This is a genomic window from Clostridium sp. AM46-21 (assembly GCF_003480025.1).
Lineage (GTDB): Bacteria > Bacillota > Clostridia > Lachnospirales > Lachnospiraceae > Coprococcus > Coprococcus ammoniilyticus.
On the sequence record NZ_QUIB01000007.1, the window covers coordinates 57672 to 115342 of the forward strand.

Here is a 57671-nt window from a genome sequence, read left to right on the forward strand (position 1 = left end):
TATGGATTACAAAACAAAAGGAACCTGCTCTACTAATATTCATTTTGAAGTAGAAGATGGAAAAGTTAAAAATGTTTCTTTCACCGGTGGCTGCAATGGTAACCTGAAAGGTATCAGTGCCTTAGTCGAAGGTATGAAAGTAGAAGATGTCATTGATAAACTGGAAGGAACAACATGCAGCTTTAAGCCAACATCCTGTCCGGATCAGTTAGCAAAGGCGCTTAAGAATTATCTTCAGGGGGCATAAATATATGAAACGAATCATCTTACCGGTGGCGGAACTGCCGGACATGTTACACCAAATATAGCGTTGATACCGGAATTACAGAAGCTTGGATATGATATCCATTATATTGGTTCTTATAACGGAATGGAACGTAAGCTGATCGAGGATCTGAACATTCCTTATCATGGAATCTCCTCCGGTAAGCTCAGACGTTATTTTGACCTTAAGAACTTCACGGATCCATTCCGCGTTATTAAGGGTATGGGCGAAGCCAAGAAGTTAATGAAGGAACTGAAGCCGGATGTCGTGTTCTCAAAGGGTGGCTTTGTAACAGTTCCTGTCGTATTTGCAGCCAAATCCTGCAACATCCCTGTCATCATCCATGAATCTGATATGACACCGGGACTTGCAAATAAGCTGGAGCTTCCAAAGGCATCCCGTGTATGCTGTAACTTTCCGGAGACAAAGGATATGTTCCCGGAGGGCAAGGCAGTTGTGACCGGAACTCCGATCCGTAAAGAGCTTTTCAACGGAAATGCAGTTGATGCGATCAACTTCTGCGGATTTACAGACAACAAGCCTGTCATCCTGATCGTTGGCGGCAGCTCAGGAAGTGCCGTAATCAACAGAGCGATCCGCGAAAATATTGATAAACTGCTGGAGCGTTTCAACGTGATCCATCTCTGCGGTAAGGATAATCTGGATCACAGCTTAGATAACAAGCCGGGCTATGCTCAATATGAATATATAAAGAAGGAACTGAGCAGCATGCTCGCTCTTGCCGATCTCGTGATCTCCCGTGCCGGTGCAAATGCGATCTGTGAATTACTTGCCCTTCGCAAGCCGAATATCCTGATCCCGTTATCCGCTGCTGCAAGCCGTGGCGACCAGATCTTAAATGCGGAATCCTTCAAAAAGAGCGGCTACAGCTATGTGATAAAGGAAGAGGAATTATCCTCCGAAACATTATTCGCTGCGATCGATGATGTATACAACAACAAACAGACTTACATCGAAACAATGAAGAAGAGCAATCTTACAGATTCCACTTCAATTATAGTCGGCATGATTGAGGAGCTGGTAAATAACAAATAAGCACAGCAGCAGTCAAATACAGACTGTTCGCTGCACCAGTTGGCTTGCAGTTACCAAATGCCGGTATAACGCATATAAAAAACAGGCACATATCAAAATGATATATGCCTGTTTTTTATATGGTATGTATTAAATTACTTCGCTGCATTTGCAATCTTTTCATACGCGGCTGTCTTCGCCTGATCTGTAGAAAGAATATCTCCCTTGATCTCCATTACGATATCAACCTGAGAATTATTTCGAACTGTAAATGTTACCTTCATCGGCTGTTCTGTATACATCTGATCCATACCTGCTGTTGTCAGATCCATTGTTGCCTTTGAACCATAGAATGTAACCATCCAGTCACCATTTGCCTCTTCTTCATAGTACCATGCACAGCTCTTACAAAGTCCTTCAAGTCCTGCACCGAATGTCTTCTCAGTTCCCGGAATCTTTGTTTTCTTGATCTTATCAACCTGAGTCTTAGCTGTTTCATTTGTACGGTACTGAATATTTCCCTTTACATACATCTGAGATGTTTCCGGAAGAATACAGTAAATTCCAAAACATAATGCTCCAACAATGATAATTGCTACTAATATCTTCAAAAAAGTTTTCATATTAACACTCCCATTTCCTTTACACTATTAAATCTAAAATAGCTCTTTTTCCAACTGAAAGATAAATTCTTCAAGAAGCTGCATACGCTTATTGTATTCCACTCTTCCTGCATCGGTTTTACAACGTCTGATCTTCGGTTTATTAATCCTGTAAAAGTTTTTAATTCTGTAATATGCTCTCTTATAGCTGGCGTCATCCTCCAGCGCTGTAGCCATTGAATCCCAAAGTACACTGACAGCTCCAACCTCATCCAGAAGATCAGCATCCATAACGATACGGCATTCCAATGACAGGTCTGCATCTGTATCCTTTTCTTCATGGATCATAATGATCTCTCCGATCTTGGCAATCTTCTCCGGATCAACTCCTATGCTGTCAAGATATTCTACTGCAATCTCTGCTCCAACCTCTCCGTGAGGTCTGTTCTCATCCCATCCAATATCATGCAAAAGTGCCGCAAGTACAATAATATCCAAATCACCGCCTAATTTAGACTGTAATTTGATCGCCCATCTGTACACGCGCATTGTATGCTCGAATCTACTTCTAAACTCATAATTTGGCGGTCTGCCATTCTCCGCGGTCTGCGTTTTGACAAACTCAATTACATCAGCGTAGTTCATCTCTGTTCGCCCCTTGATATCTACCTTTTTTGTATCTTTCGTACTGTCAGAATATCTGAAGTCCTACTAAATATCATTTCTCCAGAACTTTCCCATAAAAAAAGAAAGTATCATTATCTATGATAGCATCTTTTATATAGATTTGCTATATTTTTTTGAAAATTTTATAAATATTTTTATCAAAAAAATCCATGCAGTTTTCTCTCGAAATGCCGCCATAAGCGTTACCTTAGCAGTTAGCTCAGCCCAGGCACCCTCGCGGCACACAGGAGATTCTCCTTAGTGCTGCTTCGTCTCCGACCTGACACGGTTCGAAGAGTCCTGTTGCGCAAGACCCAGACATCAACGCCACTTACTAAGGGCAGCCCTACAGTGGACATCCCTCAAGAAAACTATCACCCCTGCTATAGCGGATTGCAGGTTCAGGGCACCGCTACTTCCCCGGTTGCATGGAAACTTTATAACATATTAAATTGTACGCCATATTTTGACGCATACTTGATTATAAATGACGATCGCACATACGTCAACCTGTTTATTTTTTTGAGATAACACCTTTCCGCAGGTCTGCAAAAAAGTTCTTCATCAGGCTGCTGCACTCCTCCTGCCGGATACCATATACGGTTTCTACCTGATGGTTAAACGCAGGCATATCAAACATATTCAGGATTGAACCGGCACAGCCGGCTTTCTTATTCATACAGCCGATCACAACCTTCTGGATCCTTGCCTGTACAATAGCTCCGGCACACATCTGGCACGGTTCTAATGTTACATACATCGTGCAATCCTCTAACCTCCAGTCACCGAGTTTCTTTGATGCCTGCTCGATCGCAAGCAGCTCTGCATGTGCCAGTGTTGTCTTCTTCAGATTTCTCTTGTTATATCCCCGTGCGATCACCTTATCATCCTTTACGATCACACAGCCAATCGGAACATCCCCCTGCACATAGCTTTCTGCGCCAGCTTAATCGCCTTTGCCATATATGCTTCATACATTTTCCTGTCTTCATCGGATATCTCCGGTTCTGTCACCTGCTGATCTGCACATATATCTTTTTCTTCGTCTTCTCTGTTCCGTACATTCTGATCATCATTTATTCTTTGTTCTATTACATTTTCTTCTGTACTCTGTTCCATCTTCTTCTCCACACCGGCATTCTCCGTCATTCAACCAACATTGCTTTTTGCCGCAATCCTTTTTATTTCAGATCTACCACCCAGTAACCAAAACTTCCGGTCTTGATTCTTGTCTCCTTCACCGGTATAAAACGATCAAATCCAAAGATTCCCGCAAGATACTTTTCTTTGGATGAATACTCTCCCGGCACTCCCAATATGTATCCATTCGTATCTTCTTCATCAAACAGCACCCTGCCGAGCATCAGATATTTGTAGCTGTAAAATCCATGTGTCAGAAAGCTGTTCACCCCCAGCCGCCAGTTATCCATGTTCAGCAGTCCGATATCGTTCGGATTGATCTTCACACACTCGATCACTCCATTTTCTCCATCCGGGCAATTCGGCAGAAGCGGAAGTTTTTCCCGATTCGCCATCAGTTCTGCTGCCCTTCCGTCTTCTTTCATTGTTTCTAAAACCTCAGCTGCCGTTACCCGCTTCTCTGTTTCCTCATCGGTCTGGGAAAATGTCTTTTCATCCGGAGACTCCTCCGTTTCCGGCAAAACGGTTTCCGGGTTGTCTGTATCTGTATGTGTCGTTTCTTTCACCTCTGAAGCCATTGTCTCCGCCTCAGATTCGCTGTCCATGTTTTCTGATTCCGCCATCGTCTCGGACACGATTCTTCTCCGATCATACTCCGTTGCTGCAACATCTGCTCTTCTTTCCCGTTCAGCTTCTGCTGCCTCCCGCCGGGCAAATGCCTGACTGTAATCCACGATATTATCCGTCCATGAGGAGCAGAAAATATCACTTTCTTCTTCGCCCATCCGTCTTATGATAATGCCGCTCCATGCTGTGATCGGCCGACCGGTATGATTGACATTATTCCAGTCAAAGGTAAAGCAGTCTTCTCCTCTTCCGGATTTCAGGCTTAATTTTCCAAGATACAACACAACCGGAATCATGCTGTCCGGCACAGCCTCCGGATATTCCTCCGGATCTGCAAGCGTCTCACGATACAGATAAACCGAATACAACCCCTCTTTCTTGACCTGATCCTTAAAATTCACCTGCATCTTGCCCTTCTCATTCTGCTTCTGCACCTTCGCAAATCCCGTGTTCTCGCATTTGTCATATTCGTGATACCTGAAAATATATGATATAAATCTGTTCCAGTAAACCATAGATACCTCCGTCTCTTTTTTCTATCTGACATTTTTGTCCGACAGGAAGTCATGTCTGCGTCCGACATTCTCCCCGAAAGACAAGCCTTACTTGTATCTATGCATTTTTACTGTAACTTATTCCTTTATTCTTCGGAAATAATATCACTTAACTTTGCAAATTCTGCCAGCGTTAAACTTTCTCCCCGAACATTTGCGGCAAGTCCCATTTTTTCCAGAGCTTTCTCCACCTGTGCTTTTGAATATGGAAGCTCCGGGCTGTTTGCGATTCCATTCTGTAACGTCTTTCTTCTCTGGTTAAAGGATGCCCGGATCAGCTTGAACATCAGACTCTCATCCTTTACTGTCACCGGCGGCTCCTCATATCTGGTCAGCCGTATCACCGCAGATCCTACACCCGGTCTTGGGATAAAACAGTTTGGCGGCACATTTGCGGCAATATACGGTTTTGCATAATACTGGACTGCAAGTGACAATGCACCATAATCTTTCGATCCCGGTCCTACCTGCATCCGGTCTGCTACTTCCTTCTGTACCATGACCGTAATTGACTGTAATGGTACATGACTTTCAAATAAGCCCATAATGATCGGAGTTGTAATATAATATGGCAGATTGGCAACGACCTTGATCGGCTTGCCTGCATTTTCTTCCTCCACCAGCCGGTTGATATCTAACTTCAATATATCTTCGTTGATAACGGTTACATTATCATATTCTGCCAATGTTTCTCCAAGGATTGGGATCAGGTTTTTATCAATCTCAACTGCGATCACCTTTCTGGCTGACTCTGCCAGATACTGTGTCATTGTTCCGATTCCCGGTCCGATCTCCAGTACCAGATCGTCCTTCGTAATTTCTGCCGCATTTATAATTTTTGTAATCACATGGTCATCGATCAGGAAATTCTGACCGAATTTCTTCTGAAATGCAAACTCATATTTCTTTATTGTCTGTATCGTAACCTGCGGGTTACTTAATTTCTCCATGTCTTGTCCTCCATCTATGCATTCTTACGCTTTCATCTTATCACGCAGTCATTCTTTCTACGCCTCTGCCTGCATATTTTCTTCCATTCTGTACAACTTCAGACTGTTCTTAAATGTCACGTCATACACTTCTTCTTCCGTAACTCCCTTTAATGCTGCGATCTCTTTTGCCACATAAGGAATATTAAGGGCAGAGTTCCGTTTTCCACGGAATGGTACAGGTGACAGATACGGCGAATCCGTTTCTAATACGATACTGGTAAGCGGAATGGCTTCCACTACTTCTTTCAGCTTACGTCCATTGTTAAATGTCACTACGCCGCCAACGCCGATATAATATCCCATCTTAATATATTCTCTTGCAATCTCTGTACTGTATGAAAAACAGTGAATGACGCCACCGCAAAGTCTTCCCTGCATCTCTTTCATGATATCCATGGTATCCTTTGCCGCATCCCTGCTGTGGATCACAACCGGAAGCTTCAATTCTTCTGCCAGCTCCAACTGCTTTCGGAACCAGTGGATCTGCACCTCTTTGGGAACATCCTCATGGAAATAGTCCAGTCCGATCTCTCCGATCGCCTTTACCTTCTCATCTACTGCCATCTGCCGATACATCTCGATCGCCGCATCTGAAAGCTCCGGTGCATCATCCGGATGCGTTCCGATCGCTGCATAGATAAAATCATATTGATGCGCCAGTTCGACAGATGCCTTTGAAGTCGCAATATTAGCTCCTATATTCATAACATACCGGATATCCTGTCTCTGAAATTCTTCTAATAACTGCTCTCTGTCTGTATCAAACTGCTCATCATCGTAATGTCCATGTGTCTCAAATATCATCTTCATATTCCTCGGTCATTTATTTTCTCAAACTGCTCCAGTCTGTATGCTTCGCTGCATCCCATTCTTCTTTCCGGCTCTCGTACTGCTCATTGAGCCAGTCTACCGCTGCAAGTTTTCCTTCTTCCGAAAACGGAAATTCCTTTGTCAGCTTCTTTTCATCATCCGTATTCTCGTAACTGAACGGTTCCGGCCAGACCGTTGCCATCAGAGTTCCGGCATCCTGTACTTCTTTCGGTTTAAAAAATACATTTTCAAGCGGATTTCTGGCAAGGCGGAACCGCATGCCCTGATAACTTCCCTTAAATGCCTTTCCATACAAATAATAATTAATATGATAAAATGTTGTTTCTTCAATCTTTGGTGTGTCACCCATATCTCTCATCTGCCTTTCATCTGCCGGCACATTTTTCTTCATTCTTTTAAGTATACACTACTAAGATCAGCATATGCAACCAACTGTTGTCATTCTTTACGCCAATCGGCTTCCTTTATGCCGCACAATTCATCTTTTTCTTGCCAGTCAATCCCCATGCAAAAAGACCCTTATCCACATCGGTTCTTGTATATCTGCTTCCGCTTCTGTGAACAAAGGTCTTTTCTATGAAAATCTATATTCTGTTTATGCTTCGTCTTTTACCGTAAAAATAACTCCGGCTACCTTTGGTCCTGCATTCGAAGCAACCGCTGCTCCGATCTGGAAGAAATCGTCCGGCGCATAACCAACCTTTTCTGTCATCTTGGCAGCCAGTTCATCCCTGCATACATCATCGCATCCATATACGATCTGATATGGCGAACCCGGAAGCATCTCTGCTGCTGAGACATCTGCCATTTTTGCCAGTAATTTCTTCTCGCCGCGGCATTTGAATGCTGTAACGATCTCATTTGCCCATATCTTCATGATCGGTTTTACGCCAAGTGCATCACCGACCAGTGCTGCTGCACTTGGAATACGTCCCGATTTTGCTGCATATTTCAATCCATAGATACCGAAGTAGATCCGTCGCTTCGGAAGAATGTCTGACAGATAAGCAGTGATCTCATCCACTGTTTTTCCTTCTTCTGCCATCTTTGCTGCCTGCACAACCGGATATCCATACTGACCGCTATATCCAACACCATCAAAGATCTGAATCGTTCCTTTTCCTGCATACTCCGGATGCTCCTCAAAGAATTCATTCTTTGCCATGACTGCATTATCATGGGTAGCAGAACCCTTTTTATTGATGCTGACAAATATAATATCTGTATATCCTGCATCAAACTGCTCCTTATACAGCTCGTCGAACTGGAATGCTGTGATCTGCGCCGTCTTTGGCAGCTCGTTTGGATTTTCCTCCATTAACTTATAAAAACCGTCATTGTCAAAATCGACTCTGCTCATATAAGATTTGTCACCAATCGTTACCGGAAACGGAAGGATTAATATATTATATTTCTGTTCCTCAGCAGTCGAAATATCACTAGCTGAATCTGTTATGATCCTGATCTTGCTCATAGGTAAAACCTCATCTTTCTATTTGTAAACCGGCACTTCAAAACTCTTATACACTCTACTAATTTCAAGTTTCAAAAATGCCTGTATCCCTTAACTTTTTATAATATAGATGATTCAAACAGCAAATGTCAATCGTAGTTTCTATATAGAAAAGCCATGGTTTTCGGGGCTTTGTAACATGGTTTGAAAGACTAGATATTTTTTTACTTTTTCATACAGAGTTCCCTATCCCGCAATAAATTGTGTTACAATAAAATCCATAAACAAACTTGAAAAGCAGCATTGCATGTGATTCGCACATGCAGGCAGGTTACATAAGGGGATTGCATATGTTAAATTTAAAGGTAAATGATCAGAAACCACCTAAGAATAAACCGACAATCGAAACAGATCTCTCTGAAGCAGCAGAGAAATCTGATCCTCCATATTCACAGGAATATTTTGATCTGATGGATATGATCGACAATACCGATAAACAGATTGATTATTATAAAATGGTATATACCGCCGAGATCGACGGACTTCCTAAGAGGAGGCACAGTCTGAAAACACATTTTATCTATAATGTGATTTTCTTAATTCTTCTGCTTGGATATGATTATTTTCATCTTACAGTCATTGTTATGGGTGGAGGAATGATCCTGCGGACGATCACAGGTTTGATCGCTTTGGGTGTTTTAATTCTTGCTACTATATACATGATCGGTCACACCATTCGTGCCTATATTCTTTACCAGATCAATATGCTTCCCGATTTTATGACAGATTACCTGCAAAAGTATAATATCCATACCATGGTGGAGGAAGAAGCTTATTGCAGAAATGTTCTCCGACAGATGTTAGCATATGAAACAACACTGGCTCATATCAAAAAAGCAGCTCCGAAAACAACAACAGAGATCAACGCTGCTATGAGCGAGATCTCTGCTATGAATTTTGATATTAAAGATTTCCATTATAACGCCGGTCGGACGATAAAATAATATATATTTTCTGATCTGACCATTTCTGCATCAATGTCGGCTGTTTAACAGCTTCTGTTTCAGATCATATAACGGTTTTGACAGATCGACAAATACCTCCTGTGGATTTACCAGTCGTCTGGTCTCATCCCAGAGTGTATTCAGTTCTTTCTGGCAATACTCGCGGATCTCCATCGTGGATGGATTCTGATATACGCACTGTCCCTTCAAGAATACCGGGACAAGCATCTCACGGATCTCATAAGAACCACCCGGAAGTGTCGAACGCTTCCATGTAGCCATCTGGTCAAATATCTCCAGATCCTCCGCTTCATTATATGTCTCATCGGAAAGTGTGATCAGATCCGCCTTGATCTTTCCGGTCTCCTTATTATACAGACGGAATACCGTCTTATTTCCTGGATTTGTGATCTTCGCCGGATTCTCTGATATCTTGATCTTCGCTGTGAATTCTTCATCCTCCGGCTTCTTGATCGCCGCAAGCTTATAAACACCGCCAAAAGATGGATTATCTGCTGATGTGATCAGATTGGTTCCAACGCCCCATGACGTGATCGCTGCACCCTGATTCTTCAAACTGTTGATCAGATATTCGTCCAGATCAGAGGATGCTGCAATGACTGCATCCGGATATCCCGCTGCATCCAACATTTTTCTGGCTTTCTTAGACAGATATGCAAGGTCACCGGAATCCAGACGGATTCCATATCTGGTCGGCATCTTTCCCTCTGCCTTCATCTCATCAAATACCCGGATTGCATTTGGCACACCGGATTTCAATGTGTCATATGTGTCAACCAACAATGTACATGTATCCGGATATAATTCTGCATATCTCTTAAATGCTGTATATTCATCCGGGAAGCTCATGATCCAGCTATGTGCATGTGTCCCAAGTACAGGCACGCCGAACTGCTTACCGCAGATTACATTTGAGGTTCCGACACAGCCACCGATAACTGCCGCCCTCGCACCGAAGGTTCCGGCATCCGGTCCCTGCGCACGGCGAAGTCCGAATTCCATGATACCATCCCCTTTTGCTGCATAGCAGACTCTGGATGCCTTTGTAGCGATCAGACTCTGATGGTTCACGATATTTAATAATGCGGTCTCAACCAACTGCGCTTCCATGATCGGTGCAACCACCTTCACAAGTGGCTCATACGGAAATACTACAGAACCTTCCGGAATCGCATAGATATCACCTGTAAAATGAAATCCTGCAAGGTAATTCAGAAATTCTTCATCAAACATATTCAGACTTCTTAAGTAATCAACGTCTTCATAGGAAAAGGACAGATTCTTGATATAGTCAATCACCTGTTCCAGACCACAGGCGATCGCATAGCCGCTTCCGGATGGATTTTTTCTGTAGAATGCATCAAATACAACGATATCATCTGCTTTCTCACGGAAATATCCCTGCATCATCGTCAATTCATAGAAGTCTGTTAATAAGGTAAAATTTCTCTTTTCTTCCATATCTCTGTCCTCCTGCCTTTCTTTTTTAGCAGTTTATAATCTCTACTATTCTGTCATACATGATCGGCGCATCGTTTTCTCACACATTACTGCCCACATAACATCTCATTTAACTCATGGTACAACCGGGAAAGCGGAAGTCCGACAACATTGTCATAACTGCCCTTGATCCCTTTCACAAACAGGCCACCCTGTGTCTGTATCCCATAGCTTCCTGCTTTGTCAAACGGATCTCCCGTCGCAAGATATCCGACAATCTCCTCATGCGTCATCGGATAAAATGTAACCTCTGTATTCTCGTAAAATGTCTTTGTCCGGCATTTCTCTCCGTCGTAGTACATAATAGAAACACCTGTATATACATTATGTGTCTGTCCTGACAAACTATTCAACGTATTATATGCATCGTCATAATCAACCGGTTTTCCAAGGATCCTGCCATTTAATGCGACGACCGTATCGGAACCGATCACGATAAACGGCTGTGTCTCTGCTTCCGTACCGGCACGATCTGTACATACCTTTTTATATACATTTTCTGCCTTTCTCCCGGCAAGCTCCATTACCATATCCTTTGGAAAACGGATATCGGTAGCTTCATCGCAGTCACTTGGCATAACAGTAAATGTATAACCGGCTCTTTCAAGCAGCTCTTTTCTTCTCGGTGAATTCGATGCAAGTATGATCGGAATCTGTGTAACCATGATGTTCTCCTTTGATTACTCCATCTCTTTTGCAAGCTTCATTGCTTTTTCAAATAACGGAAGTGCGCGTTCTACCATCTCTGTTGTGGTACAGTAAGCAAGTCTCATATGTCCCGGACACATAAAGCTGTCTCCCGGTACCAGGATCAGATCCAGCTTGCTGGCTGTCATACGACAGAATGCATTTGCATCCGCGATCGGAGTCTTTGGAAACATATAGAAGGTTCCGCCCGGTTCTACACACTCATATCCCATATTTGTAAGCTCTTTATATAAAATATTCTTATTCTTCTCATAGATTGACAGGTCAGCTGTCTTATCGATCACTTCTGCCACACCAAGCTGGATCATGGATGGCGGACAGTTATGTCCTGTAAATCTGGAGATCTGACCACACATCAGAACGATCAGCTTCGCATCCTTACATTTCGGATTTACCGCTACATATCCGATACGCTCACCCGGAAGGGAAAGTGACTTACTGAATGAATAACAGCAGATACTGTTGTCATAGAAGGATGAAATAAATGGCGAATCCGTTCCTTCAAATACGATCTCACGATAAGGCTCATCGGAGATAATATAGATATCATGTCCATATTCCTTCTGCTTTTCTTCCAGAATTGCAGCCAGCTTCTTGATCGTCTCTGTTGAATATACGATACCGGACGGGTTATTCGGAGAGTTAATAAGAACTGCCTGTACATTTGGATTTAAAAGCTCCAGAAATGCATCAAAATTGATCTGGAAGGATGTAATATCCGCCGGCACGATCTTAAGCACCGCACCTGTTCCGTCAACATATGGAACATACTCAGGGAAATATGGAGCAAATGTGATCACCTCATCTCCCGGCTTTGTTACACAACGAATTGCATGTGCGATCGCACCTGCTGCACCGGAGGTCATGAAAATATCATCTGCTGTATATTCCATTCCAAATCTTCTATTTAAAGAATCTGCAACCGCTTCTCTGACGGACATAATACCAAGTGTCGGACTGTATCCGTGAAGCGTCAAAGGATTTTCTTCTTTTAACATCCGTTCCAATGTCTCTGTAAACTCCGGACATACCGGAACAGAAGGATTGCCGATCGTAAAGTTATATACATTTTCCTTTCCGATCTCTGCAGCACGTTTTGATGCATACTGCGCAAATTCTCTTATTATAGAACCTTTGGTTGTCATATCTGCATATTTTTCCGAAATCATACCTGTTATCCTCCGTCTGTTGTGAATTTAATAATGGAAGTATACCGCCGAAAAGGCAAAAAACAAGATGGTAATAAATCGGGGAAAAGACTTATTACCACTTGCAAAAAATGAGGGGAGAGAGGATTCAAATAAATGAAAAACTCTTACAATACATAGTATATAAGGGATGTGTGTCTAAATTGTGTTTATTTTCTGATGTGTTTATAAACAGATTCTGCATTCTATTTACAAATTCTTTATTATATTGTCCAGATCGGAACAATGTAATTTTCTGAATCAACAGCTGAAAGTTTCGGACGCATACAGATGATTGCTCCTTTTCCTCTTGGAACTGCTCCTTTATCCAGAATTCTGAATGCCCTGGTCAGTTCACTTCCTGGATTTACTGAGCGTTTTATCTCTAACGGATGCACCATACCATCACTTTCAATCACCATATCAATTTCATTACTGTCTTTATCTCTGTAATACCACATAAGGCATTCATCCGCTTCATTTTGATATGTCTTCCGAATTTCGGAAACAACATAATTTTCCAGTATTGCCCCATTAATCGCCCCGTTTTCAAGTATTTCCGGAGTTGTATATTTTGTGAGATACGAAACCAGGCCTGTATCAAAGAAATATAATTTTGGTGTCTTAACTGTTCTCTTTAACAGATTATTAGAATAAGGACGTAAATAAAAAATAATATCGGACTTCTCAAGCACCTGCAGCCATCGTTTAATTGTCTCATCTGAAACGCCAACATCATTTGCTATATCATGTATATTTAACATTTGTGCACACCTGCATGCTGCAGCTCTTACAAAGTCCATAAATACAAGTTTATCAACATTTGTAATCAACTCTGATACATCTCTGTCAATATATGTTTGAATATAACTGGAATAAAAAACATTTCTGTCTTTGTATCGTCCACTTCTATAACCCGGCATAGATCCCATCCAGATTCTCTCATATAGCTCCGGCAACTCCACCTTTGTTCCATTTTTGCTTCGATGCTTTAATGTTTCCAGATCAACACTAAACTTAATATTCTCGCCTGCTCCATACAACTCATGCTGTGACAAAGATGACATGTGAATAATAGCAGTTCTTCCCGCCAAAGATTCCTGTGCAAGCTCCATCATCCGAAATGCCTGCGATCCGGTCAACCAAAATGATGATGCCGGTGCTCCATTATCTATCGCCATCTTAATATATGGAAATAATTGCGGAGCATATTGTACCTCATCTATTAAAATCGGAAGATCATGCATCTGCAAAAACATAGCAGGATCTGTCTGTGCCAGTTTCCTTTCTTCCAGATCATCCAGGCTCACCACTGTCCTATTCTCATCCATTAATTTTTTAAATAAAGTTGTTTTTCCAACCTGCCTCGGTCCTGTAATTAATATACAGGAATAGTCTTCTGCTAATTCTTTTATCTTTTTTTCTAAATCTCTATGAATATATTCCATATATCTGCACCTCTTTTTTCGGCCAAAATAAGATCAAATCTTATTTTAGCCGAAAAGTAATAATTTATCAAGAATAAAGAGCCGCATACGACTCTTTTGCACCCAAACAATATTATAAAACAAAAAACAAGTGGTAACAAACCGGGGAAAGATTTATTACCACTTGCAAAAAATGAGGGGAGAGAGGATTCAAATAAATGAAAAACTCTTACAATACACAGTATATAAGGGAAGTGTGTCTAAACTGTGTTTATTTTCTGATGTATTTATGAAGATCATAAACAAAACTTTATAAAACTAACACAGCATTACAAAACATATAAACCAACCGCCTGTCCGCCCCTGTCGGTCTCCTTGGCTGGTATGGGTGGCTGGCATGGGCAGTTGGCCTCCCCACTATAAATGGCTTGCTGCGATTTCTGTTCGTTGCACATGCCTGATTCGTAAATACTCCTGTGCTAACTCGCCTTCGGCTCAAACAAGCACCCGTATTTACTGGCAATGTACATCTCACGACGAAATTCTCGCTGATGCCATATTATAGTGGGGAGACCAACTGCCCATACCAGCCAAGGAGACCGACAGAGGCGGGCAGGCGTACTGCGACTTCCCCCAATTTCAGACTTGTAAGAATAATTCGTTTTATGTATAATAAAACGTACGGTGTTTTTTCCACACCGCCTTGATTTTTCAAGGAAAAATGGGGTTTTATGATGTCCGGGCAGACAGATATATCTGACCAGACCAAAAACGTCAATATAATAATAGGAAAAGAGGATAAACATGTTAGAAAACAACCATGAAAAAAAGCCAAAGAAATACGCTGGTATTCTGGCACATCCGACTTCATTTCCAAGTCCTTACGGAATCGGTGATCTCGGCAAAGGTGCATACCGGTTTATAGACTTTCTGGCAAATTCGGGCTTGAATCTGTGGCAGGTACTTCCACTTGGACATACCGGATTTGGTGATTCACCATATCAGCCATTCTCCGCATTTGCCGGTCAGCCGTTAATTATTGACCTTGATGCATTAAAAGAATACAAGCTTCTGTCAGAAGATGATTTTACTGATATGCCGGAATGGGATCCCGTTCACATCGATTACGGAACCTTGATCACATTTAAGACAAAGCTGTTAAAGCTCGCTTACGAACGTTTTACTGATCCTGACTACGAGGACGGATTATCAACAGACGAGGAACAGATGGCAGCATTTGCTTCTTTCAAAAAGGATTCCTCCTGGCTCGCTGACTACTCCCTGTTTATGGCAGGTAAGGATTTCCATGAAGGAATGCCTTGGTATATGTGGGAGGATTCCCTGAAAGCACCTACCAAAAGACAGCGTACCACATGGGAAAAGAAGCTTGCAAATGAGATCGGTTACTATGATTTCATCCAGTTCTTATTCCATACACAGTGGATGGCGATCAAGGAATACGCAAATGAAAAGAACATCAGCATCGTAGGTGATGCTCCGATCTTCCTTGCATGGGACAGTGCCGATGTATGGAGCCATCAGGAGCTTTTCATGCTGGATTCAAAGGGATACCCAACAGAGGTTGCCGGTGTACCACCTGATTATTTCTCAGAGACCGGACAGTTGTGGGGCAACCCACTGTATAACTGGTCAAAGCATACCGCTACCGGTTATGAATGGTGGATTGAGCGAATCAAATACCAGTTCACTCTGACAGATTTCTTAAGGATTGACCATTTCAGAGGATTTGACCGGTACTGGGCTGTACCTTATGGCGAAGAAACCGCCATCAACGGAGAATGGAAGCCCGCTCCCGGTATCAACTTCTTCACACAGTTACAAGCAAATCTTGGCTATGACCTTCCGATCATCGCTGAGGATCTGGGTGAGATTGACGATTCTGTTATCGAATTGCGTGACAAATTCAATCTGCCGGGCATGAAGATCTTACAGTTTGCATTTGAAAATCCGGAAGAAAATGATTTCCTTCCGCATAATTATACAAGAAACTGCGTATGCTACACAGGAACACATGACAACGACACAACACTTGGCTGGTATCAGAAAGCATACGAAGCATCCAAGGACAAGCTTCGCCGCTATTTCAGCACAGATGCCAGTGATATCTGCTGGGTTATGATCCGTGCATGTTTCTCATCTGTCGCAAATATGGCTGTTGTTCCTATGCAGGATGTTCTGAAATTAGATTCATGGGCTCGTCTGAATACTCCGGGTGTAGGGGAAGGCAACTGGGCTTGGCGCTTTGAGGATAAAGACATGGATACTAAATTAGAAGAACGTCTATTTGAGACAGCAAAACTCTACGGCAGATAGAACAGGAGGATATATTTGAGAACCATTATTACTGTACTGTTTGCAGTACTTGGAATCATATTTTGTTTTCCATATCATCTGTATCTGAAGCAGCTTGCAAAAAAGGATCAGGACAAAGCTTACATCAAGGCTCAGAAGCTGGTAAAAGGATTTTTCGGAGCAGTTATGTTCTTAACCGGATGTAAGCGAACAGTTATCGGCAAGGAAAACATTCCTGCCGACCAACCGGTCATGTTCGTTGGTAATCATCGAAGCTATTTTGATATTTTATCCTGTCACAATGCAATCGATATGCCGCTTGGCTTCATGTCCAAGGACAATATCAAGGATATACCTCTGCTTTACAAATACATGGATGATATCGGATGCACCTATCTGGATCGTACCGATCTGAAAAAGGGTCTGGAAACGATTTTGCAGACTGCTGATATCATCAAATCCGGTCACTCCATGATGATCTTCCCGGAGGGAACAAGAAATAAGGGCGACGAACTGCTGCCATTTAAAGACGGTGCATTCAAGATCGCTCAGAAAGCCGGATGTCTGATCATTCCGGTTGCTATCTGCGGAACAGACAAATGTATGGAAGCAAATAAACATAATTTCCTTCACAGCAGCAAAGTTGTGATCGAATTCTTAGAGCCGGTTGATATCCGTGGATTGAAGCCGAAGGAACGTAAAGAGGTTCTGGATGCAATCCCAGGTAAGATTCAGGCAGCCCGGTTAAAAAATCTGCCTATGATTGAAAAATAATATAATTGCAAATTGTATATATATTTGATTACTTTGACTTGCCAATACAGGGACATTTGAGTCCGCCGGTCCTTAGATGGCGCAGAAGCGGCATCTTAGTACCGCTGCAGGACGAAACGAGCGGAAGCGTTCCCTGATTGGTAAGGTCAAAAGTAATCATAATATATACAATTTGCAATCACAGACAAATAATGAAATATAAGGAGGAACTTATTATGCCTTGGTGGGGATGGATGTTAATCGTCATCGCAATATTAGTTGTAATCTTAGTAGTACTTTACATAGTAGGAAACCGCCTGCAGAAGAAGCAGAGCGCACAGAAAGAAGCTATGCTTCAGGCCGCACAGCCTGTCACGATGCTGGTCATCGATAAAAAGATGCTGCCTATGAAAGATGCAAATCTTCCGAAACAGGTATTGGAATCAACTCCAAAGCGTTACCAGAAAGCCAAGCTTCCTATCGTTAAAGCCAAGATTGGCCCACAGATCATCAATCTGATCTGCGACGATGGATCTTTGATGTTATGCCTGTCCGTGGCGAAGTTAAAGCTATGGTCAGCGGTATCTACATCACAAGCGTTAAGAATGTTCGTGGTAAGAAAGCACCGGAGCCTGCAAAGAAATCATTCAGCCAGAAGCTTCGTGCAAAACAGAAGAAATACGAGCAGACTTATGAGCAGGAAACTGCCAGCATGAAACTCAGCAAAGAAGAAAAAGCCGCAAGAAAAGCAAAGGCAAAGGAAGAAAAAGAAAGGGCAAAGAAGATCCAGTATCATGATAAATACTCGTGTCGACCTCAGAAAATTAGTTATTACCTGTCTGGTTCCGGTTACCGCATTACTGATACATAATATTGTCTATCTTGCAGGCACCCGGATCTGTGATCTTACAGGCAGTCAGACTGATTCTGTCGGCAGTATCACATCATGTATTTCATATATTCTTTGTATCTGTATTTTCGGATATTTTTATCTGTCCGATCATTCAAAAACAAAGCACGCAGGAAAGAAAAATCCTTTCCTGCGTGCTTTTGTTATCTTTATTTTACTGCTGATCCTTGGTATCAGTCTTCAGCTCTTAACAACCTGTATTCTTCGTCTGATCGACACTTATAGGCCGGAGCTCCTAACCTCATACCATGAACGGGTACAGCGGTCATTTTCCATCAACAATGGAATCATCCGTATCTGTACAGTCACACTTCTCGCACCGATCGCAGAAGAATTCGCCTTCCGGGGAGTGACACTGAAGCTGTCTGTCTCTGCATTTCACACGAAGCATGCCACCCTCTGTGCGATCCTGTTCACAGCATTCTGTTTCGGCTGTTATCATGGAAATGTCGTTCAGTTCTGCTACAGCGTTCCGGCCGGAATCATTCTGGCTGTCTTGCCGTATGGTCAGGCTCCCTGATCCCAGGCATGATCCTTCATATAATCTTAAACGCTTCTTCCTATGTGATCGGAAGTATAGCGATCTCCCCCTCTATACTGTGGGGAATCATCGGAATCACCTGTATCCTGATTATGATTTGTATGAAATTAATAAGGCGGTCTATCTGACGGACTAGCTTTATATTGACATTAGCGAAGATTCCGTAATGAAATGCACATTGTCAGTAAATACGGGTGCCTGTTTGAGTCCGAAGGACGAGTTGGCACAGGAGTATTTACGAATCAGACATGTGCATTGAATAGGAATCGCAGCAAGTCAATATAAAGCTAGTCCGCCAGATAGACCGCCTTATTTATTCTACGCTACAAAATATCGTGACAAATGATATACCAGAACCTTCTCATCCGGGTCTTCTTCATAACCGGATAATTTGATCATCTTCTTTAAAACGAACAGGTTGCAGTCACGGATTGCTTTCTGATATTCAAATGTCGGATAATAGATCAGAAGTTCAATATCTCTCGGCTGTCTCCGCACCGATGCGATGATATTATCCAGCACCTTTTTGAAGGTCGCGCCGGAAAATGGATTGAAGAAATAGAAATAATTGTCTTCATCTCCGATCTCATATGCCTCCGCTTCCACATTCAGGAACTGCATCCGTTCCTCCTGATCAAGGAATTTGCTCTGATAGCTTGCGGCATTTGTCAGAAGTCTGTCATAGACCCTGGCATTGTTCTCGATTCCAACCGTCCGGCAGTAATGTCTGGAATTACAGTAAAAAAGCACTCTGCCAAGTCCGCAACCAAAATCCACAAGCGTATCTTCCGGCTCCATGCTGATCTCGTCGAACATCGTCACCAGATCATTATAATATGTAACCTCATAATTATTATCTTCTTCGTTCACCGGAAGACATACATCCATATCTCCAAATGCTGTCTCCGCGATCGTTTCAATCCCCAGAAAGCTGTCGAAGGATTTCTCACTACCCATATATATTTATACCCCTTCGTAGTCCGCAGTCACATTCAGACTGCAATCCGTAATATAATCATTGTTAAAGTCAATACAGTAACGAATATCAATCCGGATTCCCTTCTCTGACTGCTCCATATGATATTCCTCCGTACAGATATTCATACAGATCGGTCCAACCGGAGTTGCATAATGCACCGAGCTGTTCTTCTCCCGGTCAAATAACATAACCGTGTTCACGCTGCCACGTTTCGTAAGCTGTAATGCATGCTCATCGAACCGCAGAAGATTCTTCACCGGTTCTTCCACATCTTCAATAAATTCGTCATATTTGATATAGCGGTTTCCGTTTTTCTCAGAGTATGTTCCCCGCGTCTCAAGCTCCAGAACCTCCGGTTCATCATCCGCTCCGGCAACACTCTGCACACCCGTTACTTTTATCTTTATATCTCTCGTCGTCATAAATTATCTTTCAAATGCCATCTCAATTAAGGTATTTACAAGGGTCTTGATATCATATCCCTCTGCATCCCACAGCATCGGATACATACTGATCGATGTAAATCCCGGCAATGTGTTTACTTCATTAAATATTACACGATTGGTGTCTTTCTCAAGGAAGAAATCCACACGGGCAAGTCCAAAGCCGTCAATCGCATTAAAGATACGGATTGCTTCTGCACGGATCTCGTCCTCAGCTTCTTCCGGTATATCTGCCCCGATGATCGTCTTGGAATCTGCATTGTTGTATTTTGCATCAAAATCATAGAAATCTGCATTTGCGGCAGCAAGGATCTCTCCAACACCGGATGCCTTTGTATGATTGCCATATCCAAGTACACCACATTCCAACTCTCTGCCAACGATCGTTTCCTCGACAAGGATCTTGGAATCATGGTTGAGTGCCTCATGCAGACCAGCTTCTAACTCGGCTCTGTCATGTGCCTTTGTAACACCCTTTGATGAACCTGCGGATGATGGTTTTACAAATACCGGATAGTTTAACTCGCTCTCTACCCGATCCATCGCAACATCCAGATCATCAAAATCATCTTCTACTACAGGAACAAATTTTGCCTGTGTTACATTGATATGATCAGCAATGATCTTTGTATGGAATTTGTCCATTGCAGCAGCCGATGCAAATACGCCGCAGCCCACATATGGAATGTCCGCCATCTCAAACAATCCCTGAATCGTACCGTCTTCTCCATATAAACCATGCAAAACAGGGAAAATAACATCTACAGGCTCCGCATAGATTCTGTCGCCATCTTTTATGATAATCTCTTTTGCAGAATCCGGTGAAATCACTGCACGAACCTGACTGTCGTACCAGCTTCCGTCAGCAATACTCTCAATGCTGTCAGCCTTCAGCCATTTGCCATCCTTTGTGATTCCGATCAGTGTCATATCATATTTGTCCGTATCCACCGCTTTGGCAACTGTCTGAACTGAAATGCATGAAACTTCATGTTCCGATGATCTTCCTCCAAAAATAACTACCAGTTTTTTCTTAGTCATATTCCCTTGAGCTCCTTTGAAATATATAATCAAAATATCTCATATCATACCACAACCACCTATATAATTCAAGGATTCCGGGGATTTAGGGGTAGATGGAAAAGTCAGTCATAATCTTTTCAACGTCACACACAAAGTTTCATAATACCCGGCCGGATAAGCAACGCCATTCAAGGTTGCTGCCGGAAGGTTCAGATACTCAAAAGCTGACCATGCAGTAACCGGGATGCCGTATTCTTCTGCGCTTTCCTCTGCACAGGCATCGATATATTCTTTGCTCAGTATCAGATTCTTTCGCACAATGCTTTTCTCCTGATCGTTATAGTCTGCGCCAAGCTTCTCGGCTATACCGTAAAGTACCGCCTGCTCAACATATGAAGTAAATTCATCCAATTGCTTATCCGATAAATTCTCATTTCCCTCATATCTTATTCGAATACGGATAACATCTGATGTCTTATTCTGAGCATTCATCTGACTCTCCGCACTTGCATTTCCTGCTATATCATCATACATTGCTTCCAGTTCCTGTAACTGCTTCTGTGTTTCATACGCATTTAATGTTGTGCCATCCAGAATCCGAAATGCAGTCTGGATATCATTTGACCGTTCTGTATCCTGACCATCCGAGGGCTCAAGACCATTTACCACCTGCTGGCTCGATCCATCATTCTTACCGTCTGCCTGTGAAGTTTTGTCACTGGTTATTCCAGCATAATTTTCCTCTGTACTGTCACAGGCTATATCTTCATTTTCTTCCGCATATTCGATCAGGTTCATCACCTGCTCTACGCTGTTTTTCGCGCTATATAATCTTTTCAGTGCTCCCATTTCCACATATAATGTTCCACAAAATAAACCGATCAGGATTCCGGCAACTGCCGCCCTTACTGCTCTACCCATTTCCATAACCTCCATTTTTCTTTATCTACATTAACGAAATAGTCTATATCTGATATATTTAAATTTCTTTATTATTGAAACAAATTCTGTTTCACACTCTTTATCAATAACTAATACTTTAAACGAATGTCTACTCCCCCAGTGTCGCCAGACACTCTCCTTTGTAATGCGTTGCGATATATTTCCGGATGCTGCCGGACGCTTCACCCTGATAAAGCGAATCGGTGCAGATCACTTCTACATAATTCGTTACAAATTCTTTTATCAGCTCCGGATACATCTGTCGCAGGGTTTCTTCGGAATCCACCACGATATATTCAACATGGCTCAGATCAAGGCTCCGGTCATGCGCCTGATCATATTCAGCCCGTGCCTGCTGCAGGCTCTCCGCAACAACCGGATACTCCCGCTCCTCCGATTCGGCTGCTGACTCCGCTCCCTCCAGACTGTCTGTAACAAATGTGTACTCGTAGCCTCCTTCTGTCTCAGAGATCATAACCACACGGAGATAGTCTACCGCTTCAATGGATCTGTCCATGCATCCGGACAACATACAGGCAATCAGAACTCCACCGATCACTTCTGCAGCCATCTTTGCAAGCTTCCCCGGATTCGTCCGTTTCCGTCCTGCAAATGCCGGTACAAGAACAGACAAAGGAATATCCACAGCAGCAATGTAGATCATGAATGCCCGGCCGGCATCCCGTTCTCCAAGGAACCTGCCCATCCACAAAAACAACAGAAACAAAACAACCACGCAGCCGCTTCTTATCCACAGGCTTCTTTTTTCTTCCATCACTTTTTTATCCATTGCATTATCAGAATCACGTCCATGAAACTCTGTACTCTTATCATTCCCGGCTGCTCTCATCCCGCCGCTCTTTTTCCATACACAGATGATCTTCCAGATCTCATCCACAAACTGACAAATGAATACAATGTGGATAGCCAGAAGCAAGAGTCCGAAGATTATAAGCAGATAACAGGCGAGTAAACCGAGCCTCGCATTTGCACCTCCGGGGAACATCATCGCACCCACAACATTTAGTATTCCCTTTGAAGTCATTGTTTTGCTCTGCAAGCCAAGTAGTGATATCACAAAACAGGAAGCAACAAGGGCTAACACAACCGGAACAGATACCGTCCACACCAGTATCCCTCGTCTTCGTTTCTCTACTCTCAGATAAAGATACATGACAAATTCCAGCATACATAACCCTACCATCATCAGATATCCTTTTATCAAAATCTGACATATCGTGTTACATACAGATGCCTGCATCTGAAATTCTGCATATTCTTTTAGTCGGGAAAAATCAGCATTCCAGAATCCACAAATGACAAACAGCACCAATGCGATCCCGATTCCGATCACACTTGCTTCCGCAAATCCGATATAACCACGCAGTCCCTTTCCTGCCATATAGAAAAGTGTCAGTAATACCGGAACAACCAGAACCATTCCTGCATAATCCGGCAGCATCAGGATCCGGCTCCCCTGTACAAAGAAATAAAGCAAAAAAAGAACCCGATTGCATATCTGATCACATAAATAGATGCAATAGCCACTTTTTTCTTATTATTCCATACTTTTGCACCCGTTATCTCTGCCTTTTCTTTAGCGGGATCTGACAATTTCACTACACCAGAAAGCGCAAGATGTAGTAGCACCACATAAACCAGAGCAAGTATTAGCATCAAAAAAAGTGATAAAACACCGTTGTTTTTGGAAAAATCCGTCATAATCTGTACCATGTTCCAGAAAGTAATCGGGAAAATCAGGCAAGTTCCCGTTATAAAAAGCTGTCGGAACGTCACATTTCTATAATCCATATATTGATTCACACCCATTCATCATTACTTTTTGCGAAGCCTCCTGCGTTCTCTATGGTTCGCCCATGCCGGTCGAAAGATAATTTTTTTGATTGGCTTACGAATGACAAAATCTTCCATTCCATCCTCTGCATAGCCACAGGTTACGACCGGTGCCATGTACGGAACACCAAAGCTGTTCAGACCGGCAAGATGATAGATCAATAAAAGCATCACCAGAAGGAAGCCATACAGTCCAAAAAAAGCAGCCGCCAGTATAGTTAGAAATTTTAAAAGACGGAACACCGACGCAAAAGCTTCATTTGGAATTGCAAAAGAAGCAATCGCTGTCAGCGCAACTACGATCACCACGATGGTACTGACAATCCCTGCTTCCACCGCAGCCTGTCCAACGATCAAACCACCAACAACACCGATCGTATTTCCCAGCTGACTCGGCAGACGGATTCCTGCCTCCCGCAGCAATTCAAACAACAACTCCATGATCAAAACCTCTAACACGATCGGAAAAGACAACTGATTTCTTGCAACTGCGATCGCATAGAGAAGTTTATCCGGTATCACCTCCCGGTGATAACAGGTAACAGCTATATAGAAGCCCGGCAACCCCACCGCGATAAATGCCGCTATATAACGAATGATTCTGGCAAAAGTTGCAACCGGCCAACGGTTATAATAATCATCGGCAGTCTGGAATAATGTATTGATCGTCGCCGGCGCAATCAGAACCTCCGGCGAATTGTCAAATACAATTACAACCCTGCCATCTGCCAGTGCCGCCGCCGCTTTATCCGGTCTGGTGGTTGACTGGAACACCGGAAACGGCCGGTACCATTTCTTCTCCATCAGATGTTCCGCCATGCCACTGTCAAATATGGCATCTATCTCATATTCATTCATCCGTTCTTTCACCTGTTCAACCAGCCTCTTCTCTGCAATATCCTCAATATACATGATTCCATACTCGGTTCTGGAACGAACACCGATCGTATTCTGGATCAATTTTAATCTTGTATCTTTAATCCTCCGCCGAATAAGGGCTGTCGATGTACGGATACTTTCATTAAAACTATCCCGCGGACCACGCATTCCACCCTCGGTAGAGCTTTCTTCCACCCCTCGTACCGGCAGCTTCTTGGAAGACACAACAAACGCCTGATCTGCATCCGATACAAATACCGCTGTGTCTCCTTTTAATATCGAAAACATCACATTTTTGAAGTCATTTTCTGCCTTTATATCCGCCGATTGTGTCTCAAATGAATCCATTGCCTCCCACAGGGAACCGCCATGCTCATGCCGCCACTCCCAGGTCACAGGCTTAATGATCGTATCCTCGATCAGACCATTGTCACATAACCCATCAATGTACACTACATAGATAGCTCCTACCGAAGCGGATGTCTCATCTGCTGATCCGACAGAATCCTCCGCATACACATCCAAACCGGTACGTCTGACTGTAAATCGACGTTCCACGATGTCTCCCCAATCGGCAAACAGCGCCTTTACCCGGCTGATATTTGCATCTATATCTCTGTCAATCCGGCTGTCTGCACTATAAATTCCGCCTTCTGCATCTCTGTCTTTTTCCAAACGTTCCACCTCCCGCCGCTCCTATGTACATTTATATTTTTTATGACTCTGACCGACTTTCCCCAACCTTATTCCTCCATGATCTAACTATTGCTTGTTTTATTTTCTTACTATTTCCAGTATTGCCAGTAACCCTCTGAACTATACATAAAATGTTACATTGAATCATGATATAATGAACGCAAAATTATTTGCTTGCAAGGATGCTGATTTTGCGGAATGCATAGAATGTGCGAAGCACATGATATAATGATGAAAAATCGCTTGCTTGCAAGGGTCGATTTTTCGAATGCATTGAACGAGTACGATATAATGATCATTACGATGGGATGCGCTTGCACAAATCCCCAAAAGCTTCTATAGTAATTACATAAAATCATAGAATTGCTCACATATGATGAACCCGGCAATATTCAAATAGCTTCCGTTTCATCAGCGCCATATAGAATCTTAACCGGAAATATAGAAATACCATGGCTTCACAAACCACCCAGAAAGGAAACAAAAAAATGATAAAATCAGATAATATATCCGACAACAAAAAACATACAACAGATCCAATTTATAAATCAGACAACAGAAATGCTACGGCAACCCCACACGCCAGATTAGAAAACAGGAAACTACGCCTTGCCATCCTCGGTGCAGGCGGTATCGCCCGCAAAATGGCGGAAACCGTCAACCAGATGGAAGATGTGGAACTCTATGCTGTAGCAAGCAGAACGGAAGAAAAAGCCAGACAGTTTGCAGATACTTATCATGCATCCAAATGGTATGGCTCTTATGAAGAAATGGTTGCCGATGACGGGATCGATCTTGTCTACGTTGCAACTCCACACTCCCACCATAAAGAGCATACGATGCTGTGTCTGAATTATAACCGGGCTGTTCTGTGTGAGAAAGCATTTGCCGTAAATACAAAAGAAGCCGAAGATATGATCCGGCTTGCAAAAGAGAAAAATATATTACTGGCGGAAGCGATGTGGGTTCGCTATATGCCAATGTCATTTACTTTAAAAGAAATTATAGATTCCGACGTTATCGGAAAAATAACAGGGCTGACCGCAAATCTTGGTTATTCCCTGATGCAGGTAGAACGTCTGATTCGCCCGGAGCTTGCCGGAGGTGCTCTCTTAGATCTTGCACCATATACCTTAAACTTTGCGACCTGGGTGCTTGGCGACAACGTATCAACAATCCACACAACGATGACTCCACACGAAACAGGCGTAGACAAAACAGAATTTATCAACCTGACATACCCGGACGGTGCGATCGCTGGTCTGTTCACAACTATGGAATCAGCCACCGACCGCCGCGGCGTGATCTACGGAACAAAAGGTTACATCGAGGTTGACAATATCAATAATTACGAGGCATTCCGTATATATGAAAATGACCGCCGACTGGTTCAGACGATCAACTGTCCTGCCCAGATCAGCGGCTACGAATATGAAGTGCTCGCCTGTAAGCGAGCACTTGAAAAAGGTCTGACTGAATGTCCGGAAATGCCACATGAACATACTTTATATATCATGCGGCTATTTGACGAGATACGAAAGAGCTGGTAGCAGCAGATAAAAATCCCACTATAACAGATGATATGCACCTCTTTCACTGATTGTCCAATAAAAAGGGGACATCTATCATCTATCACAGTGGGATCTCTTTAAATATTCATTTATCTAAGCAGCATATTGCCTGATAATAGCTGAACCAACGGATAATACTTTGCTGCAGTAAATCCTGACAGGTACAGCAGCAATGGCAAAAGCGCAACGGCTGCCGCACAGAATATCGCACCATTTGTGCTCCTGATCAGCTTTCCAACTAGAATATAGAGTACAGTCAGTACCAGAATCGTGATCAACCGAATTCCAGATACCAGCAGGAAATATCCGGTAATACTGGTTGATATGCCAACCTGTTCCAGACACGGAAGAGACTGTGCCAGATATTTTCCTCCTGCCAGCCCAATTTCTCTTTTCACCCACATAAGTTCAGGCAGATAAACGATCATGTATACAACAAGAATAATAAGCAGCATCCGAAATGCCTTGATCACATGAAGTTTCCTGTAATTCTCTGTAATATCAATAATGCCATTGATCTTATATCTGTAATCCTCCAGATACAGAAATGCAGTTGTAAGCATCAGTACAACGATTACCTTCGCTGCATTCATCACGTCATCCTTATAGTCTTTGCTTCCGGCAAGGATATTCCAGCCTCTGGCATAGACAAATCCTATCCGTTCCAGTACAGCAGGATCGGCTTCCGAAACCTGTGACGTGATTCCACATTGCTGCTTAATATAATCCACATATTCCAGACAGCGAAAGAAACTCTCCTCATTTGCAAGCTGCTTATTCATCTCATCCCATTTATCATTATACTCTTTTTCAGTTATCTTCCCTGCAGCGTAGTCCCGGTCAACCCGATCTTCTTCTTCGTGAAGTTTTTCGTACCGTTCTTCCTCTGAGGCTATATAATCCAGCTTTCCCTGTGTAACCACACCTTCAATCTGACTGATATAATATTGGTATGCATATTCATTTGCACTCCACCGTACAGATTTGTTTTGATAAATGTACACCTGAAATCCAACCAACAGAAAAATAACAAATATCATCTTATATCCCAACCATAACTTATAGCCTTCCAGTCTCCATACTGAGGAAAATATCCTGTGGGATTTCGTACCTTTTTTTCGTAATCGTATACGACTCTCCCGATAATCACTGCTTCCCTCCAGATAGATTACCGACGATATGATAAGAAATCCTGCCAACAACACTGCACAGATAATACAGTCCAGATAGATTGCAGGCTCTGCATGAGATATCAGATTATAATTCTCATATTGAAAAAATCTGGTTGTATCCAGCATTGAAAAAATAGAGAATCGATATAAAAATGTCAGATTCAGTTTCTCTCCCAATACGGAAAACAGCAATTCTACAAACATGGCAACCGCCGACCATACACACAACATAACTTCATTTGAAGAAACAACTGCAAATGTAAATAATGCTGCAAGGATCACTGCAAAGATCAGAATCTTTACCAAACAGACAAGAACAACAAATGTACTGATCCTGCAGGAAAAGCCATATCCAATATAATCCATCAGGCTCTGTACCGGTGCTGACAGATCTACAGCTCCAAACTTCCATTCGGCAATCAAAATATTACTTAAGAATACTCCCGCCACAAATAATGCCATATAGACAACTGCTGCCGCATACTTAGACAACAATAAACGACTGTCTCCATTCCACGTTGTCTTATACAGATTTGCCAGACCATTCTTCTTATCCCGCAGCACCAGTTCCAGCACCAGAACAACCAGCAGGAAAAATATCAGAACATAACTTCCGGTAAAATTCAATGCCTTACAGATTCCATATCCGCCAACAAAGGATGCTTCTGTTCCCACAAGTCTTTCAAAATCCCTCTTTGTCCGTTCCAGATTACTGATCGAGAACTTTGTCTGAAATATGGAAATCGACTGATTCATCTCTGCATCTTCTATAACCTTCTGCAGATATTCGTCATACGTTGTGCTTGCCATATATTCATCAAACAACTGTTTATATGTCTCTGATTCCGGATCTTCCATATACATATCCATAATGGAATCCGGATCTGTCCGAAGCCTTGCATACTGTGTACTATCCACCTCATCAGTAGCAAAGGCTACGATCAACAGGCCCACATTCATAACTAAAAACAACAAAAAACATAATATTAATTTCCGGTTATATAAAATAGCCCGTATTTCATTTATAAAAAATCGAAAAAATCCGCCTCTTCGTCCGGAATGACTGATGGTAGCAGCTTTTTCCATTTGTTTTGATCTACTCATATCGTCCTCCATTTCCACAGGCAGCCACTTTCTCTATCCGGAAATGACCAACCTGCAAAAAGCTACTCTCCAAATATACTTAAATATACATCTTCCAGATCCGGATTCTCTTTATCCGTGATTCTTCCGGTCAGGATCTCTGGTGCTGCCATCTCGATCAACACACCTTTTTTCAGCAGCATGATCTGACTTGCTATATCCTCAATATCCTGAACAACATGAGTAGCAATCAAAATAATCTTCCCTGCAGAATTATCATGAATCAGATTCCGTACATGGATCCTCTCCTTCGGATCCAGTCCTGCTGTTGGCTCATCAAAAATAATGATCTTTGAATCCCCAAGAAATGCCTGCGCGATCAGCAGTCTCTGCTTCATACCGCCGGAATATGTTCCGACCTTTCGATCCAGTACATCAAGAAGATTTACCTTTGATGCGTATTTCTCGATCTCATCATTCAGTACTTTTTTCTCTACTCCTTTCAACAATCCCATATATGCAAGGAACATCCGTCCGGTATAAAACGGATAGATCGCCTGCTGCTGTGGCATATAACCGATCAGCCGCTGATATTCCCGTTTCAGGGTATGAATATCTGTTCCATCCAGATAAATTTCTCCTGCTGTCGGTTTGATATTTCTTGTAATCAACTTCATCAAGGTACTTTTTCCTGCACCATTGGGCCCCAACAATCCATAAATTTCCTCTGAGAATGTCATGGAAAAATCATCAAGCGCCGTTGTATTCTTATATTCTTTCGAGATATGCTCCAGTTTTAATTCCATATCCTCATCCCCTTTATCACTCTTCCGGCCATTTCACCCAGTCAAATGCTTCCACAGTATTCTGATCTGCATTCTCCAGTTTTGTAAAATATGTATCCCGGAATTCTGTCCATCCTGTCACCGTCTGTTCACTCTGATCCGATGTGATTACATCTCCTGGCTTCATACCAGTATAATCATGTCCATCTATATATATCTTGTCACTTGATTCATCCAAGCCATAAATATCGGATATATAAGTTCCTTCTTCTGTAAAACAGGTATTTGCCAGATAAACAGTTCCTGTATCACATTGATAAAAAAACTTATTGTAATCTGTATTAATTGCATACAAGTATCGATCCATACAATAAATATCTCCATCTACAATCCGAAAAATTTCTTTCTGATTCTGCAAGTCTGCATCACACGAATATATCACAGTCCATTCTACACCATTATCCAATTCCTTCGTTTCTATATAAATGCCACTTGCAGTACTGATTATATTAAAGGATTTCCCATATTCTGTATTTAAATTATCTGCAACAATTTCATCTTTATGGGTTTCTATATTATATGTAAGCAGTATAGTGTGCCTGTTTCTCTGGCTATCTTTATAACCATATGTCAGATAAATTTTTTCTTTGTTTTTATTATTTAATATATGAAGTGTTGAATTGTCATGTTCTGCATCTCCTTCATAACTTAACAATACTCGTAACCGCCTCCATCTCAGATCATATGAATACAACGTGCAATCAAGCTGATATTGATTCAATTTAAATCCATCATGATATTTCCATGTAGTAAAATATAATATTCCATCTATCATTTCCATATCAAAAACAGCGCCTTCATCTGCCGAATACAGAATACTCACTTTGCTTCCATCCTTTTCTACTTCACGAATCTGTACAGCCCCTTTATATACGGCATCATCCTCATCATTAATTGTTACCTCAGAATCAAATTCACTTATATATAGTTTATCTTCATAATAAAGCATACTAGATCCCAGTCCAAATATATAAGCATTACAGTTTTCTGTATTATGCTTGCAATTAGCTTTATTGCAAACCACTACCGATTTTCCCGTCTTTGAATCCAAAAAATAAAGAACATTTCTTTTTATATAATACATACCATCATCCGCAAAAGCTCTTAATGAAGAATATTCCACTTCATCTGGATATTTTTTTATTTTTCGTATGACAACATATCCTAATCCCATAATCAAACCAACGCATAAAATAATACAAATAATGCGCATCGTTTTATTCATCTAATAACCCCGCTTTCATCCTAAACATCATAGGAAAATGCTCTGTTATAGCAAATTTCCTATGATGTCATCATTGTTAAATTATTCAGCAATATAAATTAATACTCTACTCGTCCTTTACCGTATGCTGCTGTATAATTTCTTCCATTCTTACTTACTGAGAATGTATTTCCCTGTACTAAATCATCAATACTATCGTCAACACTTGATGCCGTTGAACTTTCCCTAATCCACAATGTAACTTTGTCACATGGATTTGACGCTGTAAATGTATTTTTTATTGCCGACTTTGTCCTTGTTATACGCATATACCCCAATTCAGCGGAACTTCCCGATTTTCGAATATAATATGTATAAGTTGCACCTCCCCCATAATAATTTGTCTCTACAGCAGCAGCATGCACCGGAACCATTGCCGTTCCAAATACCATTACTGCCACCATAGCTGCAATCATTAATTTATTTTTCATTATCTTTACCATTTTGCTCATTTAAAAATCTCCTTTGTATGTTTTCCTATACCTTCAAACATGCATATTTACATTTCTACTTATGCAATGCTACCCTCCTTTGTTTTGTATTTACATACATATGAAAAAGCGGTATATTTATCTCATGTACTTTTTCATAAGTATATATAGCTGTGAGGCTCTGGTTCTCTTCGCAAAATTGTGCCAGAGTCTCCCTTTTTGTAAAGCACATGAGCTATCGTCAGCCAGTGCCCTTACATCTATATCCATTGACCATCTTTATATAATGATCAAGGTATATCGATTCCATTTTTCTATTTACTTATTGGATTTGTAATCTTTCTTACAGAAAGATTATGTGTACTATTTATTGTCTTAATTGTTGCTTTCACATTACAATACGGATTTGACGGTGGATTACTGCTTGTATACACAAAAGTTCTAGTATTTTTCCCTGTCTTACCGGAATGTGTTGCAGCATTATTATGCCAAGTTGATATTCCTTCTGCCTGCGTACTTAATACACTTGATTTCAATGTCACACTTGATGATATAGACATTACTACCTGATATTGTGGTTGTTTCTTAGAATTTTTGCCTAAATAATAATATGCAAAGCTGCATGTAATCTTATCGTTCGCTATTGATTGAGGCATTATTTTAATTTCTTCTTGGTTATCCGATTCATAAACTACTGTTCCATCATATTTTATATGTACAACTTCCTGTCCTATCAGCTCCATTGTATTTTCTGTTTCTTTTTCCACTACTATAGATTCCGTTGTTTTCGCATGGACGAACATTGGAAGTTCCAATATTAACATACATGCTAATGCCATACTTATTATCTTTCGCACTACTTTCTTCATTTTCTTACATCTCCTTTTTTCTTTTTTGTTTTATAAAATGCCAGATAACATTTCCTATACATACAATAACACACATTGACTCGAATACTATTTTTATTATTGCTGTCTTTATGTTAAGGTCATATTCCGTATATACTAGCATTCCAGGTCCCGGACTAACATATATATAATTGTATCCCCTATACAGTATCCTACATTCCGTAAACAACAGATATCCCACCACGATTCCGATCAATATCCAGATCACAGCAAGCGCCCATTCTTTCGTTCGCTTTCTCATTCCGAGATCTTCATATTCCTGAATAATGTCTGAGGCTTCTCCTAGTTCTGCGATTGCTTCCTCTATGGTTTCTCCTTCTGCCAGTTTATCATCTAATGATCGTCCCAGATCCTTTACCATCTGTATCCGTTCCTTTAATGGTGCATGCAGATGCATGAATATCTTCATAAGATATTTCTTCTTTTTCATTTCTTTTGTTCCCCTTTTTATTTATAGCTCATTATCTTTTTTCTTTGCTTTTCTTCGTCTTTTATAATGATAGATCACATTTCCCATGCAAATACAAAAACCTATGCTTTCCACAATCACTTTGCCCCACGTTCCCCCTGCCTTTGGTCTAAAATCAATCCACTCATATCCTGTCGGTGCTATATACTGATTGATCTCATGATATCCGGTATATAATGTATATCCGTCAATCACCAACAGAACACCAAGACAGATTCCAACCAGGATCCAGAGCATCATCCATACATACTCCTTTGTCTGCTGCCGCATACCGATATCGTTATACTCTTCTGTCAGTGCGGAAGCTTCACCAAGCTCCTCAAACACTTCATCGATCGTCATGCCCGAGTCCAATTTATCATCTATAGATCGTCTTATCTCTTTTACAAACTGCATCCGCTGTCCAAATGGTGCATGCAGTAAAATAAATATTTTAATCAGATATATGTTTTTTCTCAAAGCCTCGTACCATTCCTTCTATCTGCGCCCAGCAACTCCACTGTTCTTCCAATAGAAGCTTCCCTTCTTCTGTAATCTTATAGAATTTCTTTGGTTTTCCATTCTCGGATGCCATCACCCATTCACTAACGATCGCACCATCTTCTTCTAATCTGTGCAGGATCGGATACAGTGTTCCTTCTTTGATATCCATTCCGGCAACACATCGTGCATTAAAACGATTGACAATGTTATAACCATAATCCTTTTCATCTGCTATGATCTGCAGGATAAGCATGGGAAGTATGCCTTTTTTAAACTGATTTATACTTTGATTTACCATAATTTCTCTTCCTATTATTTTATACCTAGTAATACCAAGTATATGGCATACATATGTATTTGTCAATTTATTTTACACGCTTGATGTATTCAGAACACCTCTACTATAACAGATTGTTCCTGAAAAAACTGCAAAATGAACCGAGTGGTCAAAAACAGGGAGTGAACGGTAAATTTCTTACTGTCCACTCCCTGTTTTTGACCACTCAGTCTTATATAGTATCCTGTTTCTGTTTGATATTCTGAATCACGATCTGTTCCTGATCGTAAATATGCTGATGCATAACTGCTTTTGCTTTCTCTACATCTCCATGCAATATCGCCTCCGTGATCTCGTCATGCTCACGAAGCAGCTTGCCATGATATCCGGTATCCCGCACATATTCCACACGGTATCGGTACACCTGCTCTCCGAAGTTCTTGGTAAGACTCACAAGTCTTGGATTGTTGCTTAATTCACAGATTGTCTCATGAAAGGCAACATCTGTATCTACGATATCCGGCACACGACCGGAACGGACTGCCTCACGGAAATTCTCACAGGCTTCTCTTAATCTGAGTCTGCCGTCTTCATCAATCCGCTTGCAGGCAAGTTCGACTGCCAGTTCTTCCAGACTCAGACGGATCTCCAATGCATCCCGGAGATCCTTCTCCGTGATACGGGCAACCTCTGCACCTTTCCTTGGAACCATCACGACTAAGCCCTCTAATTCCAGCATCCGGATTGCTTCACGCACCGGAGTCCGGCTGACACCCAGACGTTTTGCGAGTGCCACTTCTAATAACCGTTCGCCCGGTTCAAATTCTCCATGTACGATGGCATCCCGCAACGCTTCAAATACAACCTCCCGAAGCGAAGATACTCATCCATATTTAACTTCAACTCCATAAGTTACCCCATTTCTCTCTATTTCTTCTGCAGAACAACTCCCTCTGTCCTGCCTGATCTTACACATTATATGGCTGTGTGACAAATACCTGCTTTGCCAGCTTCCGGCTGCGGATCGCATCTGCCGCTTTCTCCGCTTTTTCCTTCTCTGTAAATATACCAAATACAGTCGGACCGCTTCCACTCATAAGTGAATTCATTGCACCACATTCTTTCATGCAAGCTTTGATCTCTGCAATAACCGGATACCGTACCTCAGTTACTGTCTCTAGCACATTCTCCATACGTTCCGTGATGCCCTGTAAACTCTGTTCTTCCAGTGCCATCACCATGCCGTCTATATCCGGATGTTTTTCTAATTCATTTGCATGCAGGTTCTCATATACCATCTTCGTCGATACCGCGATCGGCGGTTTTGCAAGTAGGATATAGCAGTCCGGCATCGGTGCAAGTGCCGTCAGCTTCTCGCCGATTCCTTCTGATAATGCAGTTCCTTTCATGATACAGTATGGAACATCCGCACCAAGCTTCACTCCATATTCCATCAGCTTATGTTTCGGAATCTGAAGATCAAAGATCTTATTCATTCCGATCAGCGCTGCTGCCGCATCAGCACTTCCACCAGCCATTCCGGCTGCAACCGGAAGCTCTTTCTGAAGAAATACTCGGATTCCACGCGTGATCTGATATTCCTGTTTCAACATCCGACATGCTTTATATACCAGATTATCTTCATTTACCGGAAGCTCGTCCGCATTTGTGCTGAGAACGATCACATCCTCATCCACTGTCTCAAATGTCAATGTGTCATGTAACTTTACTGTCTGCATGATCATCTTTACTTCATGATAACCGTCCGGTCTTCTTCTGAGCACGTCCAGCCCCAGATTTACTTTACCATATGCCTGTAATTCTATCTTCATGTTTCTTATTTCTTCCTCACTGAATATCCGAATTTTCCCAGTTTCTTTCCAAGTTTAAAATATTCTCCATGGGAATAAGCCACCAGTCCAAGCTGGTTAAGCTCAAATTTGCCATTTTCATTCATGTATACTTCATCCACCTGTACGCCGGTCACCTCTGCCAGGAACATATGATGACTTCCAAGTGGGATCACTTCTTTTACCTTACATTCGATATTGACCGGGCTCTCCGCGATACCCGGTGTGGCAACTGTAAGTCCCGGACAGGTATGAAGTCCTGTTGCTTTGAATTTGTCTATATCCCGTCCACTCTTTACGCCACAATAATCGGTCGCAAATGTCAGCTTCTCAGTCACCAGATTGATCACAAATTCTCCACTGGCTTTTATAATATCATAAGAATAGCGTTCCGGTCTAACAGATATTGAAACCATCGCCGGAGAACTGCAAATCGTTCCTGCCCATGCGATCGTGATGATATTCGGTTGTCCACCTTCCCGCTTACATGTTACCATAACTGCCGGTACCGGGTACAACATATTTCCCGGCTTCCATAATTGTCTTCCCATCTATAACCTCCTGGTGTTCGACTTTTATTTTCTCAATTCTTATATTTTATACTATTTTCATGGCTTCTGTATACTATCTGATTGAAAATTTCTGATTAATTCTTCTTTCCGGCTCCGGCTCATCTGCTTGATGTGCCACTCTCTGCTCATCGCTTCCTCCGGCGTCTCTGATTCCTCATAATAAACAAGGACAACAGGACGCCGGCTTCTGGTATACTTGGCGCCCCCTCGTCCTTCATTATGTGCTTTCATCCGCTTTTCCAGATTATTCGTCCATCCGGTGTAATACGTTCCGTCCTTACACCGGACTATGTAAGTATAGTTGTGTTTTTCTTCTGTCATACTCATTGTGTTCTTACCCACATGTTTTCTTTTTTATCCAAAGCCGATATCGACTTTCTATGTATCCGGGTATGCCGCCGGAGTTTCTCCGGCAGCTTTCCCCTGAACTCATTTTTGAATCCATTATAATAAAGCAGACAGATCCCTGTACTTCATCAGTAAGTCTCGCATCTTCATGCGCTCTCATATCCGGCTGTGCTTCACATTCCGGCATCTTTCTCTCATTATTCCGTCTGCGCGTTTACTATAATTATACTCATAAACTGTCATTTTGCTACTATAAATATGAAAAACTACTATTATATTCTACATAAAAATAGTCAGCCTGTCCGTACGCAAATGTTTAAGACAAAAATGGAAAATAACATTACTGTTATGTAGCAAGCCTGTTTCAACGCCGGTTCTTAGTGAGTCGCCACAGGCGAGGAGCTTAGCACCGCTGCGTTGAAATAGAGTGCAAACGACTTGCGGAATAATATGTAATGTATTTTCCATTTTGATTCAAAAACTTACCAGCAGGTCGACTATTTACGCACGCTTCTTTGCTGCTTTTTCTTCTGCGAGTACTTTCTGGAATTCCCGCATATCCGTTGCGATCTCTTTGCTTAACAGAAGCAGGCAGATCAGGTTTGGAATAGCCATCAGTGCATTTGCAATATCCGAGAAGTTCCATGCCAGATCCAGCGAAGTCGTCGCACCGATGTATACGACAAGGGAGAATACAATACGATAAATCATGTTGTATTTGTGGGAATGGAACAGGTACTCAAAGGCTTTCTCACCATGATACTCCCAACCAAGGATGGTCGAGAATGCAAATAATGCAATACCGATCGTTACCAGCCATGCGCCAGCTTTACCAAGAACCGTTTCAAATGCTTTGATCGTCAGTGCTGATCCTGTATAGGCTTCTTCATAATAATATGTACCATCTTCATCAAAAATATAAGCATTGCAGCCAGAGGTCCATGCACCTGTGATCACGCCATTCTCATAAACTGCTTCCAGACTATCCGGCTGATGCTGAAGCTTTGCAAATGCTTCACTATCGGAAGCGTCTGCATATGGTGTCAGAACGATGTCCTCTGCTCCCCCGGACAAAGTCAATGTTCCATCTTTATATGTAACAGTATATTCTGTCGTCACCATCTTGCCTTTTTCTTCATGTGTCAGAGCCAGTGTATCTTCGGCTTCAGAGGTGATTGCATATGAGCCTTCTGTCATTGTCGAAGTCTTACCGATCACACCGGAGCTTGCGATTACCAGACCGGTGATCGTACATACAACGATCGTATCCCAGAAGGTTCCCGTCATATTGATATATCCCTGACGAACCGGATTATCTGTTGTAGCTGCTGCTGCGGTGATCGCTGCCGATCCCATACCTGCTTCATTTGAAAAACAGCCACGGGCAACACCGAACCGCATTGCATTTGTCATGGATGCAACTACGGTACCAAGCACACCGCCGGATACGGATTTCATGGAAAATGCCATTGTGAAGATCTCGCGCAGACCTTCCGGCACATTCGATATATTTCCGATAATTACTATAAGTCCTGCAAGTACATAGAAGATTGCCATAAACGGAACAACGATCGCGGAAATCTTTGATATGGATTTGATACCACCGATAATGATCATTAAGGCAAGGATCGTAAGGATCACACCGATGATAATCGGATTGATGTGAAAGGTCTCATTCATGGAGGATGCGATCGAGTTCGCCTGTGTCATATTTCCGATACCAAAGGATGCAACAACCGCAAAGAATGCAAACAGCCAACCGAGCACACTTCCGAATCTTTTGTGTTTCAATGCTTTCTTCATCGTATACATCGGGCCGCCGGAGATCTCTCCTTTGGCATTTACCTCACGGTATTTGATCGCCAGCATACATTCTGAGAATTTCGATGTAATTCCGAACAACGCCGAGATCCACATCCAGACCAGGGCACCCGGACCACCGGATACCATTGCCGTCGCCACACCTACGATATTTCCGGTTCCGATTGTTGCGGCAAGTGCTGTCGTCAGTGCCGAGAATGGGGATACATCACCGGTTCCTCTGTTCTTTGTTCTTGCTTCTTTACTAAGTGTGCTCTTGATCGCATATCCGAGATTCCTCCACGGCAGGAACCGCGTCCGTATCGTCAGAAAGATACCGGTTCCTACGAGAAGCACCAGCATCACCGGTCCCCACACAAACGAATCAACTGCACTTACAATCTGATTGAGTTTTTCCATACCCATCGCCTCCATATTCATTCCTATTTCTTGTTGTGTAATTGGCAACTTCATTAACGAGAAAAAGGTGCAGGGAAGTTGCTATCTCTAGTACTTCCTTGCACCTTTTAATATGTTATCTATAATACAGACGCTTTCCGAAAAAAGCAAGTATAAATTTGCTTTTTTCGGCATCGGTCAACGCCCTGTATTATTTATGCGTTTTTCTTTACACCAAGTGTTACCTTCTCGCCGTTGATGTTCCATTCCTTGGAATAGCCATCTACGCTTCCGGTTACCAGTGCATCTGCCATAACGTCTGACTTGATGCTGTCAGCATTTGCATTCATAAGTCCGGTTGCCTTGTCGCTTCCCTCTGCATAGACTGTAATCTTGTCCATTACTTCGAAGCCGGCTTCCTTTCTCATGGTCTGGATCTTGGATACGATCTCTCTGACAAATCCCTCCTCTAAGAGTTCTTCTGTCAGATTTGTGTCGATAACAACTGTTACCGCACCGTCTGCCTCTGTAACATAGCCTTCGGTCTGTGCGATATCGATCAGCAGATCTTCCTCTGCCAGAGATACCTCTGTGCCGTTTACGTCAAATGTCAGAGCACCCTTTTCCTTCAGCTCTGCCATAGCTGCATTTCCGTCAACAGATGACAGATATGCCTTGATTCCGCCTAACTGCTTGCCGTACTTTGGTCCTACGGTACGAAGCTGTGGCTTGAATGTGTAAGAACTGAAGCTTGCGATATCTTCTGTAAATACTACGTTCTTGATGTTCAGCTCGTCTTTGACGATCGCTGTCTCATCCTCTGTCAGCTCTTTTGCTGCCTTTACATACATGGTTCCGATCGGCTGTCTATTCTTGATATTTGCAGTATTTCTGGCTGCACGTCCAAGAACAACGATCTTTAAGATCTCATCCATAGCTGCCTCAAGGTCTGTGTCGATCATCTTCTCCTCTACCTTCGGGAACTCGCACAGATGAACAGATAATGGAGCATCCTTATCAATGCTTCTTACCAGATTCTGGTAAATATCCTCTGCCATAAACGGAATCAGCGGAGCTGCTGTCATGGAGACCGTAACAAGGGCTGTATACAGTGTCATGTAGGCATTTACCTTATCCTGCTCCATACCCTTTGCCCAGTATCTCTCACGTCCACGACGAACATACCAGTTGGAAAGGTCATCTACAAACTCCTCTAATACTCTGGTTGTCTCAGGGATCTTGTATGCTGCAAGGTTCTCATCAACAGCCTTTACGGTTGAGTTCAGCTTTGATAATAACCATTTATCCATCAGTGACAGCTTCTCGTAATCCAGCTCATGCTCAAGTGGATTGAAGTTGTCGATATTTGCATATAATACATAGAATGCGTAAGTGTTCCATAAGGTTCCGAGGAACTTTCTCTGGCACTCGATAACCGCATCTTCATGGAAACGGTTTGGAAGCCATGGAGCAGAGTTGCTGTAGAAATACCACCGGATCGCGTCTGCACCGTATTTGTTCAGTGCATCCATCGGATCTACTGCATTTCCCTTGGACTTACTCATCTTCTGTCCATCCTTATCCTGTACATGTCCGAGGACAATTACATTCTTGAATGGAGCCTTGTCAAATAACAGAGTAGAGATCGCCATCAGAGAATAGAACCATCCTCTTGTCTGGTCAACTGCCTCGCTGATGAAGTCAGCAGGGAAGTGCTTTTCGAAGATGTCTGCATTCTCGAACGGATAATGCCACTGTGCAAATGGCATAGAACCTGAATCGAACCAGCAGTCGATAACTTCAGATACTCTGTGCATCTGCTTACCACACTCCGGACATTTGATCGTTACAGCGTCGATGAACGGACGGTGCAGCTCGATCTCATCCGGGCAGTTGTCGCTCATGCTCTTTAATTCTTCGATCGAACCGATCGCATGACGGCATCCGCATTCACATTCCCAGATATTTAACGGAGTTCCCCAATAACGGTTACGGGAAAGTCCCCAATCCTGTACATTCTTTAACCAGTCACCGAAACGTCCCTTACCAATGCTCTCAGGGATCCAGTTTACGGTGTCGTTATTCTTAACCAACTTATCTCTGACTGCTGTCATCTTGATAAACCAGGTATCTCTTGCATAGTAGATCAGCGGAGTATCACATCTCCAGCAGTGTGGATATTCATGCTCGAACTTTGGTGCGTCGAACAGAAGTCCTTCTTTGTCAAGGTCAACCAATACCTTTGGATCTGCATCCTTTACGAAGATTCCTGCATAAGGGGTTTCCTCTGTCAGATCACCCTTGCCATCTACGAACTGTACAAATGGAAGATCGTACTTTCTTCCTACATTTGCGTCGTCCTCACCAAATGCAGGTGCGATATGAACGATACCTGTACCATCTGTCATAGTTACATAAGAATCACATGTGATGTAGTGACCCTTCTTATGCTGCTTCTCGCATACAGGCTTTACGCACTCATATAATGGTTCGTACTCTTTGTATTCCAGATCTTTTCCTTTGTATGTCTCCAGAACTTCATATGCAGGTACAGCAGGTGTATCGTCTGTAGCCTCCTTTGCAAGGGAACCGAGTACCTTGTCTGCCAGTGCTTCTGCCAGATAATAAGTATATCCGTCTGCTGCCTTTACTTTGACATAAGTCTCATCCGGATTTACACAGAGGGCTACGTTTGATGGAAGTGTCCAAGGTGTAGTTGTCCATGCAAGGAAATATGCATCTTCGTCGATAACCTTGAATCTTACAACTGCGGAACGTTCCTTTACAGTCTTATAACCCTGTGCTACTTCGTGGCTTGACAGTGGAGTTCCGCAACGCGGACAATATGGCACGATCTTGAAGCCTTTGTATAAAAGTCCCTGATCCCAGATCTTCTTCAGTGCCCACCACTCGGACTCGATGAAATCATTGTGGTATGTTACATATGGATCATCCATATCTGCCCAGAATCCTACCTTGCCGGAGAATTCTTCCCACATACCTTTGTATTTCCATACGGATTCTTTACATTTCTGAATAAATGGCTCCAGACCGTATTCCTCAATCTGCTCTTTGCCATCGATTCCTAAAAGTTTCTCAACTTCCAACTCTACAGGAAGGCCGTGTGTATCCCATCCTGCCTTTCTTACTACGTTATGGCCCTTCATTGTCTGATATCTTGGAATCATATCCTTGATAACTCGTGTAAGCACATGGCCGATATGTGGCTTACCGTTTGCTGTTGGGGGTCCATCATAAAATGTGTAAGTCGGAAGATCCTTTGTTTCTTCCACACTCTTCTCAAATACCTGATTTTCTTTCCAGAAATCCAGAACCTTCTGTTCTCTGTCTACGAAATTCAATTTGGTCGATACTTTTTCGTACATGTTGTTCTTCCTTTCTTTTTATTCAATGTATGCAAAATATTATTAGACAAACTTTTCTATAAAGTAAAAAAAGCCGCCGCCGCAAAAAGGACGAAGGCTTAAAGTTCTCGTTATACCACCTATTACTTGCATACTAACATATGTGCTTCCCGTAACGAGGGAATGACGTCAGAGCCTACTGGCTGTCGTTTTCGGTCTGAAGCTTAAGAGTGATCTTCCATCATCTTCTACTCGCACCGGTCTTGCACCATCTCCGGCTCGCTCTGCCTTTCAAACATGATCTACTGTCTCTGTCATCGCTTTTCTTCTTATTTTTATCAACCTTGAGTATAGCAACCATGAGCATTCTTGTCAAATTATTTTTTACAAAATACCTCTTGACATATTATACTATACGTCATATAGTATAGTGCATAAGGAGGTATACATATGGATATTCAATTAAAACGCGGTATGCTGGATGTCTGTGTACTGGCTGCGATCAAGGATGAAGATTCTTATGGATATCAGATCATCAAGGATATGAAACCCTTTGTAACGATATCGGAATCTACATTGTATCCGATCCTGCGAAGACTGGAAGCCGGCGCATTCCTCACCGTTCGCTCCGTAGAACACAACGGACGGCTTCGGAAATACTATCATATTACCGATGCAGGCAAAGCACGAATCGAGGAATTTAAAGAAGAATGGAAAGAACTTGAATCTATATATCGTTTTATTATCAGAGAGGAGAATGACAATGACTAAACAGGAATATTTGTCAGCGATCCGGGGAAAGATCCGGAAAATGCCGGCAGACGATATTAATAAATTTATGGATTATTATAGTGAAATGATCGATGACCGTATGGAAGATGGCCTGTCGGAGGAAGAAGCGGTTGCCGATATGGATGCCCCGGACGATGTCGTTGATCAGATCCTGGCAGATATGCCACTGACGAAACTTGTGAAAGAAAAAATCAAACCATCCCACCGATTAAAGGCATGGGAGATCATTTTGCTGATTCTTGGTTCTCCTATATGGGCTCCGCTGTTACTGACCGCGATCGTTCTGGTCATTGCCATGGCGGTTGTCATTTTGGCACTTCTCCTGTCCTTCTATGTAATCGTACTCTCGATGGCAGTTGCAGGTATCGCCGGGCTGCTGGGAGTTATTCCATTTTTTGTTACACAGAATGTTCCGGCTGCCCTTTTCATGCTTGGAGCTGCATTTGCCGGAATCGGACTTGCGATCCTGTTCATCGTAGCCGTAAAGCCTGTTACGATCGGCATTTTCAAGCTGTACAAGGCATCCGTCAATGGAATTAAGAGAATGTTTGTAAAGGAGAGATAATTATGAGTAAATCCAAAAAAGCAGTTATTGTTGCTTCTATATTTATAGTGGTCGGCGTCATTATCGCATTCTTAAGTTTTGCAATTAACGGATTCCATTTTCCAAATGGTTCTGTCGACCTGCTCGGTATGAAAGCCTTGCCGGACTATGTGAAGAAAACAGTTCAGATCAAAGATGATTTCAACGCCGTTGACATCGCAGGCGAAGCATCTACCGACGTCATAATCAAAAACTCCGACAACGGAACGAATTACATCGAATATTATGATACAGATGGTCTGACCAACCATGCAGAGGTTGTTGACGGCGTGCTCACCTTCCGCTGCGAAGACAAACGTACCCACCATCCGACAATCTCACTCGGATTTGGTCAGGATACTACTACCGTTGTTTATCTGGCAGATAAAGAATACGAATCTATCCAGGTAACCACAGCAAGTGGAGATATCGACTATCTGTATTCTCACAAGACTGATAGCAAGCCAGTGTTTAACTCTTCATATACCAGTCTTAAGACAAACAGCGGTGACATCCATATCGCAGATATCGAAGCTAATACCCTCACAGTCAAAACTACATCGGGTGATATCTCTATCAGCAATGGTTCATTTACAACTAAGCTAGAGCTTCATGCCTCAAGCGGTGATATCCAGTTGAACCGCATAACAACAGATCAGGCAGAATTCTATACCACAAGCGGCTATGTATCAGCCAGTGACATTACTGCTAATACCAGTCTTTCCAGTAATACGACGAGTGGCGATATTGATATGTCCATCACGGCCGCTGATACGATCAGCATTTCTGCTACGAGCGGCGACATTGATCTGGCTCTTGCTTCTGACCGAAACTACAGTTTCTTAGCAGATACACAAAATGGCGATGTTGATATTCCACATGGCGCAAATTATTCCGAATATGAATGTGGCGTCAGCACAACCAGCGGCGATATTAGCATCAGACAGAAGTAATATTAGTGAATATTATTTTAAAAAAAAGTCTATAAAAACGAAAAAGGGATTGCCCTGTTAAAACAGATCTACCGCTGTCTCTGTAGATGACATTACGAGGATTTCGTTGAGAGATGCACATTGTCAGTAAATACGAGTGCTTGTTTGAGCCGAAGGCGAGTTAGCACCGGAGTATTTACGAATAAGACATGTGCATCGAACAGAAACCGCAGTTAGTCATTTCAGAGACAGCAGTAAATCTGATTAACAGGGCAATCCCTTTTTATTATTTCTCCGCAGTTTTGCTTCCTACAATCCATATGAGGATAAAGAAAAAGATCATGCTTTCGCTCATCAAGCCGTTTGTGAATCCAAGACGGAATGCTGTATCCGGAAGTATTGATTTTATAACATAGAGAATGCAGTAGAATACAAGTACATTTCCTGCTGCCATCCATCTTGGCAATGTGGTTTTGCCACACACGACCACATAAAACCAGTATAAGAATACCGGAAGCATAACGACTTCGCTTACTATGATAACCCATGACAGATGATCGAATAAGGCTTCGCATGCCGGAAGTGCCGCATCGGCATATCCATATCCGGTCATCCATGTATACAGATACAGGATCATAATATAGAACAAGTGCAGACACATCCATGGTGTCAGACCAAATGCATTCAGATAATGATAAATTTTCTCTCCTTTAACGTAAAATGGCATTGGTTAGTGTTCGCTAACCAATGCCATTCTAGCATATTATCTTATCCTCGTCAAAATGCCGTGAACATACTCAACACGGACACCAGACATATGATAATCCCCAGCCATTTGAGAAACAGTTCTGTTTTCCGGTTCACTTTGTTTGATCCCGGATCGTATACCTTGCGCTGCTCTCTGGAATAGTACAACGGATATTCGCTGCCAACCGGATGCTTCTTCCGGCTCAATTCCTGCGCCAATTGATAGTTATGCACACTGCCATCATAAGGATCGGTATACTGGATCGTAAGGATCGCCTTTCCCGGTGTCAGCGTCTTAGCTCCCGGCACTTCTCCGACTACCTTTCCCGGAATCATCATATCCATGTAATCATTTTCTTTTACCTGTTTCTTCTTCATGCCACTTCCTGTAAAAAGGAGAATGATGCCGAATGCAAATGCAACCAGCCGCTGCACAAGCATCCACCCGGTCGTTCCTGTCATATCCGGTATGACATTTCTCTCCATCAGCTCCTGCGCCATGAAAAATGCTCCAAACAAAACAAACCCGGCTCCAAGTCCCATTATGATATAGATATATTTTTCCATCTCATCCATAGCTGACAGCTTCGGATGGTTTTCCTTTAACAACTGATCCACCGTTGATCCCGAAGCAATATTATCCAACAGCCGCTTTAATTCCCTGCGTCGTTTTTTCAACCGGATAAATGTGTATATCCCCATGATCAACATGCCAATTCCCACTAGAATAATGAACATGATTTTTAACATTTGCATCATTTGCAGCTCTCCCCTTGTCGTCCTGTCTGGCAGGATATTTCCTTTATTATAATAAATATGGGCTTTTTTCTCCATTATATCTTCACTATTTTTTACTAATTTTCACTATTTTTCATTATACACTTTCATTAGACGATTCTGTATAATTGTTACCTTGTACCAGCACATATATAAACTTACAAACTGCACATTTTTAATGTTTCAAAAAAATCAAAAAAAGTTTCAACTTAGAGTCTGCTCCATGAATTGACTTTCCTGCGGCAAAACAGTATGCTGATTATAGGAAAATTCGGTTGAATCAGGAGGTGCTGTTCCATGGCAGAAGTCATTGCAAAAGCAACAGATGTAGAGGTAATATACGGTGATAAGCCTGCACTTGATAAGATAAATATGTCCGTGAAAAAGGGCGACATTTATGCTCTGATCGGTAAAAACGGTGCAGGAAAAACGACACTTCTCCGCCTGTTTACCGGACAGAATGCCCCTGATTATGGCAGCATCGAACTTTTTGGAAAGAAAGGTACACATGGGTTAAATGAAGCCCGGAAAAGAACCGGTGCTATCATCGAAACTCCGGCATTTTATCCATTTTTCTCTGCGGAACGCAATCTGGAATATTATCGTATCCAGCGTGGGATCGACGATCCATCCATTGTTGAAACAGTTCTGAAAGAAACGGGACTCTATGAAGCTAAGGATAAGAAATTCAAAAATTTCTCTCTCGGCATGAAGCAGCGTCTGGGAATCGCCCTGTCGCTCATGCACGATCCGGAATTTCTGATCTTAGATGAACCGATCAATGGTCTGGATCCTGCCGGCATCGTCGAGATGCGAAAGCTGATGCTGCGGCTGAACAAAGAGAACGGACTCACAATCATCATTTCCTCCCATATTCTATCCGAGCTTGCAAATATGGCAACCTGCTACGGATTCATCGATCATGGTCAGATCTTACAGGAAATGTCTGCTGAGGAACTAGAAGCAAAAGAAAAAAGCTATGTAAAGGTGCGTACCAGTAATGGTGAAAAAGCTGCTAAATATCTTTCAAAAGAGCTCCAACTCGACGCATCCTACAATGCAGATGAGGATACCATTTATATTTATTTTGAAAATAACGCGGTTTACCTGACTGAGAAGATCAGCCGTTTCTTATTTGAAATGGGATACGATCTGTACTCACTGGAGATTGTGAAAACTACACTGGAAGATTTCTTTATTGAACTGTTAGGAGGGACAACGATTGAATAATTTCCTCAAAAGTGAATGTTACAAAGTAAGCCATCGGGCTTATCCATATACCCTGCTCATTATCGGAGTGGTAATTGCCATTTTGATCAACGTATCTGTCTGGTATGCCATCCATGTCATCCGGATCCCATTTACGATCGAAGGTGCAGATATTATGAACGCCGGTCTGTACATGATGGCAACGATCGTCTGGTACTGCATTATTTTCACCACCGATATCGGTTTCTCCGGTGAATGGAGAAATAATACGATGAAGAATATCGTGTCATTCGGAACCAGCCGAAACACAATTTTTTTTGGCAAATGTATCGTGAATACACTATTGCTGCTTATCGGAATCGTTGTGGTATCTGCAGCCTATCTGCTGACGAATTACATCTGTTTCCGTCATGATGGAAGTCTGACCGCTTCGGCATATCAGAATTATTTTCTGCGTTTTGTGATCATGCTTCCTATGATCATCGCCGGACAGACAATGGCATCCTCCCTGTGCATGTTCTTCTCCACAGACCTTCTGTGGTGCGGTATCTATGCTGTAGTCGTTGCCCTGCTGCCAAATGGCATCATGCTTTTCTATGCTATTTTCCCGGAAGTAGAAGCACTCCGTATCATCTACACCAATCTTCCTACCGTCTGCCTGACCGCTGTTGCATGGCAGACACTAACCACCAGCCTGATTGTTCACGCTATGGAGATCGCCGCTGTACTTCTGATCCTGCCAACTGTTATTTCCCTGTTGGTGTTCCAGAGGAAGGAGATAAAATAAAAACAGACACACACCCTACCCTGCGGATACGACATGCGTCTGTTCTTATACTTTATATGGATTGTTCTGATTATTCCCCTTCGATCAATGATACAGGATCGACAGGTTTGCCATCTTTGGTAATTGCGAAATACAGATTTGTTCCTTCTTTTGAATAATAACGGCTTGGTTCTGCTACAGTGCCAATGGTGCAGCCGGCATCTACCACCTGACCAACAGAAACATTGATATCCTTAAGCTGTCCATACATGACTTCATAGCCATTTCCAAGGGATGCCTTTACCACATTTCCAAATTCCGGTGTGCTTGTGATCTCTGTGATCTTGCATTTGTAAGCGGCTGAAACTTTGTCATTTTCTGCTGCTTCCAATACGATTCCGGCATTGCATTTGTACTGGTTTAATGTCTCGTAGAATACTGTGGTGTCCATGCTGAATGGAATGATCACGTTTCCGTTTAGTGGCCACATAAGAGCTGTACTGCCGTCATAGTTCAGTTCAATCTGTTCTTCCACCTTGGCAGCATTTGCTCCGGTTTCTACTTCTGAACTTTTCTCTGTTGTTGCTTCCGTCTTGTCCTCTGCTTTGGCGGTACCGCCAAGTGTTTCCTTTACTGCTTCTGTTGTTCCGAGATTGCTTCTGTCTGCGGTTTCTTCTACTGCCTCCGAGCTGACAGCATTTTCATCATCTGACTGGGTTTTCACATTATATAGAGCTACAAGTCCTACAAGTGCCACCATTCCGGCGATCAGGGCAATGTAGAAAATATTTCTCTTAATAACATTCAAAAATTTCTTCATGTTTATCACCTCATGGATATTGTTGCCTGAACTTCCGGATTATATACACAGGCAAATATTTTCCACAAGCTTTTTATTTATCTTATGCATTTTGTCGTATCCTGCCACCAGCGAAATGAAATGATCTGCAAAGCAACCACTTTTGCAATTCCCTCTGTATGCTTTCAAATATCCTCAATATATTGGTAATTGTCCTTATATGTTTTCGCAGGTGTTTAATATGCCGCCCCATCTGCGATCGAAGTTTCCGGGTAATAATATGTGATGATCTCACGATATGTACTGCCCTGATCGGCTTTCCATCCGGCTCCGTACATCGACATTCCAAGGGATGAGCCTTTACCGATCGAGATGATCCGATATCCCTCCTCGACCTGATCGATATGAAAATTTGTCGTTCCAAGTGACAGGGTCTGTGCAAATGTCTCTCCCGTCACGACCGTACCGAATACATTTACCTTTCGGACAAATCCTGATTTCGTCGCCTCAAGCACAGTCAGCGCATCCGCATCCACAACCTGTTCCTCACTCTGTGCTGAACCAGTCGTCGCAGATTCGTTTTTTTCAACATCCACGTCGGTCTGCCCCAGATTCTCTGATCCGTCAAACGCTTCTCCCTCTCCATTCATGCCAAATTCTTTCTTTATACGAAGCGCACTGTAGATCTTTGTCGATGAAAAATCCGGCGACTGGATATCCTGACTGCTGTCAACGGATACCAGATATGGAATCGCAGTACCATATAATTCCTCTGCACTAACAGTTACCCCTATGCTGACTGCATGACTGACAGGAATAATAAGTCTGCCATCATAAACGATAACCTGTCCCATTGTATCCTTCACAGCCTGATATACCATTTCCATATTCTGCTTATATTCTTTCCCCCATTTTTGCTTTAATTCATCTTTCTCTATCCGTATCTCTTTCAGATCTCCTTCATTGATGATCTTGCCTCCGCCATTTGCAGTATCCGCCTGGTCATTCATTTCATAATAGATCGCAGTCCGGGTCAGAACTGCCATCGTCTTTGCCATCTCCACATTCCATGACGGATCATACAATCCGGCAAGGACATACAAAATATATTCTTCACAGTCGATCAGCCTGTAATTGCCATTTTGCAGGATACACACATCCCGGCTGCTACTAAGTGCCGCGATCCGGGCATCCGACACATCCCGATAACGCACAAAAAGCCTGGTTCCCACATATGGAATTGCAAATGCTAACAAAACCATGGTGAACCAGGCTAGAATCCTGTTATTTTTCTTCATACCATCACATCCTGTCCTGTCATCATTCCGGAAAAATCCGATTCGCTTCATACGATTTTCCTGTATTATTTATTCTATGATGCACAGGTGCAAAATATGATTGATTCATTATACAAACAGACCATCCGGCTGTTTGCCGATATTACTGTTTATCTCATATACATAATCACTATGCTTTCTTGCCAAGAGCTTTCTTTCTCGCAAGATATTTCTTCTTGATATACTTTCCTGCTGTGGATAAGTCACCTGACTTCCAGCCGGAGGTTTTCTTTGTTGATGGTTTAAGCATAGATGCCGACTCGTTCTTATTACTGAGGCTCCAACAGAAATAACTGATGTTATATTTGTTAAGAAGCTTCATCCATTTGTCTGCGGATGCCTTGTTAATGGCTCCGTCGCCACTGGCCGGTGATAAACCAAACTCAGATACAATGATCGGAAGCTTCTTCTTTCTTGCATAAGCAACCTTTGCCGGAAGATATTCATTGTGCGCCCACTCACTTGCGTAGAAATGCAGGGAGTACATGATATTCTTATATCCCTTGATTGGGCTGTCTGCAACTTCATTTGACGTTCCATCCGTTCCAAGCTGTGACCAGGTTGGTGTTCCCACGATAATAACTGCTTTCTTGTCGTATTTGCGGATCGTTTTGATAATGTCTGTCGCATAGGATTTGATCTCTTTCCAGCTACAGCCATTTGGCTCATTGCAGATCTCATAAATAACATTTTTATTGTTCTTATATTTCTTTGCCATCGTGGTAAAGAATTTCTTCGCCTGTGACTTGTTCTTATTCGGGTTTCCGTCACTTAAGATATGCCAGTCGATGATCGCATACATACCAAGATCAGTCGCATACCCGACACCTTTATCCACCAGTTTCCGAAGCTTTGCCTGACTGCCACCACTGCAATAGCCATTGTATTCTTCGGTATACATTGCCAGTCGGATCGCATTCACGCCCCAGTCATCACGAAGCGTCTTGAATGCTTTCTTATTCACATATGGCGATCCGACATCCCAGTTGATTCCATGTGTGCTGATACCGCGAAGCTGGAATTTATTTCCCTTACTGTCGACCAGGTCTGCTCCCTTTACAGACAGTCTTCCATGCTTTGCAACCGGTGTTGTAGCTGCCGCTTCCGCCGTTCCATTTCCACCAAATACACAGATTGTAAACAGCATAACAACTGCCATGATCCATGCAATCAGACGTTTTCCCTTTCTCATACGCTCTCCTCCTGTTTTTGCATTTTTCCTGTATTTATAGTACCCTACTTTTCCTTTTCTGCCAAGAACCCATGGATCATTTTTTACCGGATTTTATCATTATTTTTACCTTGTTTTTCTTGACAAATAGGTGCGCCCATACTATTATGAGAGCGTATTCAAGATTAACTATGTAATCGCTTTTAAGCGGACGTATGGATTAAGGTTTTAATCGTATTTCTCTCATAAATGATGCACGTTTTCATTGGGTACAAGCAAGAAATATATAAGGAGGTACCCACATGAACAACGGTACAGTAAAATGGTTTAACGCAGAAAAAGGTTATGGATTTATCTCAAACAATGATGGAAGCGGAGATGTATTCGTTCATTTCTCAGCTATCCAGGGTGAAGGATATAAGACACTTGTTGAAGGTCAGCAGGTTACATTCGACACAGAGGAAGATCCTAAGGGTGGTTCAAGAACAAGAGCTACTAACGTTGTAATCGTTAAATAATTTTCTACTTTGAATAAAAAGGCTGAGGCTCTATATCAATTTATTCCGCAGAACACTTTCGTTCGAACAGGTCTGCTTCATAAATTATATAGAGCCTCAGTCTTTTATTAAGTTTTTCTTTTATTATTTCTCTAAGATATCGATATCTAACATTTACAGATCAAGGCTATTTTCATTTTGATATTTTAGGGACATTGTGCCCTTCTTTTTTAACAGAAAACACAGGGATTGCCCCTGTACAGACCATAAGCCCCATTATAATATGACATCAACGAAGGTTCCGTCGTGAAATGCATATTGCCAGTAAATACGAGCGCTTGTCTGAGCCAACGTTTAGTTGGCGAGTTAGCGCAGGAGTATTTACGAATCAGGCATATGCATTGAACAGAAACCGCAGCGAGTCATTTATAATGGGGCTTATGGTCTGTGCAGGGGCAATCCCTGTGTTTTATATTTAAATTAAGCTTTTATTATTTCTCTAAGATATCATAGATCAGATCCATAATCTTGTCGCCTGCTTCTGCGGACATCTTCTGAGCCTCATCATATGAGCTGCCCTTGATTCCATAGTAGAACTTGATCTTTGGCTCTGTACCGGATGGTCTTACTGCAAGCCATGCATCATTCTCTAATTCATAGTAGAGAACATTTGAGTTCGGCATACCGGTCTTAACAGTTTCACCTGTCTCAAGGTTCTTGATCGTCTCCAGACGGTAGTCACGAACAACCTTTGTCTTATATCCGGCGATCTCTGCCGGTGTATTGTCACGAAGTACATTCATGATGTGTCCGATCTTCTTGGAACCTTCTACACCCTTCAGAGTTACAGTCTTGATATCATCTACATAGTAGCCGTATTTCTCATACATATCCATCATAACATCCCATAAAGTCTTACCCTGTCCTTTATAGAATGCAGCAGCTTCGCAAAGTGCCATTGTTGCTACGATGGCATCCTTATCTCTTGCATGTGTTCCGATCAGACAGCCGTAGCTCTCTTCGAAACCAAAGAGGTAAGTTCCCTTTCCTTCCTGCTCGAAACGTAAGATCTCACGTCCGATGTTCTTGAAACCTGTGAAGCACTCGATCAGGTCTGTATCGTAATATTTTGCGATCGCATCAACCATATTTGTTGTAACGATCGTCTTAATGATCGCACCGTCCTCCGGCAGTTTGCCATCGCGTGCTTTCATCTGACTTACTTCATATTCACACAGAAGGCTTCCTGACATGTTACCGGTAAATACCTTATATTCGCCTGTCTTGGAATCTTTTGCATATACACCAAGTCTGTCTGCATCCGGATCAGTTGCAAGAACGAGGTCTGCATCTACTTTCTTTGCAAGATTAAGAGCAAGGGCAAATGCTTCCTTTGCTTCCGGATTTGGGTAATCAACTGTTGGGAAATTACCATCTGGAAGTTCCTGTTCTGGAACAACATATACATTTTCAAATCCAAGATCAGAAAGAATTCTTCTTGCAGGAATATTTCCGGTACCATGAAGTGGGGTATATACGATCTTCAGATCCTTACCATATTTATCAATAGCATCCTGATGAAGAACCAGCTTCTTCAGTTCGCCCATATATGCATCATCAACTTCTGCACCGATCGTTACCAAAAGTCCTGCTTTGATCGCATCGATCATTTCCATTGTCTTGGTATCTGCAAAATCTGTAATGGCCTTAACCTCTGCCATGATTCCTGTATCATGTGGAGGTGTGATCTGCGCACCGTCTTCCCAGTATACTTTATAACCATTATACTCCGGTGGATTGTGGCTGGCTGTTACATTAATACCTGCTACACAGTCCAGATAGCGAACTGCAAATGACAGCTCCGGTGTCGGACGTAAAGACTCGAATCTGTATGCCTTGATTCCATTTGCTGCAAGACATAATGCTGCTTCCATGGAAAACTCCGGTGACATTCTTCTGGAATCATATGCAATAGCAACACCCTTATCCTGTTTGCCCTGCTTGATGATATAATTTGCAAGACCCTGTGTTGCTTTACGGACAACGTACTTGTTCATTCTGTTTGTTCCGGCACCGATAATACCACGAAGTCCGGCAGTACCAAATACCAGATCACAGTAGAATCTTTCTTCTATCTCTTTTGGATCATCCTTGATTGAAAGAAGTTCATCCTTGGTCTCCTGACCAAATAACGGATTGTTGACCCACTGCTCATATACTTCCATATAATTGCGTTCGCTCATTTTAATATTTCCTCCTGTGCGTTCCTTTAAAACATTACACTTAATATATTTCCTAAATCCCAAAGTTAGATTTTCTCACACATGACATTATACATTCAAATTCCTAACTTGTGAACCCATAATGATTGCAAAAATCACTTAAAAATTTCTGCTTTTCTTGTTCATCTGTTATAAGTTTACTGAGTTTTTCAAGATTTGCAGGGGAAATCCAGCATTTTCTGGAGTTCATATAACGATTGCTGACCTTCCAGAACTTCTCCGGATAACTATATAATATGTAGATATATCGATAATCTTCTCCGGTAAGCGGCAGGATACGATCGTATTCTTCTATGATCTTCACCGCCATATTGAAGTTATAATTATTCTTTTCCATGACCTTCCGGATGAACTGATATAAGTCGATCAACTGATATCCGACATGAAACCGGTCGAAATTCACAGTCGCCAGATACCCACCGCAAAATAACACACTATGGTAATTATATGCTCCATGGCAATATCCGATATGCCCGGCAATATTTGTCCGGTCGCAGGCATCCATCATCGCCTGGCAGTCGATTGCCTGTCTGTAAAATGCGTCATACGCTTCTATATATAAGAGCTCAAAATCATTCTTCGTCGGACGCTTTGAGATAAAGCTCCGGATTTTTTTCATTTCCTGCGTTTTTCGTCTGAAGTTGCCCGGCTCACGGTACGCATACGTTCTCCCCTCTTTTGCATACAGCTCACGCCCCCGGATATGAAATATCGCAAGATTTGCAGCCGCCTGATTCAGATCGCAGATACTTCCGGGATTACATTCCCGTCCCTCAAAATATTCCCGCATCACATATGGATTCCCGTAGCGGTCGCAGGTGATCAGCTCTCCTTCCCGGTTCGGCACGCAACGGTCAATATGGTGAAATCCTGTCTCATACAGATTTTCCTTAAATTCCCGTTCCTGCTCCAGCCGCTCCTCGCTGCCGTCAAATGGAGATATCTGCCTGATTCCCTGATCCGTTTTCAGGATCATAGATCCCCGGCCTCTGACGGCACCCAGTATTTCCATGTCATATGCTTCGTAGACTTCACTCATTTTCTCAGACAAAAAATCCCCTCCTTGAATTGTCTTCATACTTTGTATGAATCGGAAATCCCGATAAGTAATTGTATGAGGGAACCTTCAAATTCATTCTTAATTTCTGTCCAGAAAATTTGCGCACTTTCTATAATCCACGTATTATATTCAAATAGTCTTGTCTGCCATCCACTACCGCATATACAATAACCGTTTTCTTCTCTTCATTAATTTTATAAAAAACCAGATCCTTTTTTAGTATAAGGACTTTATATCCTTGTCGTTTAAGAACAAGGTATCTTGGATCTGTTCCAATATATGGATCATTTCCAAGTTCAAGAATTTTTTTCTCTATATAATCAAGTTGTTCCAAAGCTACTTCATTGCCAAAATTCTGAGCTATATATAAAATTATTTTTCTGATCCCTGCATCCGCAGTATCAGTTCGTATTACCTCATATTCCATACTTAGCCCTCCTGAAGCATTCTACGCAAATCATCAAATGTTTCAGTTATCGGTGCAACACGATTATTTTTTATATCATCCTCTGCCTCAGCTAATATTTCAAGTAACTCTATACGAGCTTTCATATTTTTATATTCTTCATATGAGAGGGCTACCGTATCACCTCTGCCATTTACTGTAATAATTACCGCTTCTTTATTTTCCTTACATTGTTTTGAAATATCATTATAATGGTTTCTTAAATCAGCCGATGGTCTGATTGATTCCTTTAATGTTAACATAAAAACCACCTCCGTTTATATTATATGCAAATTATATCATAATATGTCTATTTGTCCAATGCGTTTTACTGCCTGCAGGATTTCTTCGTTTCTTCGTTTTCCGAAATCGAACAAACCCATACGAATATACAGCAATGATAAATCCGTAGATCAATAAGAGCGGAATGCTCAATGATCTCTTTCCATTTATTACTTCAACAACATGGATAACCGGACAGATGATCAGCACTCCCCATAAGACCAGTGATAATGCTTTCGATATCCAGCGAACACCTCCATGCCAGACCGGATCTCCCGGAAATACAACATCGCCTGTAAATTCTGATATGTCCTCCACCAATTCTTCCACAACTGCAAAACGCACGCCTTTTTCTTCTTCCTGATATACATAGTTCAGATAAGCATCCATTTGCGTCTCTGACATATCCAAATTCTCCTCAGCAAAAAGCATCTGGCATAAATGAAGGGAACCATTCAGGTTGTTATCTTGCTTACTATCTTGTTCACTTATCTCTTGACGAAATACGATTTCCAGTATAGTGTTATCAGACAAGCATCCCCTGCTTATCGCAAAGATATTTGTCGGCTACGAGGCAGAACTTTGTGAAATGACAAAAACAGGAATGATGCTTTACTCTACCTCATTCCTGTTCTGTGGATTTAATATATTTGGTTCGGGCTTCTTCACTGGTCTTAACAATGGTGTTATCTCAGCTTGTAACCCTTATTATCACTGTGACCTTCCTGGTAAAAAACAAGAGCAAATACGGATATTAATCCGCTGTCCACTCCTTTAACGCTGCGGACAGTCTGCGGTCAATATCTTTTCTGGTTGCCTCACATTCCTTTGGATAATCTTTTGCAGCCTTAAAGACAAATTTCAATACAAATTTGAGTCCAACCGGAAGAGCGATCCGAAGCAAAGTTTCCGGCAATACAAAGTGAGTACCATGTTCATAAACAAGAGCATCGTATTCACATGTATGTGGATGTTCCTTCAAACGCTGATCCATACGGCGGACATATTTGCCAGCCTCCCAGAAGCTGTCATCATCCGCACCGATCAGGAATAAGCGGCCTTTTATATTCTCAACCTTTACCATTTCTTCCTCTGTATGCGGTCTTGCCTTTTCCGAATCTATAAACAAGCAGGTCGACCGTGTGATATCACCGGAGCCTTTTGTTTCTTCCTCAATCTTCTGCCAATACACCGGATGTTCATAGACAAATGGCATATAAGGCAGCGGCTTTCCCTGCCATGAAAGTGTGGATGCATTCGGTATCGGCCATTCCTTACAGCCATCCTTTTCTCCCTGTTCAAATCCCTGCCATACAAAATCACTGGCAGTAAGCCCAATCGTCATCGTAATATCCGGGAAATAAGATGCTGCAACGATCGCATCCATTCCGGCCGTGCTCATCCCCATAATACCGATTTTCCGGTTTCCATGATCCTGTAACCACTTTATTGCGGTCTGAATTCTTTCCAGCGGATTGTTGACATGACTGTAATTTTTTCTGCCCGGAGATACACACATAACATTTACACCCTGTCTGTGAAGCCATTTTGCTCCACATTTCGCCATATAATCATTCGGATCATCCCCAAATAATCCGATCACGGCACAATCCGCCCCTTTGGGATTTTCGTAATACGTTCCATAAAATCCATCTTTTTCGTTTTCAAAAAATTGTTTTTTCATGTTATTCTCCTGCCTCTAACACAAGTTAGTATGTTCTAACATCCATGGACAGTATACTCTAAATGACTGCCAGATTCCACACTTTCTTACATTTTCTTATCATATTCATCTGCAATACAATATCGG

Annotated in this window: 60 protein-coding genes and 1 other RNA gene (1 of these 61 only partly in view); 14 read left to right on the top strand and 47 right to left on the bottom strand. The window is 42.2% G+C overall.

Annotated features, from left to right (window positions below; translation table 11 throughout):
• Position 1 precedes the first annotated feature (1 nt).
• Together DW959_RS06290 and DW959_RS06295 are read left to right on the top strand one after the other, a co-directional pair.
• Positions 2–247, top strand: coding sequence for a TIGR03905 family TSCPD domain-containing protein (locus DW959_RS06290; RefSeq protein WP_008402427.1), 246 nt, complete (start codon positions 2–4; stop codon positions 245–247).
• Entirely contained in the window at positions 248–1321 is a 1074-nt protein-coding gene (locus DW959_RS06295) for an undecaprenyldiphospho-muramoylpentapeptide beta-N-acetylglucosaminyltransferase (RefSeq protein ID WP_118615701.1), read from the top strand.
• A gap of 134 nt (positions 1322–1455) precedes the next feature.
• Here the strand turns inward: DW959_RS06295 and DW959_RS06300 are convergent, their stop codons facing one another.
• The 10 genes from DW959_RS06300 to DW959_RS06340 all read right to left on the bottom strand — a co-directional run bounded on the left by DW959_RS06300 (position 1456) and on the right by DW959_RS06340 (position 8186).
• A complete protein-coding gene (locus DW959_RS06300; RefSeq protein ID WP_021944639.1) occupies positions 1456–1923 on the bottom strand; it encodes a hypothetical protein in 468 nt (155 codons plus the stop codon).
• A gap of 33 nt (positions 1924–1956) precedes the next feature.
• Positions 1957–2547 (bottom strand): HD domain-containing protein, encoded by a 591-nt coding sequence (locus DW959_RS06305; RefSeq protein ID WP_021944638.1) that lies wholly within the window; start codon positions 2545–2547, stop codon positions 1957–1959.
• Between the two features lie 189 nt (positions 2548–2736).
• An RNA gene (gene ffs / locus DW959_RS06310) (signal recognition particle sRNA large type) lies at positions 2737–3000 on the bottom strand.
• Positions 3001–3082: 82 nt separating this feature from the next.
• The gene (locus DW959_RS06315) at positions 3083–3496 is read right to left on the bottom strand and encodes a nucleoside deaminase (protein ID WP_347475333.1); all 414 of its coding nucleotides are present in this window, start codon (positions 3494–3496) and stop codon (positions 3083–3085) included.
• Positions 3466–3699 (bottom strand): hypothetical protein, encoded by a 234-nt coding sequence (locus DW959_RS15085; protein ID WP_347475334.1) that lies wholly within the window; start codon positions 3697–3699, stop codon positions 3466–3468. Before DW959_RS15085 ends, DW959_RS06315 begins: the two co-directional genes overlap by 31 nt.
• Before the next feature lie 50 nt (positions 3700–3749).
• The gene (locus DW959_RS06320) at positions 3750–4850 is read right to left on the bottom strand and encodes a DUF6128 domain-containing protein (protein ID WP_117822390.1); all 1101 of its coding nucleotides are present in this window, start codon (positions 4848–4850) and stop codon (positions 3750–3752) included.
• 125 nt (positions 4851–4975) lie between these two features.
• A complete protein-coding gene (gene rsmA / locus DW959_RS06325; protein ID WP_021944635.1) occupies positions 4976–5839 on the bottom strand; it encodes a 16S rRNA (adenine(1518)-N(6)/adenine(1519)-N(6))-dimethyltransferase RsmA in 864 nt (287 codons plus the stop codon).
• Between the two features lie 57 nt (positions 5840–5896).
• Positions 5897–6685, bottom strand: coding sequence for a TatD family hydrolase (locus tag DW959_RS06330; RefSeq protein WP_242997307.1), 789 nt, complete (start codon positions 6683–6685; stop codon positions 5897–5899).
• A 19-nt stretch (positions 6686–6704) separates the two neighbouring features.
• Entirely contained in the window at positions 6705–7091 is a 387-nt protein-coding gene (locus DW959_RS06335) for a hypothetical protein (RefSeq protein WP_243023362.1), read from the bottom strand.
• Positions 7092–7307: 216 nt separating this feature from the next.
• The gene (locus DW959_RS06340) at positions 7308–8186 is read right to left on the bottom strand and encodes a DegV family protein (RefSeq protein ID WP_117822392.1); all 879 of its coding nucleotides are present in this window, start codon (positions 8184–8186) and stop codon (positions 7308–7310) included.
• A 329-nt stretch (positions 8187–8515) separates the two neighbouring features.
• Here DW959_RS06340 and DW959_RS06345 point away from each other — a divergent pair, with 329 nt between their 5' ends.
• Positions 8516–9169, top strand: a complete 654-nt coding sequence (locus DW959_RS06345; protein ID WP_117822393.1) for a hypothetical protein — start codon at positions 8516–8518, stop codon at positions 9167–9169.
• Positions 9170–9199: 30 nt separating this feature from the next.
• On the opposite strand, the gene DW959_RS06350 is transcribed toward DW959_RS06345, so the two are convergent.
• From DW959_RS06350 to DW959_RS06365, 4 genes are all read right to left on the bottom strand, one after another.
• Entirely contained in the window at positions 9200–10651 is a 1452-nt protein-coding gene (locus DW959_RS06350) for a nicotinate phosphoribosyltransferase (RefSeq protein WP_117822394.1), read from the bottom strand.
• Positions 10652–10737: 86 nt separating this feature from the next.
• The gene (locus tag DW959_RS06355) at positions 10738–11355 is read right to left on the bottom strand and encodes a Maf family protein (protein ID WP_117822395.1); all 618 of its coding nucleotides are present in this window, start codon (positions 11353–11355) and stop codon (positions 10738–10740) included.
• Between the two features lie 15 nt (positions 11356–11370).
• The gene (locus DW959_RS06360; RefSeq protein WP_008402408.1) at positions 11371–12567 is read right to left on the bottom strand and encodes a pyridoxal phosphate-dependent aminotransferase; all 1197 of its coding nucleotides are present in this window, start codon (positions 12565–12567) and stop codon (positions 11371–11373) included.
• 242 nt (positions 12568–12809) lie between these two features.
• Positions 12810–14033: an ATP-binding protein gene (locus DW959_RS06365; protein WP_117784507.1), complete on the bottom strand. Its 1224-nt coding sequence runs from the start codon at positions 14031–14033 to the stop codon at positions 12810–12812.
• Between the two features lie 783 nt (positions 14034–14816).
• On the opposite strand from DW959_RS06365, the gene malQ reads away from it, so the two are divergent.
• The 4 genes from malQ (at position 14817) to DW959_RS06390 (ending at position 18508) form a co-directional block, all read left to right on the top strand.
• On the top strand, positions 14817–16346 hold the full coding sequence (malQ, locus tag DW959_RS06375) for a 4-alpha-glucanotransferase (RefSeq protein WP_117822397.1): 1530 nt from the start codon (positions 14817–14819) through the stop codon (positions 16344–16346).
• A gap of 15 nt (positions 16347–16361) precedes the next feature.
• Positions 16362–17099 (top strand): lysophospholipid acyltransferase family protein, encoded by a 738-nt coding sequence (locus tag DW959_RS06380; RefSeq protein WP_021944206.1) that lies wholly within the window; start codon positions 16362–16364, stop codon positions 17097–17099.
• A 215-nt stretch (positions 17100–17314) separates the two neighbouring features.
• Positions 17315–17794: a hypothetical protein gene (locus DW959_RS06385; protein ID WP_347475335.1), complete on the top strand. Its 480-nt coding sequence runs from the start codon at positions 17315–17317 to the stop codon at positions 17792–17794.
• 78 nt (positions 17795–17872) lie between these two features.
• The gene (locus DW959_RS06390) at positions 17873–18508 is read left to right on the top strand and encodes a CPBP family intramembrane glutamic endopeptidase (RefSeq protein WP_118615703.1); all 636 of its coding nucleotides are present in this window, start codon (positions 17873–17875) and stop codon (positions 18506–18508) included.
• Between the two features lie 339 nt (positions 18509–18847).
• Here DW959_RS06390 and DW959_RS06395 read toward each other — a convergent pair whose 3' ends face one another.
• From DW959_RS06395 to DW959_RS06425, 7 genes are all read right to left on the bottom strand, one after another.
• A complete protein-coding gene (locus DW959_RS06395; RefSeq protein WP_021944203.1) occupies positions 18848–19486 on the bottom strand; it encodes a hypothetical protein in 639 nt (212 codons plus the stop codon).
• A gap of 6 nt (positions 19487–19492) precedes the next feature.
• Positions 19493–19930, bottom strand: coding sequence for a DUF1934 domain-containing protein (locus DW959_RS06400; protein WP_021944202.1), 438 nt, complete (start codon positions 19928–19930; stop codon positions 19493–19495).
• A gap of 3 nt (positions 19931–19933) precedes the next feature.
• A complete protein-coding gene (locus DW959_RS06405) occupies positions 19934–20992 on the bottom strand; it encodes a D-alanine--D-alanine ligase family protein (protein WP_021944201.1) in 1059 nt (352 codons plus the stop codon).
• Positions 20993–21100: 108 nt separating this feature from the next.
• Positions 21101–21895 carry a hypothetical protein gene (locus DW959_RS06410; RefSeq protein ID WP_117784513.1) on the bottom strand — a complete coding sequence of 265 codons (795 nt, stop codon included), beginning with the start codon at positions 21893–21895 and terminating at the stop codon, positions 21101–21103.
• 130 nt (positions 21896–22025) lie between these two features.
• Positions 22026–23378 (bottom strand): hypothetical protein, encoded by a 1353-nt coding sequence (locus DW959_RS06415; RefSeq protein WP_118615705.1) that lies wholly within the window; start codon positions 23376–23378, stop codon positions 22026–22028.
• Positions 23378–23728 (bottom strand): hypothetical protein, encoded by a 351-nt coding sequence (locus DW959_RS06420; RefSeq protein WP_147353069.1) that lies wholly within the window; start codon positions 23726–23728, stop codon positions 23378–23380. The genes DW959_RS06415 and DW959_RS06420 overlap by 1 nt, the downstream gene beginning before the upstream one ends.
• Before the next feature lie 24 nt (positions 23729–23752).
• Entirely contained in the window at positions 23753–25333 is a 1581-nt protein-coding gene (locus DW959_RS06425; RefSeq protein WP_118615709.1) for a spore germination protein, read from the bottom strand.
• 500 nt (positions 25334–25833) lie between these two features.
• Between DW959_RS06425 and DW959_RS06430 the strand changes: the two genes are divergently transcribed.
• Positions 25834–26895 carry a Gfo/Idh/MocA family oxidoreductase gene (locus DW959_RS06430; RefSeq protein WP_118615711.1) on the top strand — a complete coding sequence of 354 codons (1062 nt, stop codon included), beginning with the start codon at positions 25834–25836 and terminating at the stop codon, positions 26893–26895.
• Positions 26896–27005: 110 nt separating this feature from the next.
• Here DW959_RS06430 and DW959_RS06435 read toward each other — a convergent pair whose 3' ends face one another.
• From DW959_RS06435 to ileS, 14 genes are all read right to left on the bottom strand, one after another.
• Positions 27006–29192 carry a hypothetical protein gene (locus DW959_RS06435; RefSeq protein ID WP_147353070.1) on the bottom strand — a complete coding sequence of 729 codons (2187 nt, stop codon included), beginning with the start codon at positions 29190–29192 and terminating at the stop codon, positions 27006–27008.
• A gap of 62 nt (positions 29193–29254) precedes the next feature.
• Positions 29255–29977: an ATP-binding cassette domain-containing protein gene (locus DW959_RS06440; protein ID WP_021944196.1), complete on the bottom strand. Its 723-nt coding sequence runs from the start codon at positions 29975–29977 to the stop codon at positions 29255–29257.
• A 16-nt stretch (positions 29978–29993) separates the two neighbouring features.
• Positions 29994–31241, bottom strand: a complete 1248-nt coding sequence (locus DW959_RS06445; RefSeq protein ID WP_117784518.1) for a hypothetical protein — start codon at positions 31239–31241, stop codon at positions 29994–29996.
• Between the two features lie 98 nt (positions 31242–31339).
• On the bottom strand, positions 31340–31732 hold the full coding sequence (locus tag DW959_RS06450) for a hypothetical protein (protein ID WP_117822403.1): 393 nt from the start codon (positions 31730–31732) through the stop codon (positions 31340–31342).
• 293 nt (positions 31733–32025) lie between these two features.
• Positions 32026–32580 carry a hypothetical protein gene (locus DW959_RS06455; protein ID WP_117822404.1) on the bottom strand — a complete coding sequence of 185 codons (555 nt, stop codon included), beginning with the start codon at positions 32578–32580 and terminating at the stop codon, positions 32026–32028.
• A 4-nt stretch (positions 32581–32584) separates the two neighbouring features.
• Positions 32585–33049, bottom strand: a complete 465-nt coding sequence (locus DW959_RS06460; protein WP_117822405.1) for a hypothetical protein — start codon at positions 33047–33049, stop codon at positions 32585–32587.
• A 21-nt stretch (positions 33050–33070) separates the two neighbouring features.
• The gene (locus DW959_RS06465) at positions 33071–33547 is read right to left on the bottom strand and encodes a hypothetical protein (protein ID WP_117822406.1); all 477 of its coding nucleotides are present in this window, start codon (positions 33545–33547) and stop codon (positions 33071–33073) included.
• Positions 33522–33869, bottom strand: a complete 348-nt coding sequence (locus tag DW959_RS06470; RefSeq protein WP_118615715.1) for a PadR family transcriptional regulator — start codon at positions 33867–33869, stop codon at positions 33522–33524. Before DW959_RS06470 ends, DW959_RS06465 begins: the two co-directional genes overlap by 26 nt.
• Positions 33870–34080: 211 nt before the next feature.
• The gene (locus DW959_RS06475) at positions 34081–34698 is read right to left on the bottom strand and encodes a GntR family transcriptional regulator (protein WP_347475337.1); all 618 of its coding nucleotides are present in this window, start codon (positions 34696–34698) and stop codon (positions 34081–34083) included.
• A gap of 118 nt (positions 34699–34816) precedes the next feature.
• Positions 34817–35680 carry a 4-(cytidine 5'-diphospho)-2-C-methyl-D-erythritol kinase gene (gene ispE / locus DW959_RS06480; protein ID WP_021944190.1) on the bottom strand — a complete coding sequence of 288 codons (864 nt, stop codon included), beginning with the start codon at positions 35678–35680 and terminating at the stop codon, positions 34817–34819.
• A 5-nt stretch (positions 35681–35685) separates the two neighbouring features.
• Entirely contained in the window at positions 35686–36249 is a 564-nt protein-coding gene (locus DW959_RS06485; protein ID WP_117808016.1) for a flavin reductase family protein, read from the bottom strand.
• Between the two features lie 57 nt (positions 36250–36306).
• Positions 36307–36597, bottom strand: coding sequence for a GIY-YIG nuclease family protein (locus tag DW959_RS06490; RefSeq protein ID WP_118483016.1), 291 nt, complete (start codon positions 36595–36597; stop codon positions 36307–36309).
• A gap of 522 nt (positions 36598–37119) precedes the next feature.
• On the bottom strand, positions 37120–38838 hold the full coding sequence (locus tag DW959_RS06500) for a sodium:alanine symporter family protein (protein WP_118615717.1): 1719 nt from the start codon (positions 38836–38838) through the stop codon (positions 37120–37122).
• A 194-nt stretch (positions 38839–39032) separates the two neighbouring features.
• Positions 39033–42203, bottom strand: coding sequence for an isoleucine--tRNA ligase (gene ileS / locus DW959_RS06505; protein ID WP_118615719.1), 3171 nt, complete (start codon positions 42201–42203; stop codon positions 39033–39035).
• Between the two features lie 429 nt (positions 42204–42632).
• On the opposite strand from ileS, the gene DW959_RS06510 reads away from it, so the two are divergent.
• From DW959_RS06510 to DW959_RS06520, 3 genes are read left to right on the top strand one after another with little or no spacing between them, the layout of a single operon-like run.
• Positions 42633–42953 (top strand): PadR family transcriptional regulator, encoded by a 321-nt coding sequence (locus DW959_RS06510; protein ID WP_008402371.1) that lies wholly within the window; start codon positions 42633–42635, stop codon positions 42951–42953.
• Positions 42946–43539 (top strand): DUF1700 domain-containing protein, encoded by a 594-nt coding sequence (locus DW959_RS06515; protein WP_118483008.1) that lies wholly within the window; start codon positions 42946–42948, stop codon positions 43537–43539. Before DW959_RS06510 ends, DW959_RS06515 begins: the two co-directional genes overlap by 8 nt.
• Before the next feature lie 2 nt (positions 43540–43541).
• Positions 43542–44510, top strand: coding sequence for a DUF4097 domain-containing protein (locus DW959_RS06520; protein WP_117822410.1), 969 nt, complete (start codon positions 43542–43544; stop codon positions 44508–44510).
• 265 nt (positions 44511–44775) lie between these two features.
• Here DW959_RS06520 and DW959_RS06525 read toward each other — a convergent pair whose 3' ends face one another.
• Both DW959_RS06525 and DW959_RS06530 read right to left on the bottom strand, forming a co-directional pair.
• Positions 44776–45216 (bottom strand): DUF6796 family protein, encoded by a 441-nt coding sequence (locus DW959_RS06525; RefSeq protein WP_118615721.1) that lies wholly within the window; start codon positions 45214–45216, stop codon positions 44776–44778.
• 50 nt (positions 45217–45266) lie between these two features.
• Positions 45267–45995, bottom strand: a complete 729-nt coding sequence (locus DW959_RS06530) for a hypothetical protein (RefSeq protein ID WP_021944183.1) — start codon at positions 45993–45995, stop codon at positions 45267–45269.
• A gap of 315 nt (positions 45996–46310) precedes the next feature.
• On the opposite strand from DW959_RS06530, the gene DW959_RS06535 reads away from it, so the two are divergent.
• Positions 46311–47243 carry an ABC transporter ATP-binding protein gene (locus tag DW959_RS06535; RefSeq protein WP_118615723.1) on the top strand — a complete coding sequence of 311 codons (933 nt, stop codon included), beginning with the start codon at positions 46311–46313 and terminating at the stop codon, positions 47241–47243.
• Entirely contained in the window at positions 47236–48009 is a 774-nt protein-coding gene (locus DW959_RS06540; RefSeq protein ID WP_021944181.1) for an ABC transporter permease subunit, read from the top strand. Before DW959_RS06535 ends, DW959_RS06540 begins: the two co-directional genes overlap by 8 nt.
• 70 nt (positions 48010–48079) lie before the next feature.
• Here DW959_RS06540 and DW959_RS06545 read toward each other — a convergent pair whose 3' ends face one another.
• The 3 genes from DW959_RS06545 to DW959_RS06555 all read right to left on the bottom strand — a co-directional run bounded on the left by DW959_RS06545 (position 48080) and on the right by DW959_RS06555 (position 51316).
• The gene (locus tag DW959_RS06545) at positions 48080–48808 is read right to left on the bottom strand and encodes a M23 family metallopeptidase (protein ID WP_117784540.1); all 729 of its coding nucleotides are present in this window, start codon (positions 48806–48808) and stop codon (positions 48080–48082) included.
• A 215-nt stretch (positions 48809–49023) separates the two neighbouring features.
• The gene (locus tag DW959_RS06550; protein ID WP_117784541.1) at positions 49024–50136 is read right to left on the bottom strand and encodes a SpoIID/LytB domain-containing protein; all 1113 of its coding nucleotides are present in this window, start codon (positions 50134–50136) and stop codon (positions 49024–49026) included.
• Between the two features lie 118 nt (positions 50137–50254).
• Positions 50255–51316, bottom strand: coding sequence for a glycoside hydrolase family 5 protein (locus DW959_RS06555; RefSeq protein ID WP_118615725.1), 1062 nt, complete (start codon positions 51314–51316; stop codon positions 50255–50257).
• Between the two features lie 281 nt (positions 51317–51597).
• Here DW959_RS06555 and DW959_RS06560 point away from each other — a divergent pair, with 281 nt between their 5' ends.
• Positions 51598–51813, top strand: a complete 216-nt coding sequence (locus DW959_RS06560; RefSeq protein WP_008402359.1) for a cold-shock protein — start codon at positions 51598–51600, stop codon at positions 51811–51813.
• Positions 51814–52283: 470 nt separating this feature from the next.
• On the opposite strand, the gene DW959_RS06565 is transcribed toward DW959_RS06560, so the two are convergent.
• The 7 genes from DW959_RS06565 to DW959_RS06595 form a co-directional block, all read right to left on the bottom strand.
• A complete protein-coding gene (locus DW959_RS06565) occupies positions 52284–54035 on the bottom strand; it encodes a phospho-sugar mutase (RefSeq protein WP_118615727.1) in 1752 nt (583 codons plus the stop codon).
• A gap of 103 nt (positions 54036–54138) precedes the next feature.
• Positions 54139–55125, bottom strand: coding sequence for a hypothetical protein (locus DW959_RS06570; RefSeq protein ID WP_242997308.1), 987 nt, complete (start codon positions 55123–55125; stop codon positions 54139–54141).
• Between the two features lie 118 nt (positions 55126–55243).
• On the bottom strand, positions 55244–55561 hold the full coding sequence (locus tag DW959_RS06575) for a type II toxin-antitoxin system RelE/ParE family toxin (RefSeq protein WP_021944224.1): 318 nt from the start codon (positions 55559–55561) through the stop codon (positions 55244–55246).
• A gap of 2 nt (positions 55562–55563) precedes the next feature.
• Complete coding sequence (locus DW959_RS06580) at positions 55564–55842, bottom strand: type II toxin-antitoxin system Phd/YefM family antitoxin (protein ID WP_008399788.1); 279 nt, start codon at positions 55840–55842, stop codon at positions 55564–55566.
• Between the two features lie 31 nt (positions 55843–55873).
• The gene (locus DW959_RS06585) at positions 55874–56266 is read right to left on the bottom strand and encodes a hypothetical protein (RefSeq protein ID WP_117822414.1); all 393 of its coding nucleotides are present in this window, start codon (positions 56264–56266) and stop codon (positions 55874–55876) included.
• Positions 56267–56615: 349 nt separating this feature from the next.
• A complete protein-coding gene (locus tag DW959_RS06590; RefSeq protein WP_021944226.1) occupies positions 56616–57545 on the bottom strand; it encodes an acyl-CoA thioester hydrolase/BAAT C-terminal domain-containing protein in 930 nt (309 codons plus the stop codon).
• 86 nt (positions 57546–57631) lie between these two features.
• A protein-coding gene (locus DW959_RS06595) for a TetR/AcrR family transcriptional regulator (RefSeq protein WP_118615729.1) crosses the window boundary here: on the bottom strand, positions 57632–57671 show its 3' end. The gene runs 581 nt beyond the window's last position; the window shows 40 of its 621 coding nt (coding positions 582–621); its start codon lies off the right edge, out of view; it ends in the stop codon at positions 57632–57634.

Coding starts and splice junctions, on each gene's coding strand:
- DW959_RS06290 (WP_008402427.1), top strand. CDS start 2: ATGGATTACAAAACAAAAGGAACCTGCTCTACTAATATTCATTTTGAA.
- DW959_RS06300 (WP_021944639.1), bottom strand. CDS start 1,923: ATGAAAACTTTTTTGAAGATATTAGTAGCAATTATCATTGTTGGAGCA.
- DW959_RS06305 (WP_021944638.1), bottom strand. CDS start 2,547: ATGAACTACGCTGATGTAATTGAGTTTGTCAAAACGCAGACCGCGGAG.
- DW959_RS06320 (WP_117822390.1), bottom strand. CDS start 4,850: ATGGTTTACTGGAACAGATTTATATCATATATTTTCAGGTATCACGAA.
- rsmA (WP_021944635.1), bottom strand. CDS start 5,839: ATGGAGAAATTAAGTAACCCGCAGGTTACGATACAGACAATAAAGAAA.
- DW959_RS06330 (WP_242997307.1), bottom strand. CDS start 6,685: ATGATATTTGAGACACATGGACATTACGATGATGAGCAGTTTGATACA.
- DW959_RS06340 (WP_117822392.1), bottom strand. CDS start 8,186: ATGAGCAAGATCAGGATCATAACAGATTCAGCTAGTGATATTTCGACT.
- DW959_RS06345 (WP_117822393.1), top strand. CDS start 8,516: ATGTTAAATTTAAAGGTAAATGATCAGAAACCACCTAAGAATAAACCG.
- DW959_RS06350 (WP_117822394.1), bottom strand. CDS start 10,651: ATGGAAGAAAAGAGAAATTTTACCTTATTAACAGACTTCTATGAATTG.
- DW959_RS06355 (WP_117822395.1), bottom strand. CDS start 11,355: ATGGTTACACAGATTCCGATCATACTTGCATCGAATTCACCGAGAAGA.
- DW959_RS06360 (WP_008402408.1), bottom strand. CDS start 12,567: ATGATTTCGGAAAAATATGCAGATATGACAACCAAAGGTTCTATAATA.
- DW959_RS06365 (WP_117784507.1), bottom strand. CDS start 14,033: ATGGAATATATTCATAGAGATTTAGAAAAAAAGATAAAAGAATTAGCA.
- malQ (WP_117822397.1), top strand. CDS start 14,817: ATGTTAGAAAACAACCATGAAAAAAAGCCAAAGAAATACGCTGGTATT.
- DW959_RS06385 (WP_347475335.1), top strand. CDS start 17,315: ATGCCTTGGTGGGGATGGATGTTAATCGTCATCGCAATATTAGTTGTA.
- DW959_RS06390 (WP_118615703.1), top strand. CDS start 17,873: ATGATAAATACTCGTGTCGACCTCAGAAAATTAGTTATTACCTGTCTG.
- DW959_RS06395 (WP_021944203.1), bottom strand. CDS start 19,486: ATGGGTAGTGAGAAATCCTTCGACAGCTTTCTGGGGATTGAAACGATC.
- DW959_RS06400 (WP_021944202.1), bottom strand. CDS start 19,930: ATGACGACGAGAGATATAAAGATAAAAGTAACGGGTGTGCAGAGTGTT.
- DW959_RS06405 (WP_021944201.1), bottom strand. CDS start 20,992: ATGACTAAGAAAAAACTGGTAGTTATTTTTGGAGGAAGATCATCGGAA.
- DW959_RS06410 (WP_117784513.1), bottom strand. CDS start 21,895: ATGGGTAGAGCAGTAAGGGCGGCAGTTGCCGGAATCCTGATCGGTTTA.
- DW959_RS06415 (WP_118615705.1), bottom strand. CDS start 23,378: ATGCTGCCGGATTATGCAGGAATGGTTCTGGTTGTTCCGGTATTACTG.
- DW959_RS06420 (WP_147353069.1), bottom strand. CDS start 23,728: ATGGATTATAGAAATGTGACGTTCCGACAGCTTTTTATAACGGGAACT.
- DW959_RS06430 (WP_118615711.1), top strand. CDS start 25,834: ATGATAAAATCAGATAATATATCCGACAACAAAAAACATACAACAGAT.
- DW959_RS06435 (WP_147353070.1), bottom strand. CDS start 29,192: ATGAGTAGATCAAAACAAATGGAAAAAGCTGCTACCATCAGTCATTCC.
- DW959_RS06440 (WP_021944196.1), bottom strand. CDS start 29,977: ATGGAATTAAAACTGGAGCATATCTCGAAAGAATATAAGAATACAACG.
- DW959_RS06445 (WP_117784518.1), bottom strand. CDS start 31,241: ATGAATAAAACGATGCGCATTATTTGTATTATTTTATGCGTTGGTTTG.
- DW959_RS06450 (WP_117822403.1), bottom strand. CDS start 31,732: ATGAGCAAAATGGTAAAGATAATGAAAAATAAATTAATGATTGCAGCT.
- DW959_RS06455 (WP_117822404.1), bottom strand. CDS start 32,580: ATGAAGAAAGTAGTGCGAAAGATAATAAGTATGGCATTAGCATGTATG.
- DW959_RS06460 (WP_117822405.1), bottom strand. CDS start 33,049: ATGAAAAAGAAGAAATATCTTATGAAGATATTCATGCATCTGCATGCA.
- DW959_RS06470 (WP_118615715.1), bottom strand. CDS start 33,869: ATGGTAAATCAAAGTATAAATCAGTTTAAAAAAGGCATACTTCCCATG.
- ispE (WP_021944190.1), bottom strand. CDS start 35,680: ATGAAGATAGAATTACAGGCATATGGTAAAGTAAATCTGGGGCTGGAC.
- DW959_RS06485 (WP_117808016.1), bottom strand. CDS start 36,249: ATGGGAAGACAATTATGGAAGCCGGGAAATATGTTGTACCCGGTACCG.
- DW959_RS06490 (WP_118483016.1), bottom strand. CDS start 36,597: ATGAGTATGACAGAAGAAAAACACAACTATACTTACATAGTCCGGTGT.
- DW959_RS06500 (WP_118615717.1), bottom strand. CDS start 38,838: ATGGAAAAACTCAATCAGATTGTAAGTGCAGTTGATTCGTTTGTGTGG.
- ileS (WP_118615719.1), bottom strand. CDS start 42,203: ATGTACGAAAAAGTATCGACCAAATTGAATTTCGTAGACAGAGAACAG.
- DW959_RS06510 (WP_008402371.1), top strand. CDS start 42,633: ATGGATATTCAATTAAAACGCGGTATGCTGGATGTCTGTGTACTGGCT.
- DW959_RS06515 (WP_118483008.1), top strand. CDS start 42,946: ATGACTAAACAGGAATATTTGTCAGCGATCCGGGGAAAGATCCGGAAA.
- DW959_RS06520 (WP_117822410.1), top strand. CDS start 43,542: ATGAGTAAATCCAAAAAAGCAGTTATTGTTGCTTCTATATTTATAGTG.
- DW959_RS06525 (WP_118615721.1), bottom strand. CDS start 45,216: ATGCCATTTTACGTTAAAGGAGAGAAAATTTATCATTATCTGAATGCA.
- DW959_RS06530 (WP_021944183.1), bottom strand. CDS start 45,995: ATGATGCAAATGTTAAAAATCATGTTCATTATTCTAGTGGGAATTGGC.
- DW959_RS06535 (WP_118615723.1), top strand. CDS start 46,311: ATGGCAGAAGTCATTGCAAAAGCAACAGATGTAGAGGTAATATACGGT.
- DW959_RS06545 (WP_117784540.1), bottom strand. CDS start 48,808: ATGAAGAAATTTTTGAATGTTATTAAGAGAAATATTTTCTACATTGCC.
- DW959_RS06550 (WP_117784541.1), bottom strand. CDS start 50,136: ATGAAGCGAATCGGATTTTTCCGGAATGATGACAGGACAGGATGTGAT.
- DW959_RS06555 (WP_118615725.1), bottom strand. CDS start 51,316: ATGAGAAAGGGAAAACGTCTGATTGCATGGATCATGGCAGTTGTTATG.
- DW959_RS06560 (WP_008402359.1), top strand. CDS start 51,598: ATGAACAACGGTACAGTAAAATGGTTTAACGCAGAAAAAGGTTATGGA.
- DW959_RS06565 (WP_118615727.1), bottom strand. CDS start 54,035: ATGAGCGAACGCAATTATATGGAAGTATATGAGCAGTGGGTCAACAAT.
- DW959_RS06575 (WP_021944224.1), bottom strand. CDS start 55,561: ATGGAATATGAGGTAATACGAACTGATACTGCGGATGCAGGGATCAGA.
- DW959_RS06580 (WP_008399788.1), bottom strand. CDS start 55,842: ATGTTAACATTAAAGGAATCAATCAGACCATCGGCTGATTTAAGAAAC.
- DW959_RS06585 (WP_117822414.1), bottom strand. CDS start 56,266: ATGTCAGAGACGCAAATGGATGCTTATCTGAACTATGTATATCAGGAA.
- DW959_RS06590 (WP_021944226.1), bottom strand. CDS start 57,545: ATGAAAAAACAATTTTTTGAAAACGAAAAAGATGGATTTTATGGAACG.